This window comes from Ginsengibacter sp., from assembly GCF_057362405.1.
Genome location: NZ_JBMQQG010000106.1, coordinates 1 through 46,388, shown reverse-complemented (window position 1 = coordinate 46,388; position 46,388 = coordinate 1). Strand labels below are relative to the sequence as shown.

At 35.7% G+C, this 46,388-nt stretch carries 42 protein-coding genes and 1 pseudogene; 25 read left to right on the top strand and 18 right to left on the bottom strand.

What is annotated here, in order from left to right:
- The 7 genes and pseudogenes from ACO1O5_RS09180 to ACO1O5_RS09150 all read right to left on the bottom strand — a co-directional run.
- Positions 1 to 581: pseudogene (locus ACO1O5_RS09180) on the bottom strand (GNAT family N-acetyltransferase); the annotation flags it as partial.
- Positions 582 to 609: 28 nt separating this feature from the next.
- On the bottom strand, positions 610 to 933 hold the full coding sequence (locus ACO1O5_RS09175) for a hypothetical protein (RefSeq protein ID WP_486269550.1): 324 nt from the start codon (positions 931 to 933) through the stop codon (positions 610 to 612).
- Between the two features lie 74 nt (positions 934 to 1,007).
- Positions 1,008 to 1,631: an outer membrane beta-barrel protein gene (locus ACO1O5_RS09170; RefSeq protein WP_486269549.1), complete on the bottom strand. Its 624-nt coding sequence runs from the start codon at positions 1,629 to 1,631 to the stop codon at positions 1,008 to 1,010.
- Between the two features lie 11 nt (positions 1,632 to 1,642).
- Positions 1,643 to 2,275, bottom strand: coding sequence for a DUF4136 domain-containing protein (locus tag ACO1O5_RS09165; protein ID WP_486269548.1), 633 nt, complete (start codon positions 2,273 to 2,275; stop codon positions 1,643 to 1,645).
- A gap of 273 nt (positions 2,276 to 2,548) precedes the next feature.
- Positions 2,549 to 3,340 (bottom strand): TIGR02757 family protein, encoded by a 792-nt coding sequence (locus tag ACO1O5_RS09160; RefSeq protein WP_486269547.1) that lies wholly within the window; start codon positions 3,338 to 3,340, stop codon positions 2,549 to 2,551.
- A 45-nt stretch (positions 3,341 to 3,385) separates the two neighbouring features.
- Positions 3,386 to 4,525, bottom strand: coding sequence for a cystathionine gamma-synthase (locus ACO1O5_RS09155; RefSeq protein ID WP_486269546.1), 1,140 nt, complete (start codon positions 4,523 to 4,525; stop codon positions 3,386 to 3,388).
- Positions 4,526 to 4,626: 101 nt separating this feature from the next.
- Entirely contained in the window at positions 4,627 to 5,223 is a 597-nt protein-coding gene (locus ACO1O5_RS09150; RefSeq protein ID WP_486269545.1) for an acyl carrier protein phosphodiesterase, read from the bottom strand.
- Positions 5,224 to 5,332: 109 nt separating this feature from the next.
- Here ACO1O5_RS09150 and ACO1O5_RS09145 point away from each other — a divergent pair, with 109 nt between their 5' ends.
- The 3 genes from ACO1O5_RS09145 (at position 5,333) to ACO1O5_RS09135 (ending at position 7,739) form a co-directional block, all read left to right on the top strand.
- Complete coding sequence (locus ACO1O5_RS09145; RefSeq protein ID WP_486269544.1) at positions 5,333 to 5,569, top strand: hypothetical protein; 237 nt, start codon at positions 5,333 to 5,335, stop codon at positions 5,567 to 5,569.
- 97 nt (positions 5,570 to 5,666) lie between these two features.
- Positions 5,667 to 6,755: a DNA topoisomerase IB gene (locus ACO1O5_RS09140; RefSeq protein ID WP_486269543.1), complete on the top strand. Its 1,089-nt coding sequence runs from the start codon at positions 5,667 to 5,669 to the stop codon at positions 6,753 to 6,755.
- 27 nt (positions 6,756 to 6,782) lie between these two features.
- Positions 6,783 to 7,739, top strand: a complete 957-nt coding sequence (locus ACO1O5_RS09135; protein ID WP_486269542.1) for an aldose epimerase family protein — start codon at positions 6,783 to 6,785, stop codon at positions 7,737 to 7,739.
- 67 nt (positions 7,740 to 7,806) lie between these two features.
- On the opposite strand, the gene ACO1O5_RS09130 is transcribed toward ACO1O5_RS09135, so the two are convergent.
- Positions 7,807 to 9,003: an acyltransferase family protein gene (locus tag ACO1O5_RS09130; protein WP_486269541.1), complete on the bottom strand. Its 1,197-nt coding sequence runs from the start codon at positions 9,001 to 9,003 to the stop codon at positions 7,807 to 7,809.
- A 134-nt stretch (positions 9,004 to 9,137) separates the two neighbouring features.
- On the opposite strand from ACO1O5_RS09130, the gene ACO1O5_RS09125 reads away from it, so the two are divergent.
- Positions 9,138 to 10,079, top strand: coding sequence for a hydrogen peroxide-inducible genes activator (locus ACO1O5_RS09125; protein ID WP_486269540.1), 942 nt, complete (start codon positions 9,138 to 9,140; stop codon positions 10,077 to 10,079).
- A 32-nt stretch (positions 10,080 to 10,111) separates the two neighbouring features.
- On the opposite strand, the gene ACO1O5_RS09120 is transcribed toward ACO1O5_RS09125, so the two are convergent.
- The 5 genes from ACO1O5_RS09120 to ACO1O5_RS09100 all read right to left on the bottom strand — a co-directional run bounded on the left by ACO1O5_RS09120 (position 10,112) and on the right by ACO1O5_RS09100 (position 15,976).
- Positions 10,112 to 10,573: a YciI family protein gene (locus tag ACO1O5_RS09120; protein ID WP_486269539.1), complete on the bottom strand. Its 462-nt coding sequence runs from the start codon at positions 10,571 to 10,573 to the stop codon at positions 10,112 to 10,114.
- Positions 10,574 to 10,631: 58 nt separating this feature from the next.
- Entirely contained in the window at positions 10,632 to 11,837 is a 1,206-nt protein-coding gene (locus ACO1O5_RS09115) for a rhodanese-like domain-containing protein (protein WP_486269538.1), read from the bottom strand.
- 123 nt (positions 11,838 to 11,960) lie between these two features.
- Entirely contained in the window at positions 11,961 to 12,551 is a 591-nt protein-coding gene (locus ACO1O5_RS09110) for an HD domain-containing protein (RefSeq protein ID WP_486269537.1), read from the bottom strand.
- A gap of 81 nt (positions 12,552 to 12,632) precedes the next feature.
- Positions 12,633 to 14,057: a sialate O-acetylesterase gene (locus tag ACO1O5_RS09105; protein ID WP_486269536.1), complete on the bottom strand. Its 1,425-nt coding sequence runs from the start codon at positions 14,055 to 14,057 to the stop codon at positions 12,633 to 12,635.
- Between the two features lie 26 nt (positions 14,058 to 14,083).
- Entirely contained in the window at positions 14,084 to 15,976 is a 1,893-nt protein-coding gene (locus ACO1O5_RS09100) for an ABC-F family ATP-binding cassette domain-containing protein (RefSeq protein WP_486269535.1), read from the bottom strand.
- Positions 15,977 to 16,190: 214 nt separating this feature from the next.
- Between ACO1O5_RS09100 and ACO1O5_RS09095 the strand changes: the two genes are divergently transcribed.
- The 7 genes from ACO1O5_RS09095 (at position 16,191) to ACO1O5_RS09065 (ending at position 24,767) form a co-directional block, all read left to right on the top strand.
- Positions 16,191 to 16,763, top strand: a complete 573-nt coding sequence (locus tag ACO1O5_RS09095; RefSeq protein ID WP_486269534.1) for an acyltransferase — start codon at positions 16,191 to 16,193, stop codon at positions 16,761 to 16,763.
- Between the two features lie 3 nt (positions 16,764 to 16,766).
- Positions 16,767 to 17,672, top strand: coding sequence for a Gfo/Idh/MocA family protein (locus tag ACO1O5_RS09090; RefSeq protein WP_486269533.1), 906 nt, complete (start codon positions 16,767 to 16,769; stop codon positions 17,670 to 17,672).
- A 2-nt stretch (positions 17,673 to 17,674) separates the two neighbouring features.
- Positions 17,675 to 18,739: a dTDP-glucose 4,6-dehydratase gene (gene rfbB / locus ACO1O5_RS09085; RefSeq protein ID WP_486269532.1), complete on the top strand. Its 1,065-nt coding sequence runs from the start codon at positions 17,675 to 17,677 to the stop codon at positions 18,737 to 18,739.
- Positions 18,740 to 18,808: 69 nt separating this feature from the next.
- A complete protein-coding gene (rfbA, locus tag ACO1O5_RS09080) occupies positions 18,809 to 19,666 on the top strand; it encodes a glucose-1-phosphate thymidylyltransferase RfbA (protein ID WP_486269531.1) in 858 nt (285 codons plus the stop codon).
- A 210-nt stretch (positions 19,667 to 19,876) separates the two neighbouring features.
- Positions 19,877 to 22,321, top strand: coding sequence for an SLBB domain-containing protein (locus ACO1O5_RS09075; protein WP_486269530.1), 2,445 nt, complete (start codon positions 19,877 to 19,879; stop codon positions 22,319 to 22,321).
- A 273-nt stretch (positions 22,322 to 22,594) separates the two neighbouring features.
- Positions 22,595 to 23,251, top strand: a complete 657-nt coding sequence (locus tag ACO1O5_RS09070; RefSeq protein ID WP_486269529.1) for a class I SAM-dependent methyltransferase — start codon at positions 22,595 to 22,597, stop codon at positions 23,249 to 23,251.
- A gap of 1 nt (position 23,252) precedes the next feature.
- Positions 23,253 to 24,767, top strand: a complete 1,515-nt coding sequence (locus tag ACO1O5_RS09065) for a lipopolysaccharide biosynthesis protein (RefSeq protein WP_486269528.1) — start codon at positions 23,253 to 23,255, stop codon at positions 24,765 to 24,767.
- A 23-nt stretch (positions 24,768 to 24,790) separates the two neighbouring features.
- Here ACO1O5_RS09065 and ACO1O5_RS09060 read toward each other — a convergent pair whose 3' ends face one another.
- Positions 24,791 to 25,684: a class I SAM-dependent methyltransferase gene (locus ACO1O5_RS09060; RefSeq protein ID WP_486269527.1), complete on the bottom strand. Its 894-nt coding sequence runs from the start codon at positions 25,682 to 25,684 to the stop codon at positions 24,791 to 24,793.
- A gap of 176 nt (positions 25,685 to 25,860) precedes the next feature.
- On the opposite strand from ACO1O5_RS09060, the gene ACO1O5_RS09055 reads away from it, so the two are divergent.
- Positions 25,861 to 26,904 carry a Wzz/FepE/Etk N-terminal domain-containing protein gene (locus ACO1O5_RS09055; RefSeq protein ID WP_486269526.1) on the top strand — a complete coding sequence of 348 codons (1,044 nt, stop codon included), beginning with the start codon at positions 25,861 to 25,863 and terminating at the stop codon, positions 26,902 to 26,904.
- 52 nt (positions 26,905 to 26,956) lie between these two features.
- Positions 26,957 to 28,048 carry an EpsG family protein gene (locus tag ACO1O5_RS09050; RefSeq protein WP_486269525.1) on the top strand — a complete coding sequence of 364 codons (1,092 nt, stop codon included), beginning with the start codon at positions 26,957 to 26,959 and terminating at the stop codon, positions 28,046 to 28,048.
- Positions 28,049 to 28,157: 109 nt separating this feature from the next.
- Here ACO1O5_RS09050 and ACO1O5_RS09045 read toward each other — a convergent pair whose 3' ends face one another.
- The 4 genes from ACO1O5_RS09045 to ACO1O5_RS09030 form a co-directional block, all read right to left on the bottom strand.
- The gene (locus ACO1O5_RS09045; RefSeq protein WP_486269524.1) at positions 28,158 to 29,018 is read right to left on the bottom strand and encodes a glycosyltransferase family 2 protein; all 861 of its coding nucleotides are present in this window, start codon (positions 29,016 to 29,018) and stop codon (positions 28,158 to 28,160) included.
- Positions 29,019 to 29,032: 14 nt separating this feature from the next.
- Positions 29,033 to 29,776 (bottom strand): hypothetical protein, encoded by a 744-nt coding sequence (locus ACO1O5_RS09040; RefSeq protein ID WP_486269523.1) that lies wholly within the window; start codon positions 29,774 to 29,776, stop codon positions 29,033 to 29,035.
- 133 nt (positions 29,777 to 29,909) lie between these two features.
- Positions 29,910 to 31,340 carry a hypothetical protein gene (locus tag ACO1O5_RS09035; protein ID WP_486269522.1) on the bottom strand — a complete coding sequence of 477 codons (1,431 nt, stop codon included), beginning with the start codon at positions 31,338 to 31,340 and terminating at the stop codon, positions 29,910 to 29,912.
- A 64-nt stretch (positions 31,341 to 31,404) separates the two neighbouring features.
- Positions 31,405 to 32,463 carry a glycosyltransferase family protein gene (locus ACO1O5_RS09030; protein WP_486269521.1) on the bottom strand — a complete coding sequence of 353 codons (1,059 nt, stop codon included), beginning with the start codon at positions 32,461 to 32,463 and terminating at the stop codon, positions 31,405 to 31,407.
- Positions 32,464 to 32,956: 493 nt separating this feature from the next.
- On the opposite strand from ACO1O5_RS09030, the gene ACO1O5_RS09025 reads away from it, so the two are divergent.
- From ACO1O5_RS09025 to ACO1O5_RS08970, 12 genes are all read left to right on the top strand, one after another.
- Positions 32,957 to 33,778: an ABC transporter permease gene (locus ACO1O5_RS09025; protein ID WP_486269520.1), complete on the top strand. Its 822-nt coding sequence runs from the start codon at positions 32,957 to 32,959 to the stop codon at positions 33,776 to 33,778.
- A gap of 3 nt (positions 33,779 to 33,781) precedes the next feature.
- Positions 33,782 to 34,990: an ABC transporter ATP-binding protein gene (locus ACO1O5_RS09020; RefSeq protein WP_486269519.1), complete on the top strand. Its 1,209-nt coding sequence runs from the start codon at positions 33,782 to 33,784 to the stop codon at positions 34,988 to 34,990.
- Complete coding sequence (locus ACO1O5_RS09015; protein WP_486269518.1) at positions 34,990 to 35,835, top strand: FkbM family methyltransferase; 846 nt, start codon at positions 34,990 to 34,992, stop codon at positions 35,833 to 35,835. The genes ACO1O5_RS09020 and ACO1O5_RS09015 overlap by 1 nt, the downstream gene beginning before the upstream one ends.
- Before the next feature lie 44 nt (positions 35,836 to 35,879).
- Entirely contained in the window at positions 35,880 to 36,881 is a 1,002-nt protein-coding gene (locus ACO1O5_RS09010; protein WP_486269517.1) for a glycosyltransferase, read from the top strand.
- Positions 36,874 to 37,833, top strand: a complete 960-nt coding sequence (locus ACO1O5_RS09005; RefSeq protein ID WP_486269516.1) for a glycosyltransferase family 2 protein — start codon at positions 36,874 to 36,876, stop codon at positions 37,831 to 37,833. Before ACO1O5_RS09010 ends, ACO1O5_RS09005 begins: the two co-directional genes overlap by 8 nt.
- Positions 37,834 to 37,861: 28 nt before the next feature.
- Positions 37,862 to 38,938, top strand: coding sequence for a glycosyltransferase (locus ACO1O5_RS09000; protein WP_486269515.1), 1,077 nt, complete (start codon positions 37,862 to 37,864; stop codon positions 38,936 to 38,938).
- An 85-nt stretch (positions 38,939 to 39,023) separates the two neighbouring features.
- Positions 39,024 to 40,907: an asparagine synthase (glutamine-hydrolyzing) gene (gene asnB / locus ACO1O5_RS08995; protein ID WP_486269514.1), complete on the top strand. Its 1,884-nt coding sequence runs from the start codon at positions 39,024 to 39,026 to the stop codon at positions 40,905 to 40,907.
- The gene (locus tag ACO1O5_RS08990; protein WP_486269513.1) at positions 40,904 to 42,151 is read left to right on the top strand and encodes a glycosyltransferase; all 1,248 of its coding nucleotides are present in this window, start codon (positions 40,904 to 40,906) and stop codon (positions 42,149 to 42,151) included. Before asnB ends, ACO1O5_RS08990 begins: the two co-directional genes overlap by 4 nt.
- Positions 42,152 to 42,176: 25 nt before the next feature.
- Positions 42,177 to 43,340: a UDP-galactopyranose/dTDP-fucopyranose mutase family protein gene (locus ACO1O5_RS08985; RefSeq protein WP_486269512.1), complete on the top strand. Its 1,164-nt coding sequence runs from the start codon at positions 42,177 to 42,179 to the stop codon at positions 43,338 to 43,340.
- Between the two features lie 163 nt (positions 43,341 to 43,503).
- Complete coding sequence (locus ACO1O5_RS08980) at positions 43,504 to 44,505, top strand: glycosyltransferase family 2 protein (protein WP_486269511.1); 1,002 nt, start codon at positions 43,504 to 43,506, stop codon at positions 44,503 to 44,505.
- 81 nt (positions 44,506 to 44,586) lie between these two features.
- The gene (locus ACO1O5_RS08975; RefSeq protein ID WP_486269510.1) at positions 44,587 to 45,924 is read left to right on the top strand and encodes a hypothetical protein; all 1,338 of its coding nucleotides are present in this window, start codon (positions 44,587 to 44,589) and stop codon (positions 45,922 to 45,924) included.
- A gap of 87 nt (positions 45,925 to 46,011) precedes the next feature.
- Positions 46,012 to 46,388: carbapenam-3-carboxylate synthase domain-containing protein (locus tag ACO1O5_RS08970; RefSeq protein WP_486269509.1), on the top strand; the 377-nt coding region annotated here is incomplete at its 3' end.

Below are 46,388 nucleotides of genomic sequence, written 5' to 3'. Positions count from 1 at the left end.
TCGGGTTTATTATTGATCCAATCTGCAATTTTAGTAAACCGTTCCGGGAATGGTTTGGTTACATGTATAACATTTGTGTATTGATCGTAAAGCCTGCTGAACCCATAATTTTCAAAAAATTGCTGGTAATATTTGTGATTATAATTCATGCCAACACCTGGCGGAATAAAACCCTCAATTAGCAAACCCCAATACTTGTCGTTTTCGCCAAAATTAACCGGACCATCCATGCCCTTGGCTCCGTTGTTCTGTAACCATTCTTTTGCTGTATCAAAAAGCTCAAATGCAGCAGTTTGGTCATTGATACATTCGAAAAAACCAATTCCTCCGATTATCAATTCGGGATTTTTATTTTTTTCATAATTAATAAAGGCAGCGATTCGTCCAATGGTAATATTTTCTTTTTTTAAAATCCATCTCTTACAAATACCGTGAGAGTGAAAATTGTTTTGTTTGGGATCAAAAATTGCTTCTATGTCTTTATGAAGGGGAGAGATAAAATTTACGTCGTCTTTATATAAGCGCTGTGGAAGTAAAAGAAATTCTTTCCTGCTTTTTTTATCGTTTACCTCCAATATCATAGAAGACTAAGATACAAAAATCGCACACTTACCAACTCTCGTCCGACGATGATTTTCCCCTTTCATCAAAATATTTTTTTGTAGCCATTTTTTGTAGCTGGCGTTCAATAATGAGGTCCGTAATCAGTAAGGACGTATCGACGTCCTGGTGCTGTTTTAAAAGAGTTTTTAGCTTTTGTTCACTAACATCTACGCGGTATAAAAGTTGAATTAGTGCATTGAAATCTTTATTAATTAAATCGTTGATATAAGAACTTAATTGCAGCCTGAAAACTTCGGGCGGTCTTCCGGTTATAGAATTGGCAGCTTCGATAATTTTATCAGGGAGAGATATGTCGTTGCTTAATTCCATGTGGCATCACAAAGTAAATAAAAAAACCCCCGAAACAGACGGAGGTTTTTCTAACATAGACCTGGTGTAAAAAATTATCTTATCTGGAAAAATACACCTGCATGTGCATTAACAGTATTCAAATCATTATAATTATACTTATTGTAAGGCGAATAATCATAATTGGCGCCGATCTCAACACCAGAAGTTTTTAACCGCCCAAACGGAATGGCTACGCCAAGGCCACCTTGTGCAAGAAATCCTCCACTAGTTTGTTCGCTCCCAAATTCACCCAGGTACTGACGAAAATCGATAATACTAACACCTGCGCCCGCCGAAATGTATGGTTTAACAAGAGTTGAATTAAGAGGAAAAAACCTGGCAGTTAATAGAACAGGTGTTGTTTGTATTGAATTGCTTAATACGGCAGAAACATCCTGTGTTTTACTCAAGGCATAGACAGTTCTTCCATATTTTTGATAGTAGTCCTGGTAGCCAACCGATAACCCTCCTTCCCATTTGTTATTAAAAGTATACAAAAGGCTTCCGTTAAATCCGCGGGGCGAAGTATTACTTACCAAATCGGATTTAAAGTTACCTACCGGTATGCTGTAATTATAATTCAGGTGAAGTTTCAATTTCCCGTCTTGCGCCTTTGCAGAAATTGTAATGAATAACAAACTACAAACAGCAGCAAACATTGTTTTAATTTTTTTCATATTTATACATTTTAATTGATCTTCAAATACGATGACTGGTCAAATAACGCTTTAACCTGGCTATCCGCTACCGTTGAATCGAATATTCCGGAACCTCTTATCAGCCCGGTCCAGATTACATTGATCTTATCGTTAGTCGAAGCATCTTTTAAGTCTAAGATGTCAACCGATATCGCTCCTTCCTTGATCTGGTAAACGCTGTAGGAGTACGGTACATAATAATCGTAGCCGGGATAGCCCCAATAATATGGATCCCAATATCCATTATAATAATCCCAATAGTCGCCGTAACTGATAACGCCCGTGGTTGTGCTGATAATGCGACTTACATCGACACCTAAATCGGGATTATTATTTTTACCAGTTAATACATATCCCATATTGTCCATGTATTTCTTTACTGCTGAAATGTATGCCTGATCTATATCATTCAATTCACGTGTTGAATTTCCGTTATTGATAACAGCTACCGAGTCGGAAATACTGTAAGTTTTGTAATTAGAAAAGTTAACGGAAGAATCATGATCTGTGATATAAATGCGGGATTCATCAGTAGTTAAATTATTAAGTGGTTGTTTAGAGCATCCTATATAAACAAGGGATGATCCGGCTAATCCTAAAAGAAATAATATTGTTTTTTTCATAAGTTAAATATTTTATTTTACGTGCCACAAACTCAATGCCCGAAAGGTTTTTGCTGCAGGAACATGACTTTTTTGCATCAATTTTAATAACATCTTTACATAGATGTTAATTCAATGAAAAAAAATTGCAGTAATTAGGTTTAGATTAAAAGAGCCGCATCCAACGCACTGATAACTCGTGGAAAAAATTGTGCAATAACCGAAGAAGAATTTCCCGGATCTTTAAATAAGTTTATTAGGATATAGTCTTGCCTGAGCCAACTCAATTTGATACTAATACTTTTCCAATATTCCTAAACCGAACAAGGCAAAATCATATTTTACAGGATCGTCCTTATCTAACTTTTTTAACACTTCAGTTAGTTCAAGAGCTGCCTGCCAATCTAGCTGTTTCCTCGTAAGCAATTTGAAATGTTTAGCTACTCTTGCAACATGCAAGTCTACCGGGCAAATTAATTGTGACGGTTTGATTTTTTTCCAGATTCCAAAATCAACGCCTTTATCATCATTGCGAACCATCCAACGCAAATACATATTTAATCGTTTGCAAGTGGAATTTTTTTGAGGTGAAGCAATGTGTTTTTTTGTTCTTGCAGGAACATCTTCAAGAGAAAAAAAATATTGGTGGAAGTAGTTTAGGGAAGTCTCAATTACATTATCAAAATGACTTATTGTTTTATTGTTAAAGAAAGCAACTTCTAGTGAACTATGTTTTGAGTAATGAGATTTTAAAAAATAAATAAAATATAAAAGATCAGTATCATTAAACGTTCGGTGGCAAAATCTTTCAACCTTTTTTAAATCTTCATCACTATGGTGCAGGCAAAAATCATAGGGCGAGTTATCCATCAATTCTAAGAGTGCCTTACTCTTATTAATAATTGTTTTACGAATTCCCCAGGCAAATATGGCAGCGAAAAATCCTGCGATTTCTATGTCTTGTTTTTTTGAAAATAAATGCGGAATACAAACTGGATCGTCTTTAATAAAAGACGGTTGATTAAACTGAATTACTTTTTGATCAAGAAATCTCTTAAGCTCATTTTGCGCATTGGCTTTATTCATTAAAACAAAAAGTTCAGTTGTATAAAATCATAATAAAAGAGTTAGCTATCCGATTGCATTGTCCAGATCAGCAATTAAATCATCACCATCTTCAATACCTACACTCAATCTCATTAATGAATCAACAAGGCCATTTTTAATTCGTTCTTCTCTTGGAATACTTGCATGCGTCATGCTCGCAGGATGTCCAATAAGGCTTTCAACGCCACCAAGACTTTCAGCTAATGCAAAAAGTTTAGTAGAAGAAAGTACCTTGTTTGCCGCAGCTATATTATCATCTTTTAAAGTGAAACTTAACATTCCGCCAAATCCACGCATTTGCTTTTTCGCAATTCCATAACTGGGATGATCTTCAAATCCACACCAGAAAACTTTATCAACTTTTGGATTTTGCCTGAGCCACCTGGCAATTTTTTCTCCATTCTCACAATGGCGTTGCATTCTTACATGTAATGTTTTTAATCCTCTTAACATTAAAAAACAATCCTGCGGGCCGGGAACCGCGCCTGTTGCGTTTTGTATAAATGCCAGTTGTTGCTGAATCTTTTCGTCATTCACTATTAAACAACCATGCACAGAATCGCTATGGCCCCCGATGTATTTGGTTGCAGAATGCATTACGATATCCGCGCCCAAATCCAAGGGGTTTTGCAGATACGGCGAAGCAAAAGTATTATCTACACAAAGTAAAATATTGTTCTGTTTTGCTATAACAGCAACGGCTTCAATATCGATGATCTTCATCATTGGATTGGTAGGCGTTTCCGTCCATATGAGTTTTGTATTCTTATTAATATATGTTGAAACTTCCTTCGCATCCTGCATGTCGATAAAATGAAATTTCAGTCCATATTTTTGAAATACTTTTGTAAACATCCTGTAAGTTCCACCATACATATCGTTAGCGGCAACAACTTCATCACCAGGATTTAATAATTTTATCACCGCATCGGTAGCTGCGGAACCACTGGCAAAACAAAGTCCGTATTTACCATTTTCTATGGCAGCCAATGCGTTCTGTAATGCATGCCTGGTAGGATTTTGCGTTCTTGCGTATTCATAACCCTTATGCACACCCGGGCTTTCCTGAACAAAGGTGGAGGTTTGAAAAATAGGTGTCATAATAGCCCCTGTTGAAGGGTCAGGTTCGAGGCCTGCATGTATTAATTTAGTGTCAAGTTTCAAGATGATGTAGGTTTTAATCCGGCAATTACCGGGGTTTGATTCTATAAGTTGAAAGAAGAAAAATGGCGTCCATCTATTTTGACTTGCAAATATAAACGGATTTAAACTACAGTAAAGTCGCTCATTTTCTCCCGGGCAAACTGTAACAGAGAAGGAAAAAATTCGCGATAACAATTTTGGAGTTCGGCATAGTGTTCATTAAAAATTTCAAATGCAATATCAGATTCATTTAAATAAACGGCTCTGTAAACAAGCCCCTTAAAACTCTTTTGTATACCTTCTTTAAACTGGTAATTGTACAACCAATTTTGCGATTTCATGTATCCATACATTTTTTGAAAACGCGTTGGGAATAATAAAACATTTTTATCCATTAACTGGTACGCCGCCTGTGAAAAGTCATGAAGGTTTCCGTAAGCTGTAAATTGATTAGCATCTATCGAAAGAAAATGATCATAAACAACATCAACAAAGGCGCCGGAATATAAACGGTACCGTGGCCTGAAATAGTTTTTTGCTTCTGCTGTGACGGGATGCGTGTCAGTAAATTCATCAATTAAGCGATGTAGTTGAATTCCATTTTGTATTCCTGCAGGGTAAGTATATTTTGCTTTACCTTTTACATAATCGCTAATCATATTTCCGGCAAGAATATCTTTTTCATTAAAAGAAAGTAAAGCATGAGCCAAATAATTCATAATCAAAATAACGCGATTCCTTGTTAATACGTGGTTATAAAATACCAGTCAGGAGTATTGGCATATTATTTTCATTGCTTAATTATTATCCATTTTAAAAATAATTGTTATGACAGACAGAGAACAAATAACCCAACCCTCATTAGGAAGTAATGAGTTGGGAACAGAAACAAATGATACCCACCTGGAAAGTGGCGTTTCTGCGGGAACAGATACCCAGCTTCATCTTGCGGCAAAAAGTCGCAAAAAAAATAAGAAGAATGAAAATAATAGTGAAAATAAACAAAATGAAAAAAGCAGGGTTGGCGAATACGCGTTTCCACGTGCAGACGACACGGATGAATAAGCTTTAAAGTCAAAGGGGAAAAGGCAGGCCAAAGCGTCTGCCTTTTTGATGTAACAAGCCTTTTGTAGAGTAATTTCCTCAAAGAAGAATAAATAAAATGAACGAAACAATTGAGCCGCCCAAAGTTTCCAAAAGAAAATTAAAAAGCATTATTAACGATGAAGAGAGAACTGCAAGAGCAGCTAAGCTGATCTATGTTACCGATAAAGAACCAGGTATCGAAAGAAAAAAGAAGGGAGAAACATTTGAATATTATTTTAATTCCCAAAAAATTGTAGATGACGAAGAGTTGCTTCGAATAAAACATTTGGTTATTCCACCTGCCTGGAAAAATGTATGGATATGCAAAAAAGAAAATGGCCATTTGCAGGCTACTGGCTTCGACACGAGAAACAGAAAGCAATATAAATACCATTCACATTGGAATTCACTAAGAAATCATACAAAATTTTATAGGCTTGTTGATTTCGCCAGGGTATTGCCGGCTATACGAACACAATTGGAGAAAGATATCAATGCGCCCGGGCTACCTCTTAATAAAGTGCTTGCTGCAGTAGTAAAATTAACGGAGCGCACCAACATAAGGGTAGGCAATAGCTATTATGAAAAAACATACGGATCATTTGGCCTAACCACTTTAAAAGACAAACATGTAAAACTTAACGGACATTCAGTAACCTTTGCATTTGTTGGAAAGAAGGGAATCTATCATAAGGTTGTGCTTAAGAATAAAAAGCTTGCAACTATTATTAAAAAATGCCGCGACGTTCCGGGAAAGGAACTATTTCAGTTTTATGACGAGGAAGGTAATCCCCGATCAATAGACTCTGGCCTCGTAAATAATTATATCCGGGAAATAAGCCAGGGAGACTTTACAGCTAAAGATTTTAGAACCTGGTCCGGAACCGTTTCGGCTTTTCTGGCTTTAAAATCGTTTGGATGTTGTGATACGCAAACAGAAACGAAACAAAGAATTGTTGACGCGCTTGATATAGTTGCGGGGCAACTTGGTAATACCCGTGCTGTTTGCAAAAAATATTATGTGCACCCGTTAATATTATCATTGTACGAAAATAAAAAGATTGAAAAGTATATAGATGAACTTGAAGAAATACAAAAAACCGATAAAAAAACTGATCTTTTTCCCGAAGAAAAAATTGTTCTAAAAATTTTGGAGTCAAATTAAAAAAAACATTGTGTAAATTGGCGCACTATGTTTTCAATTAAGACAAAAAAAGAAAATGGCTTTGAAAAATTTATTTTACAGGATAATGATTCAAACACATTTGCAGTAATACTTCCCGCCTGCGGAGCTGTTCTCAACGAATTTACCATATCGCATAATGGAACGGCCATAAATGTAATTGACAGTTACGATACGGCTGAAAATTTTATACATAATCATGAAGCCAGTGGTTTTATGGGTTCTAAACTTTCCCCGTTCGTATGCCGGTTAAATCACGGCAGGTACCATTTTGGCGGAAATGAATATAAACTGGAAAAGTTTTATATGGGGAAAAGTGCCATACATGGTATTCTTTACAACAAGGCTTACGAAGTTACAGGTAAAACTGCCAACGAATTGCATGCATCACTAACCATGAGATATGAATACAGGGGTCAAGAGTCCGGTTACCCTTTTAACTACGATTGCATAGTTACCTGGCAACTTGAAAAAGATAACAAATTATCGGTAACTACGGAGTGTACCAACAAAGACAAAGGTTTAATACCGATGCAGGATGGATGGCATCCTTATTTTAATTTGGGCGATTCAGCAGATGACCTGCAATTAGAATTTCAATCAAAAGAAATGGTGGAGTTTAACAGTGAATTAATTCCAACACAAAATCTAATTCCTTACTCCGAATTCAATGCCTTGAAAAATATAGGTACTACTTTTTTTGATAATTGCTTCACCCTGAATATGGATGCATGCCAGCCAATGTGCGTATTGCGCAATCCGGCAAAAAAGATTGAGATAGAAATTCTCCCGGAAAAATCATATCCGTATCTACAAATTTACATTCCACCGCATCGCAAAAATATCGCCATAGAAAATTTAAGCGGCGCACCGGATGCCTTTAACAGTGGCATGGGCGTTATCACCCTTGAACCCGGTGAGTCTGCTTTATTTAAAACAAGTTATAAGATTAAACTTTTGAATTAACTATAGGTGTCTGGCCACTGAAATATACTTACACATCATGCTTGATCATCAAGTGGCCTGACACCTTTTACACCTTCACATAGATTTTCTTTTTATCCATCCACCAAACGATCAGCCATAAAAATGTGATCATGCAAAGTGCATACAATAAGGAACCATTTTTTAAATTGTATGGAAAAATTGGTTTACAAACATGTTCGTAAAACCAGCCAAACGGCGTCGTGTAAATTGATTTTCCTGTTGTATCAATTTCCGCAGTAGGAATTCTGAAGAGCGCTAGTGCACGCGGCAAAAATCCACTTAATACAAAAATGAACAGCGGGTTCTTTCCAAACACATCGAAGAATTTAGTGAGCCATCCCTTCTTACCTTTTAATTCAATTAGATAAACCATTACTGCCAGAATAATCATTGCTAACCCGGACGTGTATACGACGAAAGAGCTCGTCAATATTTTTTTGTTAATGGGGAAAACCATATCCCACGCATATCCTGCAAAAAGAAATATAGCGCCCGCCACAAATAAGCCGTTAACCATTTCCGGCGTTTTCCCCTTTTTAATGATGTAGTCTCCAATGAGGTAGCCAAAAATTACCTGCACAATGGCGCCAAACAAACTCATGAATCCTTCGGGGTCAAATGCAATAGGATGCCCATTCAAAGATTCACCATGGTACATGTGCGCTTCTCCCAAAATGGCCTTATCCACATTTGTGCCGAACCATCCCGATAAACTAAAAGGATCAGCGGGATTACCCGCTACACATAAAAACCAATATCCTAAAAGTATTACACAGCCAATAAAAAAGGCGCCGCGTATTTTAAAAAAATAAATAATAATCGATGCAAAAAAATAAGCCAGAGATATTCGTTGCAGCACACCTAAAATTCTTACACCAGCAGGATGCCCCTCAGCGTCAACATAACTCCATTGCTTAAATACGAGATGGTTATCATCCCATTTTAAAAATGGCATCCAGTTAAGAAAGAGTCCTATTAAAAATATTAGCAAAGTCCTTTTTATAATTTTTTTCCAAAATACCGAAGGCCCGGCAACTTCAAGCCTTGGCATAACAAATGCCAAAGCATTCCCAACCGCAAAAAGAAAAAAAGGAAAAACAATATCCGTTGGTGTAACACCATGCCATGGCGAATGATCTAACGGTGCATAAATATGCTCCCAACTGCCCGGATTATTTACCATGATCATCAGGCATACGGTAGCACCCCGAAAAACATCAAGCGAATAGAATCTTTCTTTCATTAATCGGATATTTAGAAAACGAATGTACATAAATGTCCACCGAATTTGATCTGTGCTGCTACACAAAATATCCTCCCGGGCCATTGATAAAACAAATTGATTGTATTTACCTTTACATAGACAAAATCTATATTGTGAACCTACAGCATTTGAAATATATACTCGAAGTTGACACGCATCGGCATTTCGCAAAGGCAGCTGAAAAGTGCTTCGTAACGCAACCTACGCTCAGTATGATGATACAAAAGCTCGAAGATGAATTGGGAGTAAAAATCTTTGACAGGAGCAAACAACCGGTTGTACCTACCGAAGCTGGCGAAGTCATCATTAAACAGGCAAAAATAATTTTGCAGGAAGCCGATAAAATGAAGTTAATTGTTGATGAACTTAAAGGAGAAATAAAGGGAACTTTGAGACTTGGTATTATCCCAACTGTTGCACCTTATCTCTTGCCACTGTTTTTAAATTCATTTTTAAAAAAATACCCTCTCTTAAAATTTAAGATTGTAGAATTTACTACCGAACAGATTATCGAAAAGTTGAAAAATCACCAGTTGGATGCAGGTATTTTGGCTACACCACTTAATAACGACGCACTAAAAGAACAGCCTCTTTATTACGAACAATTTGTTGTGTATGCATCCAGCAATGAAACGTTAATGAAGAAAAAATTCTTAATCCCAAACGATATTGATATTAATCATTTGTGGCTGCTGGAGGAAGGCCATTGCCTGAGAACCCAAATTTTAAATTTATGTGAGTTAAGAAAAAAAGGATTAAAAACAAGTAACCTTGAATACGAAGCAGGAAGTATCGAAACATTGAAAAAAATGGTGGATATGAACAACGGCATCACGATACTCCCGGAACTTGCTCTGAATGAACTAAGTTCAAAAGATAAAAAATTTGTCAGGCATTTTAAACCACCAGTTCCCGTCCGAGAGATAAGCATTGTTACCTACAGGCATTTTGTAAAGCAAAGAGTGATTGATGTATTGAAGGAAGTGATTTGCAATTCTGTTCCAAAAGAAATGCTTTCGGCCAAAAGAAAACAAGTTACTAAAATTGAAGATTAAGAAGCGGGGAACTTTGGTTGGTAAGGCATTTGTCAAAATTTCAATTTTTGAATTTTATCATGGATCGGAAGTATCTCCTGCAGAGATGCCGACCCGTACCATAAATACATTTCCGGCTCCAGTAGTTTTGCCTGGATGGCAGGATCGGTGTTCAAAAGTTTTTTTGCCTCTTCAAAAGTGGAGACATTTAAAACAAATAACCCGCGATAATTATTATCATTGACGCCGAACGGTCCGGCCAAAACTAAATCGCCGTTTCTTGCAAGCCTTCCTATGTTATTGAGATGTCCGTGAAAAATTGAATCTTCGGCAACTTTAGTCACGGACGTATTACTACCTGTTTTAAGGAGAACAAGAATATAATTTTTCATTCCATAATCATCTGCATGTAATTTCTTCGCCAATGATGAATCGTATTTTTCATCTGGGGATTGTGCGTTCAAAAAAGAAAAAGAAAATATAAATATGGAAACTGTTGCAAGAACTTTTTTCATAATGCAAATAATAGTTGAGAGTATAAAAATCTGCTGTTAAAAAATATTTCAGTTATAGTTAATTAACCAAATAATCCATGCATTTAAATGTTTCAATATTATTCATGTACCATTCCCACCGCTGCATTCCGCCAATTACCCAATCGATTTTATACCCTTTTTTTGTGAGTTCGTCAGCAAATTCGAGTCCGTCAATGCCGTTTTCAGAAACAAAAACGTACGCACGTTTTTTATCAGGAAATTGTTCCATAAACTGCATGACTCCTTTACCTGCAAAAAAATTAACTGCATCTTTTAAATGCTTGTAGTTGTATTTGGCTCCCTCTGTTATTTTATTAAATATTGTATCATGCCGAAGATCAATAATTTTGGAGGCAGTAATTTTATCACAAAACAAAGAAGGCGTTATAAAATTTATTGCGCTATTCATTTTGAGAAATTTATTTGTAGTGGCATTCAAGTTCTCGTTAACAATATACTCATATAATAAATAGATGTTTCCGACAAGGTAAGTAGCATTCGGTATGCCCTTACGTGTGAGCCACCCGGCCAACTCAGCAGCGCCGTAATTGGTATTATTATATAGAACTACAGGCTGCCCGTTTACTTTTTTTACAGCTTCCAGGATTCTTAAAGAATCGGCGTAGTTAAAATTCAAGGCATTTTTAAATGCAGGATAATATTTATAAAATGTAATATTTAGGGAATCCCAGAAGAATCGGGGTGTATTACTAACGTTAATGAGTATGGGTTTTTTATTGCGCAGTAAATCCTGAATTAATTGAGATGCGGATATATTTTTATAATTAACGCCGGTTTCATATAAATCTTTTTCGAAAGGCGCAACTTCGTTATATCTTCTAAAAAATTCTGTCATACCGCCACGAGTATTATTTATATGTTCAAAGCCGCTATCTAAAAGTAAGTTAGAGACTACGCGGCTTCTGTAACTGTGCGAACAAATCACATAAATATCTTTATGCCTGTAACCGTCTAACTGGTGAACGTTAGTGGGATCTTTCCTAAAATCCTGCAAGGGAATATTTATAGCTCCTCTTATGTGACCAATATTTGATTGCTGATATGTTGAACTGGAATCATAAAATTCTCCTTTGGTTCTTACATCCAAAACAATCATGTTGGTGTCCTTCTTCTCCAGCCGCTGGAGCAATTCAGGAAGAGTCACTTCTGTGTAGGTCTTTTGGGATTTAACTAATAAAAAGATGCTACAAAAAATTAGGGTGGCAGTTAATGGCTTAATCATATAACCCTTTTTATGGTGTGAGAAGATATAGCTAAACTAATATTCTCAAATCGAATATTATTACCGCCTGTAAAAAAGTGGGTGATTTTTAATAATAAAACCTGAACCGAATTAATAAAGTATTCACTCGTACGAAGACACTAATTGGCTGATCTCCTTCAAATACTCCCGCTTCTTATGTTCGCGGTTTTTCTGTCCAAATTCAGTAAAGTATTGATGTTTTTCCAGGAATTTTTTTTGGATTCTATTCCATTCTTTTTCGTCATGAAGATTATTGTAAATCTTCATTTCTTCAAACAATGAATTGCTTATTTTATGGAAATCGTTGCGACCAAGATAGTCAAGATCGGCGTCGCAAATGATCTTTTCCAAAAGGTTATGTGGCGTTTGCGGAATTTTGGTTGCTATAATCATTCCGCACACTATTTCTATTTCTTTACTGCTATAGCCGTAAGCAGGTAAATTTTTCCTTGCCATTTCACACCCCTTATCTTCATGGTCTTTATATTTTGTAGTAAATCCTGCATCATGATATAAGATCGCAATCCTCAAAAGTTTTATCTCCTGTTCAGAAATATTTTCTGATTCGGCAATTTTCAATGCGGCATCCAATACATCAAGTGTATGATGTAAGCCGTGATACGTAAGATTATCCGGCAGCTGTTCTTTAAGATACTGCAGGATAAATTTTTCCTCGGGAGTTTTTGTTTGCAAAGCCTTCTGATTTTAAGATAGCCTTCTCTACGACAAAACGAATTCCACAATATAATTATTACAAAATTTTAATCCTAACTTTTATTTGCCATTCACTGTATTTATGTCATTCCAATTATCGGACCGAAAAAGATTTACGGGTAATCCTTTTTTGTTGAATAATGAAGGGACTGAAAAGTTAGTAAAATCAAAACGGACAGCCACAGGATCGGTGATATTTTTATTGTATACGATAATTGTGTTGCCCTTAATTTTTGCTACTGCAGGTAAAAAGACTTTATCTGCTCCCGCAATATAGAAACCCTTAACTGTATCTCCGGTATTTATTAAACCATTATCTGCGTTTATAAAGTCAATCGTTATTTTCCCTTTATCTACCTGCATACTTTTATACATTGGAAATTTATAAACGATGTCTTTCTTGCCATAGTTTTCCGCAAGGGCAAGGTTGGCCAATCTGGTACCAACGTCTTTTTTATCTGTGGGATGAATATTGTTTATATCGGCTATGTGATCATCAATAATAACCATGCCTGTGTTGGGTACAGCCAGTGTTTTTGTTTGAGCTTCCTTCAGTAAGGCCCCCGAAATATTATTACCGTAACCCGCATAAGAAGCGATTTGTACAAAATAAAAAGGGAATTCTTTCTGCCATGCTTTCCGCCATGCGGTTATCATTGTTGAAAATAAATCTTCGTAAGTGGATGCATGCTCAACATTTGCCTCACCCTGGTACCATATTACACCGGCAATATTATAATTCGTTATTGGATAAATCATGGCATTGTAGCAAGCGGCAACTCTTATTGGCCCCCATGGTATTGTCTTCAATTCATTGGCAACTTTTTTAATAACAGCATTACTGTCTATCGCAGCTTTTGGTGTCCACACTTCGGCAGGAGTGCCTCCCCAATCTGATTCGATCAGCCCAACGGGAACATCAAGAGTTTCCTCTAATTTTTGACCAAAAAAATAACCTGCCAGGCTAAATTTCTTCATGTCATCAGGATTGCAAACAACCCAATGGCCTTTGGTATCTTCCTGCGGGTACAGGGCCGTTAGCCTTGGTATATGAAATAAGCGAATGCTTTTGTTGGAGGCATGTTCAGCATCAGAGGTATATTGTTTTATTCCCCAGTTGTAATTCATTTCCATATTACTTTGTCCGCTGCATACCCACACTTCTCCAATTAATACATCCTCAATAACCACTTTGTTATTACCGGCTAAAGTAATTTCATATGGGCCGCCCGCAGCCGGAGTCCTAATTGAAATTATCCATTTGCCATCGGGATTGCCAATAGTTTTATAGGTAGCAGTATCCCAATTCGGGTTAACACTTATTTTTTCTCCCGGATCGCACCAGCCCCATAATTTAACTTCGCTTTGTTGCTGCAATACCATGTGGTCGCCAATTACAGCAGGTAAGCGTACCTCTCCGTTTGCATTCAAAAGGATAAGGGAGCAACAAGTGATTACAAAAAAAATAATCGCCGGTTTCTTCATATTAAATCATTTGTATAAAAGAATTTCTAGTTAACCTTTTCACTCAATTCAAGCCATCTCATTTCTTTTTTGTCAAGAAGTACAATTATCTCGCTAACTCTTTCGGCAGCCGCTTGCAATTTCTCAAAATCTAAAGTACCATTATTCATTTTTACTTCCAGTAGTTTTTTTTCTTTTTCTAAAGCGGGAATTTCTTTTTCCAATTGTTCGAATTCATTTTTTTCTTTGAAGGTAAATTTTGCACTCGCGCTGTTAGTATTTTTAGATTTTATTTGCTCCATATTGTTTGGAGGGGTCGCTATCGTTTTGGGCTTATTTTCTTCCAACTGCTTCCACGTACGATATTGGGTATAATTACCGGGGAAATCTTTGATTTCTCCATTACCTTCAAACGCGAAAATATGATCTACTAAACGGTCCATAAAGTACCGGTCGTGACTCACAATTATTATACAGCCCGGGAAGTCCTGTAAAAACTCTTCGAGTGTGCGAAGGGTTTGTAAATCCAAATCGTTTGTCGGTTCATCCAATACCAAGAAGTTGGGGTTGCGGAAAAGAATGCTTAAAAGATGTAACCTTCGCTTTTCACCGCCGCTCAGCTTACTTAAAGGTGTAAATTGTTGCTGGGCAGTAAAGCCAAATTTCTCCATGAATTGCGTTGCACTTATTTTGCTTCCATCAGCCAAAGGAAAAAATTCTGCAAAATCTTTTACATATTCAATTGCCCTTTTATCTTCTTTATATTGTAAACCTTCCTGCGCAAAATTTCCAAACACAACTGTATCTCCGTGGTTAATTTTTCCACTATCAGGTGGTATAATGTTAAGCGCCACTTTTAAGAAAGTTGATTTACCAGTTCCATTCTTGCCAACAATACCTATGCGTTCTCCTTTTTTAAACGTGTAGTCAAATCCTTTCATTATAACTTTATCACCATAAGACTTGTACACTTTTTTCATCTCCAACACTTTTCCTCCGAGCCGCGTCATTTTAACCTGTAATGATACTTCAGCTACCTCTTTTCGCTGATTCACCCTTTCTTCGACCTCTACAAAAGCATCCTGCCTGCTTTTAGATTTTGTAGTGCGTGCTTTAGGTTGTTTACGCATCCATTCCAGTTCTTTTCTGAAAATATTTTTGTCCTTTAAAAGCTCACTCTGCTGCACCTCGAGCCTTAACGATTTTTGTTCTAAGAAATAATCATAATCTCCCTGGTATACATACAATTTTTCATCATCAAGTTCTACAATTTCATTGCAGACCGTATCTAAAAAATAACGATCGTGGGTAACCAGCAGTAATGTACTTTTATTAGTTGCCAAAAAGTTTTCAAGCCATTCTATCATTTCCACGTCCAGGTGGTTGGTTGGCTCATCCAGTATAAGTAAACATTTGCCTTCGTGAAGTTGAGCTTCTATAAGTGCCTGTGCCAATGCTACTCGTTTTCTTTGTCCACCACTTAAATTTTTTACCTGCTCATTCAGGTGATGAAGATTTAATTTCCCGAGAATTTGTTTTAAGTCGCTTTCAAAGCTCCAGGCATTCGCTTCCGTGAGTTCAGTAACGAGCTCGCTTATACGATTTTCGTCATGGCTTTCATTTTCCAGCAACATTTCATACTCTTTTACAATGCGCACTACCGGGTTATCAATATTTAAAATATTATCCCAAATAGACCTGTCGTTTTCAAAAGCCGTATCCTGTTGCAGCATGATTACCTTTACATCTTTATGCACCCAAACGGTTCCGCTATCAGCGGTATCCTGACCAGCAATAATCTTTAAAAGTGTGGATTTGCCACTACCGTTGCGGGCAACAAAAGCAATTTTATCCCCTTCTTCCACGTGAAAACTAATATTGTTAAAAAGCTTCCTTATACCAAATGATTTACTTAAATTTTCTATTGACGCATAATGCATGGCGCGAAGGTAGTTGACCGGTTGAGGTAATTAAAATCTAAATTAAAGAATAATATTAGGCGAATTTTATTTTGAGCAACAATACTACCCTCATAACATTTCAGTTTTGACTTTAGACAGGAACCAGTATTAACAACGAGTACATTTCTCCAATGTTACCGACCTATAAAAAAAGCCAATTGTTTATTAACTTTGCCGCCATTCAAAAATGCAAATGAATTACTTCGTACATCCTACAGCAGTTATAGATGATGGTTGTGAAATTGGTGCCGGAGTTAAAATTTGGCATTTCTCCCACATAATGCCTGGTTGCAAAATAGGTGATAATTGCAACATCGGGCAAAATGTAGTGGTATCGCCCAAAGTTATTCTCGGTAAAAACGTAAGGGTTCAAAATAATGTTTCCATTTATGAAGGAGTTATCTGCGAGGATGATGTCTTTCTCGGACCTTCAATGGTTTTTACTAATGTAATAAACCCAAGAAGTGCCGTTAGCAGGAAGGAAGAATTTAAAAAGACTATCGTAAAAAAGGGAGCCTCTATCGGAGCAAATGCAACTATTGTCTGCGGCCACGATATAGGCGAGTACGCATTTATAGGCGCAGGCGCTGTTGTTACAAAAGAGGTAGCGGCGTATTCCTTGGTCGTTGGAAATCCCGCCAGACACGTGGGTTGGATGAGTGAGTACGGTATTAAATTAGATTTTGATAAAAATAACAGGGCTATTTGTCCGGAAAGCCAACAGGAATATTTATTGGAAGGCGACCAGTTAAAAAGAATAAAATAAAACATGAAAAATTTTGCATTGATAGGCGCGGGAGGTTACATAGCTCCGAGACACATGAAAGCGATAAAAGATACAGGAAATAATTTGATTGCTGCATTAGATAAAAATGATTCTGTCGGTATTTTGGACAGCTATTTTCCCGAAGCGGATTTCTTTACCGAATTTGAACGCTTCGACCGGCATCTGGAGAAATTAAAACGGCAGGGCAAGAAAATTGATTTTGTGTCGGTATGCAGTCCCAATTATTTACATGACGCTCATATACGCTTTGGTTTGCGAATAGGCGCCGACGTTATTTGTGAAAAACCAATTGTATTAAATCCATGGAATATTGAAGCGTTGCAGGAAATTGAAAAAGAAACCGGGAACCATGTTTTTAGCATTTTACAATTAAGGCTCCACCCGGCTATTATTGCTTTAAAAGACAAAATCGATTCTGGTCCGAAAGACAAAAAATATACGGTTGATCTGCAATACATCACTTCACGCGGGCACTGGTATCACACAAGCTGGAAAGGCGATATGTCAAAAAGTGGCGGTATTGCTACCAATATTGGCGTTCATTTTTTTGATATGCTGATGTGGATTTTCGGGCCCGTAAAAGAAAATACGGTTAACATGCACTCGCAAGTTACCGCATCCGGCAAACTTGAACTGGAAAAAGCAACCGTTAACTGGATGCTGAGCATAGATGTTAACACACTGCCTGAATCCGTTAGAGCAGCCGGTAAGCGAACCTTCAGAACGTTGACAATTGACGGCGATGCATTTGAATTTAGCGAAGGCTTTACCGAGTTACATACAACATCTTATACAAACATTATTGCCGGCAAAGGCTTCCCTTTAACAGAAAATCTCAGGGCAATTGAATTAGTTCATGAAATCCGAAACTTCGGCATTAAGAAATAATAATGGCAGTTAATACACATAAAAGCATATTGATTACAGGGGGTGCAGGTTTTATTGGGTCGCATCTTACCAGGTTATTTGTGAATAAATACCCTGATTATAAAATAGTAAACCTCGACAAACTCACCTATGCAGGTAATCTCGAAAATTTGAAGGATATAGAAGATAAGCCCAATTACACTTTTATAAGAGGTGACATAGAAGATATGGAGTTGGTGAAAAGTCTTTTTGAAAAATACCAGTTTACCGGCGTTTTGCATTGCGCTGCAGAAAGCCATGTTGACCGTTCGATAACCGACCCGCTGGCGTTTGTAAAAACAAATGTGTTGGGTACGGTCTCTTTATTACAGGTAGCAAAAGATGCATGGAAAGATAATTTTAACGGTAAACTATTTTACCATATTTCTACTGACGAAGTATATGGAAGTCTTGGCGATGAGGGCTTTTTTACTGAAGAGACTCCTTATGATCCACGGAGTCCTTATTCGGCGTCAAAAGCATCGTCAGATCATTTCGTGAGCGCATATTATCATACCTATAATTTACCCGTAATTATATCCAATTGTTCCAATAATTACGGTCCGTTTCATTTTCCTGAAAAATTGATTCCTCTTTGCATTCATAATATTATCAACAATAAACCATTGCCTATTTATGGCAAAGGACTTAACGTACGAGATTGGCTGTTTGTAGAAGACCATGTAAGAGCAATTGATACTATTTTTCACAACGGCAGAATTGGTGAAACCTATAATATCGGTGGCCATAATGAATGGAAAAACATCGACATCATAAAAGAACTTTGCACGCAAATGGATAAAAAACTGGGGCGTGAAAAGGGAACATCTGAAAAGCTAATAACTTTTGTAAAAGACAGGCAAGGGCATGACTTACGCTATGCCATAGACGCAACTAAATTAAAAAATGAATTGGGCTGGCAGCCATCACTTCAATTTGAAGAAGGATTGTCAAAAACGATTGACTGGTATCTTAATAATAGTGAATGGTTGAATGATGTAACCAGTGGTGCTTATAGAAGTTATTATGAAAAACAATATGGTGCTTAGAGTGCCGTTTAGAAAACTAAGAAAAATTAACTTAAGCACATTCTAAACTTTTATAAATTCTCAATAAAAATGAAAGGAATTATTCTTGCCGGAGGAAGTGGAACCAGGTTGTATCCTATTACAATGGGAGTAAGCAAGCAACTGATGCCCATATACGATAAACCAATGATTTATTATCCGCTATCGACGCTAATGCTGGCCGGAATCAGAGATATTCTAATTATCACCACACCCGAAGATCAACAACAGTTTAAACGGTTATTGGGAGATGGAAATCAATGGGGTTGCAGTTTATACTATGAAGTACAGGAAAAGCCGAATGGCCTTGCCCAGGCATTTGTTATTGGAGAAAAATTTGTGGGCACGGATGCTGTTGCATTGGTATTGGGAGATAATATTTTTTACGGAAGCGGTTTTTCAAATCTTTTGCAAAAATCGGCAAATCCTGATGGTGCAGTAATTTTTGCTTATCCGGTTAGTGACCCTGAAAGATACGGTGTAGTAGAGTTTGATAAAGATCTTAACGCAATAAGCATCGAAGAAAAGCCATCAAAACCAAAATCTAGTTATGCAGTACCTGGCTTATATTTTTACGACAATACCGTAGTGGAAATTGCTAAAAATATTGCGCCATCTGCAAGAGGAGAATATGAAATCACCGATGTAAACCGTAAATATCTCGTCGATAAAAAATTAAAAGTTGCAGTTCTTAACCGGGGATTTGCATGGCTCGATACAGGAACTTTTGAATCGCTTCATGATGCTTCCGAATTTGTGAGGGTAATCGAAAAGCGACAAGGCTTTAAAATCGGTTGCCTGGAAGAAATTGCCTATCGCATGGGATTTATAAATAAAGACCAATTGAATACGCTTGCAGAAAAGTTCGAGAAAAGCGGATATGGGGAGTATTTGAGAAGTGTTATTTAAAAAATATACATAATCTTAAAGCCAAAAACTTCATAATTTACATTCTTGTTAATTCAGCCATTCTATTTATTTCCGCTTTATAAAATTTCTTATAGTCAATTCGCGGCATTAGCCAGGTCATTTTATCCAAAACTAATATGGCCAAAATATTATTAACTTCGCACGCATTATTAAAACTCTGTTTAAACGAAAATTTAAACGATCTATTAAATGAAGATATCTGGAGTAATTTTATTTTTATTTCTTTCAACGCTACTATGTTCCCTTAAGGTAAATGCCCAAAATAATTTGTTCAATTCAAATGATTTAAGCAACATCAATATAGATAATTACAGCGATGATGAAATTGCCTCTATGCTTCAAAAAGCAAATGAGTCAGGTATTTCTCAAACTCAATTACTTAAATTGGCCGCAGATAAAGGATTACAACCTGGCGAAGTAGCTAAGCTACGCAGTAGGCTGGGACTGTTGCATAAAGCCCAGCTATTAAATAAGAACATTGACGTTGAAAATTTATCTTCTGATAGTTCAAGTCAACATGAGTATGATAGTTCGGCATCGACGATTGTTATGCAAAAATTTAAACCAGACGAAAGTATATTTGGTTCAGAATTGTTTTCCGGAAATAGTTTAGTTTTTGAACCTAATCTTCGAATACCGGCTCCGGCAGGTTATATTTTGGGACCGGATGATGAGATGGTAATTTCAGTTTACGGATATAGTGAAAGAAAATACAATCTGCTAGTAAACGAGCAGGGCGAAATTTACATTCCGAATGTCGGACCGATTTTGGTTAACGGATTATCGATTGAAGCAGCTACTGAAAGAATAAAATCAAAACTCGCTTCCACGATTTACAAGGCAATAAATTCTGGTAGAACAAAAGTTCAGGTCACTCTGGGCAAAATCCGAAGTATACGCATTACAGTAATAGGCCAGGCCAAAAAACCAGGCACCTTCACGGTTTCGTCATTAACCACATTATTTAATGCCCTCTATCTGTGCGGCGGCCCCACGAATATGGGAAGTTACCGCGATATTGAAGTTATTCGCGGCAATGCTGTAAAGCGAACTGCAGATCTCTATAATTTTTTGGTTAATGGAGATCAGACCGATAATATTTTTCTCAAAGAGGGTGATGTTATCAAAATCCCTTATTACAAGACGCGGGTAAAAATTTCGGGGAAAGTAAAAAGAGAAGGCAAATATGAAATCCTAGATTCAGAAACTTTCAGTGATCTGTTACGATATTGTGGAGGTTTTACCGATGATGCTTATCGCGGAGCTGTCTCAGTAATAAGAATAACGGAAACAGAAAAAAGGATAATTGATCTTGAATCATCTCAGTATAATAGTTTCAAACCAAATGGAAGCGATGAGTACATTGTAAGAAAATTACAAGATCAGTTTGGAAACAGGGTTGTTATTGAAGGATCTGTAAACAGGCCAGGTGATTATGAATTAACCCCTGGCATTACGGTAAAAGACCTCATAGAAAAGGCAGGAGGACTGTTGGATGATGCTTACAGTAATAATGCCACTATTTTCAGATATTTAAGCAACAAAATACCCACAACTGTTTCGCTAGATGTGGATTCAGTTTTAAATTTTGGCGAGAGGGTGTATCTGCAAAAAAATGATTCGATCTATATCCACTCCATTTTTGATTTTACCGATAAAAATTTTGTTACGGTTGAGGGAAATGTTAGGAAGCCTGGAATAATTCAATGGCGTAAAAAAATCACACTTCACGATGTGCTTCTTTCGGTTGGTGGATTGACAGAGTCCGGCGACTCATCCAATATAGAAATTTCCAGGCGAATCAGGAACGCGAATGTGGATAAGGCGAATCATAATGAAAGTACTGTTTTTAATATAGATCTCTATAATAAAAACCCTGCACTGAATAACGTATTTCTTGAACCGTTTGACATGATAATTATAAAGACTCTGCCGGGTTACATATCGCAGAGAAGCGTCTTAGTACAGGGAGAAGTAAAAAATCCAGGTAGATACGCACTCGAAACGAGTGGTGAAAAAATTAGTGATATTATGATACGGGCCGGAGGATTTAAAGCATCTGCCGATAGCTCTTCCATTACTATCAGAAGAATTAGTAAATCGAATTTAACAAAACAGGAGCGGGAAAGTTTATTGGAAAGAATTCTGAATATAAGTCAAGACAGTTTGTTGAGTAATCCAAAAATGAAAGATGAGCTATATAAACCGTACGATTTAATAAGTGTTGACCTTTCAACCGCATTGGCTCACCCTCAAAACTCAGAAAATCTCATATTGGAGGAAGGCGATATTCTAACGATAGACCGCGGTTCTAATTTAGTAAAGATATCAGGAGATGTTTATTTCCCAACTATTGTGCCTTATCAACCAAATAAAAATCTTAAATATTACGTGGAACAAGCTGGAAATTTTACTTCGTCAGCCCGCAAAAGCGGCTCATTGGTAATTTACCCGGATGGGAAAGCTGCTTCGGTAAAACATTTTTTATGGTTTAAGTCCTATCCTGCAATCACACCCAGATCAGAAATTTTTATACCTCAAAAGCTTAAAAACAATAGAGCAAAATTAAGTGTGGGCGAATTAGCACTTTTAGTGTCAGCATTAGGAATAATGGTCAACGTATTGAAGTTATAGCCGGAGATTTTTGGATGTTGAAGAAACCAATCAATTTTCTTTTTAATGATAGCCCTCATTATAAAACTCCGACGATTATATTTCAAGAAGATTTTTTGCAATTTTATTTTTATAAATTTTAAAATCCTTCGCTAATAAATAGAAATGGGTTAGTTAAGAAGTAAATGAAAAGGATGAAAATGCATTTAAAATCAACAACTATTCATGGTTCTGCTATAAGAAAAAGTTTAGGATTAATTTTGCAGTTTCGATAAACTATTAGCTCAATCATATATGAATTTTTATAGCGAAAAGGCAAATGAATATTATGCACAAGCAAGGAAAGATATACTACCCTACATTCCAAAAGGGGTAAGCATGTTGGACATTGGTTGTAGTGGCGGAAATATACTTTGCTATCTCAAAGAAAATAACTTAATAAATGAGGCCGTCGGTGTTGATTTAATGGAAATCGCAGGGAGTAACCAAAAAAATCCATTAATTGATAAATTTATTGCAGCTGATATTGAAGACAAAGAACTTGATCTTCCTCGTGGGCATTTTGATATCCTTTTATGTGCGGACGTGCTAGAACACTTGGCTGATCCGTGGGACATTCTTGAATACTTGAAAGGTTTTGGCAAAACAGCAGCATGTATTATAATAAGTATCCCCAATATAAGGGAGTACAGAGCCTTTTATAAAATTTTTTTCAAAGGGGATTTTAAATACCAGCCATCAGGAATACTGGATAAAACGCATTTGAGATTTTTTTGCAAAAAAAACATTGTAGAGTTGGTATCCGGCGCAGGATTCATAATTGAAAAAACCGAACCCAGTTTTAAAACCTGCCCTCTTCAGAAAAAAAGGAATCTATTTAGTAAGCTTACTCTAGGTATTTTTGATCAATTTTTAGCCCAGCAATATATAGTGACTGCCAGAAAACCATAGAATGAAAGACAGCAAGCTTTTTAAAAATTCCTCTTTTTCTGTTTTACAAACTGTGGCAACTGCAATTGCAGCATTGATACTGTTTAAACTAATGGTAGTTTATGCAGGATTGAAGGTTACAGGCGTATGGGCATTCTTAACTTCAATTAATGCTATTGCCAGTTTTGGAAGCTATGGTTTTGCTAACTCTTTGCTTTATTACATTCCGAAATATAAATTAGAAAACGACCCAAAAAAATTAAACAGCCTTATTAATACTACCTTATTGCTGTCCTTTTTTTTTACAGCAATACTGTGTGCAATTTCTTATTTCATATTTACCTTAATAATTCCGGAAACGGTTGATATAAAATCAGCAGCCCTTGCATTCCGGCTCTTGCCCCTTGTTGTTATTTCATTTTTTTTTTCAGGACTTTCAGTATCGTGTCTTTCTATCCTGGATGGTTTAATATTGATGCACATTAGGGCGAAGATTAATATAGCTGGTTCTGCAGTTTTTTTGACAGCGGGCTTTATTTTGCTTTTGCATTTTGGTATAATAGGAATCGCAATTGCACAAATAATCCAGAATCTGTTTTTATTGGTTGTATCTGTTTGGCAGGTAAAAAAACATTTACCTGATTATCATTTTTCTTTTGATTTTAATAAAAAAATTTTTAAAAGCATTTTCAGATATGGCTTTAATTTTCAGATCATTTCAGTTACGCAAATAATCAGCGAGCCATTTATGAAAGCAATGATTACAAAATTTGCGGGAAGCGAAAACACAGCGATTTTTGATTTTTGCGTAAAGTTGTTGAGTGTATTTCGCAGTCTTATTATAGCTGCCAATCAAACCATCATACCTCAAATAACTATTTTTAAAACGAAAGGCTATCAGCAAAGAATAAACGTATATTATAAAGCAAATTTTAAACTGATATTGTTCTTAGGCATTTTGTTCTTTCTATCTCCCATAGTTTTAACAGACGCAATTTCTATATTCTTTTTAAACCATTCCAGCGAGGAATTCAATTTTATATTAATTAATGTTTCCGTTGCTTTTTTTATTAATGCGCTGGCGTTTCCGGCCTATTTTCATAATTTGGGCACAGGTCATTTGAAATGGAATGTAATTAATAATGTAGTTTCGGCAACGCTGATTTTAATTTTTGCGCCCTTATTGGGTCAATTGATTGGAGGAAATTATGTAATAATTTGTTGGACTTTATCGGCAATGATTGGTTCGATAATTTTAATAACGGCGTTCAACAGGGAGAATCACATTTCGTTAGTTTCCTTTTTTAATTTTAATACTATTCAAATATTAATAGCTATGGCAGCTTCGTTTATGGTATGCAGGTATTTAAGCCGCATTGCGCCATTTCGTAATTCCCTTTATTTCACTACATTTATTAATTTAATTGTCTTAATAATATTTTTATTTTATCCCGTCGTTAAAAATTCAACTTTTATAGAAATAAGGCGCAGGATTATTTTGCTTCGCAGGGAAAAATTTAGGAAAAGCATAGCATAAAAATAATCTTCTTTGGAACGGAGTTAAAAAGTATCATTTTTTCTAAGTACTAGAGTTATCCCACTTACGTATTTTAAAAAAATAAAGTAAAACGAATTTGAAGACGATCGGATATCTTTTTTCTTATACTCTTCTATTAGCGGCATTCTTATAATAGAACGCAATTTTTGTTTATAATATGGATACGTAAAGTCAAAGGAACATTTGAGCCGGCAATGTTTGGCCGTTGCATTTATTTGCCTTAGTGTTTGATAATTTACCTGGTACGTTAAATAGTCGGCATGTTTTTCTGCGTATTCCTGGATCGAGTTAACTAATCCGTTTTGTTTATTTTTTTTATAAGTTCCTATTCGCAGATAAGATGCCCATTTTATCCAGAAATATGTAGTGGTCCAATTCTTGAATTTATGAACGAAGGGAATTAACAGATGACCTTCATAAAAGTAATGCCGAAGAGGGTACAGATGAAATGAATAACCATGCCCTGCCATCGTTCTGTGGATCTCTTTTAAAAAAAGTTCCTGGTTAAAAACATGTTCCATCACCTGGTTTGAAAAAATAAGATCAAAAAAGTTATCGGTAAATGGCCATTGATCATTTGACGTAATTAGCTTTAAGTTATTCTCCCAAATAATTTGCGGGGCTACTGATTGGAGCAGGGAGATAGTTTTGCTAAAGTAACCCCTTTCCTGCACATGTGAATCATCCACATCAAGGCCATAAAATTCAAATGAGACTCCAGGATGCTTAAGTGGCAATTCTCTAACAAGCGTGCTTAACAGCAGGCCATTTCCACAACCAACATCTAATATTTTTATGATGGTTATCCCTTTTAAATTGTATTTATGTTTGATAATTGTATTGATAATTGCATAGATGTGCAAATGGGTAGTACTTAAAAAACGTTTCGCTGTCATTATTCTGCCTCTATTTTTCAACTCAGCTAAAATAGGGAAGAATATTTACATATACTTAAATTGGCTTGTTCTAAAAAGCAGGCAATGGCATATGACCGAAATTGTAAGAAGATTTGTTTTAACTTGCCCCGCATAAGTATAACATTGCGGAATGTTTTTTAAATCAGGAAAAATATATGACAATATTGAATGATCAGGCTCCATTGCTACAACACTCATTCTTTAATTTTCTAAGATCGCTATTAAAAAAATGGTGGTTGTTTGGTATCGTTGGTTTGGTATTTGGGATAATAGGTTTTATTTACGCCTGGCAGCAAGAACCAAAGTATGAAAGCAACCTTACTTTCATACTTGATCAAGGCAATAACGGTTCGGGCGTATCGGGCGCGTTAAGCCTTGCGGCGCAATTCGGCTTTAATATAGGTGGAGGCTCAAACGAAATGTTTTCCGGAGATAACATCTTAGAAATAATAAAAAGCCGGCATATTGTAGAAAGTGTATTTCTGTCTGTTGATACATTCAATACAACACCTTATACATTGATTGAGTTTTACCGGCAAAAAATCCTTGAGGTAAATAATAAAAATGGTCCCACAAAAGGGCAAGTGCATTTTCCGGTGGGTACTACACGGGAATCATTAAATTATGGTCAGGATAGTGTATTGTACGCCACCTTTAGGAACTTTGTAAATTACGCGTTAGAAGCAGATCGGCCAGACAAGAAGCTTAGCATTTTCTCTATACGGGTTACGAGTGGTAACGAAAAATTTACAAAAGTATTTACTGATAAACTAATACATGCTACCGATAGCTTTTATACTGATATCTGCAGCAAAAAAGAAAGACAAACACTTGAAATACTTGAACAACGTGTAGCCTCTATGAAGGGTGGTCTCTCATCAAGTATAGCCAACAAGGCAGCATCGCAGGATGCCAATTTAAACCCTGCGTTTGCCGAGTCCCAGGTGCCTCTTCAAAAGCAACAGGTGAATATCCAGGTATATGGAACTGCATACGGGGAAATGTTCAAGAATCTTGAGCTGGCACGCTTTCAATACCTCAATAAAATTCCATTAATACAAATAATAGACCATGCCGACTACCCGATGAGGAAGATAAAAGCGAGTAAGCTAAAAACAGCGATTTTCTTTGCGTTTGCCGGTGCGTTTATGACATTTCTGTTCCTCTGGTTAATCAGGCTTTATAAAGGAATGCATTGATATATTTCAAACGAATTTAAAAGTTCTATTTAGCAAGTTAATTTTACTATAGATGTATATTTATTGTTTACTATTCATCCTCCTGGCTATAATTGCTGTAGAGTATGAGTTTAAGACGGTAAAAAATATTGATTTTATACTTGCAGTAATTGGAATTTTCTTGACGTTGTTTGTAGGTTTCAGGAATGTATCTGTTTCAAGGGATTATTTACCTTACCTTAACACTTTCAATTATATAGTACATGGCGGAAGTACAATCCAAGGAGCCTTGTTGCCGCTTTATGAGCCGGGATTTGTTTTTATTGTCAAAGTATGTTATAACATTTTTCATGATAATGCTCCGCTGGCTATTATGCTTGTTTTTGCCGCATTGAGTATTGGTATTAAATTTTTCGCTTTCCGTAAACTTGCCTTCAATCCATTTATTGTTCTCTTATTGTATTACAGTCATTATTTCTTTATTGAAGAAATGACCCAGATCCGTAATGGTTTGGCTTGTTCATTTTTTTTTCTTGCCATTTATTTCTATCTCAAAAATGATAAAATAAAAGTATTCACCTGCATACTGTTTGCAATACTTTTCCATAATTCAGCAATATTGTATCTGCTTTTATTTCTTATACGCAAAGACCAATTAAACCCGTGGTTGTATGGGACTATTTTTCTTGGAGCAATTGTCCTCGGTTTAATTAGATTACCATTATTGTCCTTTGTACTCCCCAACGTAGATCTTGCTCTGATTTCTACAAAGCTTACTACCTACGCGGATACCGCCGATACGTCAATGTATGATAAGATTAGATTTTTTAATGTGTTGAACACCTGTAATGTCTTGTTAACAGCTTATATTTTCTTCTATGCTATAAAATATAAGATTCAAGATACGAGACTCATCTTGTTTCTAAAATGTAATATCATCAGCATTTTCGTGTATGGCTTACTGATAGACATTCCTTCGATGGCAACAAGAACAACCGAGCTCTTTGGTGCGGTATTCCCTTTACTGTTTGCCTATCTCGTAACGCTGCCGCCGTTTAAAAAATGGAATATTCAGATTTTGATAGGAGTAGCCTGCATTTATTTTTACATCAACCTCTTTTATGGTGATTTGATGAACCCTTATGAGATTATCAGGCTTAAGTAACACAAAGGAGTCATAATAGCTAATTCTGATTTTCTTCAGGATAATATTATCCGTGTTCTCCCTATATGACTCTTGGATCGACATAGTATAATAATCCTTAAAAACGTGATTATATATACTTATACTTTTTCCTTAAGCCAAGCATACTGAGAATAAAATCAACCGTTAACAAAAAGTAATGGAACCTGTTTTGACTGAAGATAATAGCGTGGAAAATATTAGCTGAACCAGCCCTGAAATGCCTCTTTAATACCAATGCTACTCCTGAATAGAAGTAATACTTAGCAATTCTATTATCTGTTTTTAAGAGTTTCCGCTGTTTGATAAAGTAGTCTTTTTTTTCTGAAAAAAATTTATAATCAATGGTTCGATTACTTATTCCATTATTACAAAAACTCGATACTGTGTTAGCGACAAACTTTTTCTGCAACGAGCTATCTTCAAATATTTTCAGGTTCAGATCATAATCAGCTAAAATTTTATACTGCTGGTTATAACCTTTAAATTTTTCAAAAATAGATTTGCGATAAAATATGGCCTGATGGGGGATATTCAGTGCTATCAATTTTTCAAGGTCTGTTTGTTGACCAAGTATTTTACGTTCATTTTTTATAACCACTTTTCCGTAAATCAGGTCGGTATTTCTAAAATCGGCTGAATTAAAAATAGAAGCTATAACTCCCTTGCAAAGTTCATCATCTGCCCCCAGGAAAAGGAGCCAGGTTCCTGATGCGGCGGCAATTCCTTTGTTCATTGCATTATATATTCCATCATCTGGTTCGCTAATCCAATAGTGTATGCTTGTATTGTATTTTTTAAGCAAGTCTATAGTTCCGTCTGTGCTTCCTCCATCAATAATCACAAGTTCAATATCGTTGTAATCTTGTGTAACGATACTTTCTATAGCCTTGCTAAGTACAGGTCCCGGGTTAAATACCGGAATAATAACCGAAATTTTATCTCTAGCCATTTTTTAATTAACGATTACCGTATCACGATATAATATCGGATAAAATACTTTAACATGCGTGGGAAAAAATAAATAAATGATTTTTTGTAAGGCTTTCCTGTTGTTCCTGAAACTGCATAGAGCCTGGGATAATACCTAAAAATATAAAAAACTATATTTTCGCTTATCGCTGATAAAACGGCTTTTGCAAGGGCATGTTCAAAATAAATTCTCTTTGAATCATTAAGAATTGAGGCATACTTAAAGAGAAATGTTTTGGCAAAAAAAGGCTGGAAACCAAAAATGCAAGATTGGGAATTTGTAAAATTATTGGTAAGATCTGCTATCAATTCCGCATCTGGATGCTTTTTGTAAAAATTAATGAAATCACCTGCGTTTGAAATTTTATAACGACCTGTTATTTTAAACACAAAAGAAGTTTCCCTGATAAATGATGAGTTGTTAATAGCAAATTCGATACAGCGCATTTCGCCAAGGCCTTTACCAAATTCAACAGGATAATTATTCCCATTGAAACAAAGTACCTCAAGCCGCTCGTTTTTAATTTGGTCAGTAAAATGGACTGATAAATCCTCATCAGAATTTTCCACAAATACCACTGGATAATTATAAGTTCCGAGGTAGTGATTTATTGTATCAATGTAATCAGCTTTTCTTTTTTCGGGGTCATTTAATAATGTAAAATCCTTATTATACGTATTAACGGTTGCCGTTAAAAGCAAAATGATATTATTATTTTCAGTAGAAGTCTTGCGCACGAAATGGAATAATTTTTAACTTAAGAGCAAAATAATCTAATTATGCAGTAGGGCTTTACACCTTTTGATTTACCGTGTAAATTTAATTGAGTTCTTTAAGAGGACAACATTGAAACTATGTTTAATTAAAAAATTATTGTAATACATAAACTGCAGATGATTCAGTTTTGTTTTCATATTCATTTATAATAACCAGGATGCCTTTATCAAAGGAAGGCAGGCCTACATTGGTAATTGAATTGAAGGGAGCAAATTGTTTTGTGAGGACATTATTTACATATATAAAAGTAGAGGCAGGTAGTTTATTTCCAAAATTAATATTCAGCTTTTCTAACTTCCGATTCCAATTGAAATCAAAAGCTATTTCATTTTTGTTTTTGTTGATATTGCTGTAATATCCTTGCTTAGTGTTAATATTTTTATCAGCAATATTATCAATAAACGAACTTGCCAATCTATTTTTAACTGTAATATCCCGTTTGTTAACTGTAATATCCCGTTTTACAAAGGCTGATTTATTTTCCTGCAACATCGTTGATATGGTGTCATTTGAATTGCCATTCCACCAATTAAATCGTTCGCTGTAAAACCATACATACTTATCACTGGAAGCAAGAGCAAATTTTATATTTTCATTAAGCCATTTCCATTTGGTGTCCCTTTTCAATCCTCTCTCGAATGAAGGGGTGGCGCCTATCAAACCATCGTAAAAAACAGGTTGCGCTATCTCAATATTTTTGGATTCTTTTTTTGATTTTTCAGAATTCAATAATTCAAGCATAGTTTTTTTAAGGAGCGCTTTTGCCTCTAAAAATTGAGAGGGCTTGGTATTCCAATATGAATACTCGTCCCCGTCTGTTATGATTACATTTTTATTTTTATTTTCCAGGATGCCTTCAATAAATGATATTAATAAAATATGGCGTGTTTTGCCAAGCGGAGTATATTTTTTTTCCTGGGCGATAAGGCTGGCTATCCATATGGAAATAAAATTGAATGATTTTTTTATGCTTTGTAAAGAAGCAATAAATTGTTGTCCCCTTTGTCTTACACGATTTTGAACTTCCGTAAGTGTCCTACCCGGATATTGCTCAGGAGAGAATGTCCATGGGTTAAATAATTTATTTTCATAATAATACTCAGGGTCAAAAAATACCCCGGATAAATTTCCTATTTTCATTGCTTTTGATAAATTGGCCATATTAGCTCTTATGTTTCGCCATGCTGTGTCATTAAACCAATTTCCACCTAATTTGCTAAAACCTCTAAGTATAATAAAATTGTTGGAATACTTCCCCCAATTAAGCAACGGCAGCTTTTTAAATTGGAAATAACTATCCTTTTGTAAAGACGTATCGAACGCCTCCATAATATTTCTTTTTAGAGAAAAGCATACCCCGTCAAAAGGTGTATTTTGCATTGAGTCAAGCCGGTTGCTTAGTTGAGTTACATCAGGATAATCCCACCCGAATTCAACGATTTTTACATTTTGCGCATTAACCTGCATCATTAGGACCAGTAGGAAAATGACAAAAAAAACCAGCTTTTTAAAGGGATTAAACATATATATGGCTTATCGTTAATTGCGCGCAAGATAGCCGTTAATTTATTTTAGCTGTAAAAAGCAATTAGCCATTGCCGTTGGTAATTCGTTTAAAGACGCCTTGCCAAATTAAATCTAAAGCGACATCGGAGTAATTGCTCTGCACAAAAGCCCTATTTTTTTTTGCAAGAGATTCCCGCTCTTCCGGCTTCATTTCTTTTATTTGTTGAATTTTGGCAATCCATTCATCATCATCCAAACAATATAATTTTTCACCGGCGCTATCCATAACTTCTTTATAAGCAGGTGTTGCCGATACAACAGTTGGCAGCCCGGTAAACCAAAAAGAAATTAACTTATTGGCAGGTTTATACCACCCAAATAGATTTTTTTTATTAAGAGGAATAATTCCACAATCGCACTCACTGAATACTTTATTGTTAGTATTTAAATCCCACTTGTGATATATAGTTGTAATGGGTAACTGCGTCAATATTTTATTTACATCGCTATTAATTAATTTCCCATACATGGGATATTTTTCTGTAGTAATAACATGCAATTCGCAGTACGAGTTGAGATTTCTAAAGACTTCTTTAAAATGTAAAAAATGTGGTAAGACTGCACTCTGCCCTTCCCAAACCAATTTCAATTTATTCTTTATTGAAAAATCGGTTTTGATGAATCTGTATTCGTTTTCCATATAATCGAGACTTACTATTACATCATCATTCCACTGTTCAATATTTTTTTTTAATTCTGTACTTGAACAGAGGACGACATCAGCAATTTTCAGCCACTTCACGATAAGCCTCTTATGATTGAAATAAAGTAATGTTTCTTTCCTCAATATAAACCAGCCAACGCCCTTGAATAATGTGTTGAAAATGTTCGATGAAAAAATTAAACTATCCACCATTTCAAACATAAACTTCGTTCTTGGATGTTTCCTCTTGTAAAGAAGCCACTGGCTAAGGTTAGCCGGAGCAGTTAATAAGATAATATCGTACTCCCTATTTTTATCGGCTATTTCGAACGGAACATTATTTCTTTTTGCAAAATAAGGAAACCTGCGGCGGTCTCCTGGTTGAGATAAATCAGGCAAATAGGGAACATAACCTATTTTTAGTTTTTTAAAATCCATACATCGTTTTGTAAACTATTAAAGCCGGTGTTAATCTCACGAATAAAACCATAAACTTTTTCAAATATAGTACGGAAATGATTATTCGTGCTTCACAATAAAAGGTTAGTTAACAATCATTTCTGAAAAATATAAAAATAGTGAATTGGATTATTCATTCAATTTCAGCAATAGGCAAAAATATTTCTCTACTTGTTTTACAATCTCGCACCAAAAAATTCGTTATTTGTATGGACCAAGAATTCTTACACAATGACCCCTAAGCCTTATTGTTTGCAGGGAACTGCATGCATAAAATATTTTAATGCCGTTAACAAGCACGTTCATTTATCGGAAACTAACTGCATAAATTTCCTTTTTAAATGGCCTTACATTCATAAAAATGTAATTTTAAGCAATCTCCCGGCGAAAAATCCAGCCGATCATTTTACTTCTATAAAAAAAATTTGGTTAGTCGTTCTGGGTATTTTTTCATTTTTTCAAATCTCATTTGATGATTGAATACGAAATAAGGCCTCAAAATAAGTTCTCACTAGGGTTAAAGGAACTATGGAAATATCGTGAGCTATTTTATTTCTTTACCTGGCGTGATGTAAAAGTAAAATATAAACAGGCGGTACTTGGGATTTTATGGGCCATATTACAACCGTTGGTAATGATGCTGATGTTCACCCTTATATTTAGTAAAGCGTTAAATGTGAGTAGTGATGGAATACCTTACCCTGTCTTCGCCATTAGCGGATTGCTTATCTGGAACATCTTTAGTAACGGCCTTATTAATAGCGCAAATAGCATGGTGACAAATGCGAACATCATAAAAAAAATATATTTCCCGCGGCTCATAATACCAATGAGCGCCATTTTAACCGCTTTGGTTGATTTTGTTTTTGCCTTGATTATCTACGCTGCAATTCTTGTTTATTATCACCAGGAGGTAAGTATGGTAAAATTATTTCTATATCTTCCGCTAAGCATTTTAATTACTGTTATAACCACTTTTGGACTTGGTACTTTCCTTGCTGCGTTAAATGTAAAATACAGGGATTTTCAATATATTATTCCGTTTATGATTCAGTTTTTATTATTTGCTAATCCTGTATTGTATTCCTCTAAAGCATTTACCAACCCGGTTATAAACGGGCTTATGAGAGCGAACCCTATTGCATCTGCAATCCAACTATGCAGGAGTATATTTACAGGTATTGAAGTTGATTGGCAGGCAATAATGTTTGGAAGTATAGTAGCTGTATTATTATTATTAGCCGGCGTATATACCTTTAGAAAGACGGAAGCATATTTTGCAGACTTAGCATAATGTATGAAACCAATTTTAGAAATACAACATATTACCAAACAGTTCATACTGGGAGAAAAGCAGGAAGGCTATCTCGCATTAAGAGATTCTATTGCCAATCCTTTTAAGAAAAAAGAAGACAAGGGTAGCGCCTTTTTTGCCTTAAACAACATAAGTTTTGATGTTTATCCCGGCGAGAGTATTGGAATAATTGGAAAGAACGGCGCCGGTAAAAGCACATTATTAAAAATACTAAGTAAAATAACGCCGCCAACAAGTGGTAAAATAATCTGCCGTGGAAGAATAGCCAGTTTGCTGGAAGTGGGTACGGGTTTTCATCCTGAATTGAGCGGACGTGAAAATATTTATATGAATGGAAGCATCCTTGGAATGCGAAAAAGTGAAATTAAAACTCATTTCGATGCTATTGTAAATTTTAGCGGGGTAGAAAACTTCCTCGATACGCCTCTTAAACGTTATAGCAGCGGAATGCAACTTCGATTAGCCTTTGCGGTTGCTGCACACCTTGAACCTGAAATTTTAATTATTGATGAAGTACTAGCTGTTGGCGATGCAGAGTTTCAAAAGAAATGTTTAGGCAAAATGAACGAAATAAGCAAGAGTGGAAGAACAGTCTTGTTTGTAAGTCACGATATGGGTGCTGTACAGAATTTATGCGAAAATTCTGTATTGTTACATTTCGGGAAAGTCGAAAGGAAAGGGCCTACCTCTGATGTAATTGATGAATACCTGTTAAACGCTAATCTTAATAATAAATGGGAACAGCTTAAGAGTATGGACAAACCTCATTTCTCAAAAATTGAAGCTATTATAAATGGTAAACAGCCAAATATTGTGTTGCGAATTGATTTCACCATTAACAGTCCTGCAGAAATGCAGCCGTCCTTTGTAGCTTTTGATATAGCTAATAAAAGAGGAAATGTAATCGGCCAGTCAATCCCCAACAACAATCCGTTTATATGTCTGACAAAAGAAAAAAGAGAATATTCAGTAAATATTGATATTAATGGTTTTGTGCCTAATGATTACGTGATAAGCGCCTGGATAGGGCCTCACAATTCTACTACTTATGATCTTCAAAAGGAGATCGTTGGTTTTTCAATAACAGAGTCGCCGCAGGAAGGAAGAATTTTCCCCCATACCGCTGATCACGGCAATATAATATTGCAATCAGAAGTTTCGGGCAAATTCCAAAAAATAAATCTTAGCTAATGATTAATAGGTTTATTAGTAAACTGCCTTTGCCGGATAAATTAATTTTTTTCAGTGGCAAATTTTTTAATAAAATCGGTAGCTGGATTTTAAGCTACAAAAAATTTGGCTTCTGGCAATTTCATTATAATAAAATGGAATTTCAGAAAGTCGATATTGATTTTGATGGTAAAGAATTATTTTATAAAAAGGATAGTGTTAAAGCCTTAGCAAGAAGGTCGGGAAGCGATTCTTTAGTATTTGAAACTGTAATCGTACAAGAAGAATATAAAGCGGCTGTTGATATTTTTTTTCTCAATAATATCGAATTAAATACTTTCTTAGATCTAGGCGCTAATATTGGTTTAACCTCTGTGTATGTCAAAGAAAAATTTCCAAACGCTAAAGTTATTGCGGTAGAGCCAGACAAAAATAACTATGAAATGATGCTGAGAAATTTTGAGCTTAATACGCTTTCAAATACGTTCCCACTTATGGCTGCTGTGGGCAAAAAAGATGGATTTATGGATACCGATAACGGGATAAGAGATAAAGAAAACTGGGCCATTTCCTTTAAAGAAGCCAATTGTCCAACTGAGATTGTATCTTATTCGATACCTGCACTTTTAGATAAATATTCCTTGCAGGAAATAGACTTTTTAAAAATGGATATCGAAGGTACAGAAAAGGCCATTTTTGAAAATGGTGCAGATATTTCTTTTTTGAACCAAATAAAAGTACTCGCAGTTGAAATTCATGACGAATTTAATTGCCGTAGCGACATTTATAAAGTTCTTAAAGAAAATAATTTTGTTGTTTTCAATAGTAATGAAACTACTATAGCCTTTAAAAAAACCCTATTTTGAACATTTACCATACAATAAATTGAATCTTTTTAAGGAGCTTCACAATGGATATTTCAATAATCATTTGCACATATAATCCTGAAGAAAGAATTTTCAGCCGCTGCTTAAAGGCAATTCAAAACTTCGACACAACTGGATTAGATATTGAAGTATTGCTTGTAGATAACAACAGCTACCCTGCACTCAATACGATCGATTATATAACAAAATTTTTAAACAATAATAGCAACGCGAGATATATAAAAGAAGAAAGGCCGGGATTGACATATGCACGTATAGCTGGGTGGCTCAAGGCTAGCGCTCCCATAATCATTTTTTTTGACGACGATAACGAACCTTCCAAAAATTATGCGGTTGACGCACATAATATTTTATCAAAAAGAAATGAAATCGGATTGATCGGTCCCGGAATTATTGATGTAGATTTTATTGATGGCTCCAACAAATGGCTTGAAACGGAGCGTCCTCTTTTTCAGCAAATAGTTTTGTCCGAGGAGATTTATAATAATAACAAAACTTCGTATGAAGAATGTTACCCCTTTGGGACAGGACTCATTGCCAGAAAAGAAGTCATGCAAAAATATTATGATATCGTAAGCAATCAAAAAGAGATATCAGATAGAAAAGGAAACTCGCTAGTTGGTGGTGGCGATATGCAGATTGTCTGGTGCGGTATAAAAATAGGCTACTATGCGGGAAGAACGCCATTGCTAAAAATAGTTCATATTATTCCCGGAAATCGAACGACTACAAAGTATATTAAGAAACTTTCCTACTCCCTTGGCTATTCTTCTGTTAAAACCAAATTGGGCATTTTCCCTGAAGATGAGAATAAGGTAAAATCGGAGAAAAAAACTTTCTTTAGTTTCTGTTTTCTTATGATGAAATACTTTATTGTACATTCCTATCACCCAAAAAAATTATTGATAAGAGACGTACCCAATTTAATCGGGAACGCATCAGGCTACTACTTTGCCTTTGAAGAAAAGAAGCCTCGTTGGCTAAATATAACCGAAAAAATATTTGGGCTTCATCATCATGAATAATTCAATAAATCCGATATTGGTTTCTATTATTATTGCTACCTGCAATAGAGAAAATATCCTCTGGGAAACAGTGGAAAAGGCCTGCGTGGTAATTGAAAATAGAGATGCAGAGATAATCATAGTGAACGACGGCGATCAGCCACTAAAAATGCCAGTAGAATTCAGGCATAAAATAAAATATTTTGACAACAATAAAAGAGGAGTTTCTGCAGCAAGAAATTATGGCGTTTCAAAATCAACCGGCACCTTTTTATTTTTTGTAGACGATGATATGTGGATCAACAAGGAGGCTATGCAATGGATCACCGGACAAATGAAAGAAGAAAAGAATACAAAAGCCGTATATAATTTAAATTGGGAATATCCACAATCTTTGCAACTGAAACTTTCAAAAACTAAGGTTGGTAACTTTATTTTAAATGCACGCTATAATACTATGTGGGGGAGGATGCATGAAAGAGGTGCAAAACCGACAAAAGGATTGTATAAATTCCAACATGTTGCGAGTGGCTCGTTGGTGATGCATAGAGATATTTTTTATTTGGTTGGGGGCTATAACGAGTCTTTAATTTTCCAGGGAGAAGATATTGATTTATCAACGCGGTTGAATAAACTTTCTATTCCAATATATTGCGTTTTCGACATCACTTTGTTTCACAATCATGCCGATCGACTTGACCTTCCCGGCTATATTAATAGATTAAGTAATGGTTATAGATCCCAGTTCCTTGCAGAAAAGACCGGACTTATTTCCGTTACATTTAAAGGATATAAAACGATTAAAATCCTGTTGTTTGAAATTTTAAGAGTATCAGAGAATTTCTGGATTTTACTTCATAAGTTGATACCCAACAATAAAATTTTTAAGCCTTTTACTAACAGGTTGACAGGTTCTCTATCCTCATTGCAACAATATAAACAATGGAAAATTATCTGTTCTGATGCAAAATGATCGTTTTACTGACTAGCTCCGTGTAAAAGTGAAAAAAACTATTATTCATATCATTGATTCTCTTGGAAGGGGTGGTGCCGAAATAATGCTTGTGGAACTTCAAAAAGATCTAAGCGAATCATATGACGTAGTTCTGGTTACTCTAAATAATATTCTTGATTTTGAGCCAGATGAATTTAAGTATGAAAAAAAGTACTGCCTCAATTATCACTCGCTGAAAGATTTACCCATAGCGATTTTACGGCTTAAAAAAATAATTAGAATGCATAAGCCGGATCTTATCAGGACTGATTTATTTGTGAGCACTATTTTAGGTAGATTGTCCTGCCCCGAAAATATTCCCCTTATTTTTTGCGTTCATAGCATCATTAGCAAAGATGCATTTGATAAAAATCGATTAGCCCTTTACGTAGAAAAGCTGACATATAAAAAACGGCATGTGCTTCTGGCCGTATCTGAGGCAGTATTAAATGACTACAAAAAAGACATTCCAATAAAAGGGAAAAGTTTTGTTCTTAATAATTTTATTAATAGTAATTTTTTTAACCAGGAATATAGTTTTAGAATTAATTCACAGAACAAAATACGTCTAATAGCCGTCGGTAATTTGAAAGAGGCAAAAAATTACGAATTCCTTCTTGAAACAATTCAAAAAATCAAGGGAAAGGTTGCGGTAACATTAGATATTATTGGAGAAGGCGAACTGTCAATAAAACTGCAGGAGATAATTGATAAAAATGATTTGCCGGTAAAACTTCTTGGCAAAAAATTAAGTATCTATAAGTTACTCCCCTTGTATACTGCTTTTATTATGTGTTCTCATCATGAAGGATTTGGCAATGCACCTGTAGAAGCTATGGCCATTGGCCTACCTTTAATACTTAATGATACTCCGTCAATGAGGGAGATGTCAAAAGGAAATGCCTTTTATTTTGAATCAAACAGTCACAAAAGCTTGGGGCAATTACTTATGAGTTTAAAAGACAGGAAGGAAGAACTATCATCATTTTCTGAAAAGGGGAAAATTATTGCAAATAAGCATTACACAAAGGAAAAATACCTGGACAGGCTTTTGGATATTTACAAAGAAGTAATTACAAATTAAGTTAGAAAATAAATTTAATGTTTATTTCATTTTCATTGCAACGAGGTTTTAATAATTGCTACAATAGAAGTAAATCAATTTAACCATGTGTGGCATAACTGGATATATTTCGCTAAACAATTCTATTCAATCTCATCAATTGAAGGAAGCTACAACCTTATTGCAGCACAGGGGACCTGATGCCGAAGGATTTTATTTTTCAGAAGATAACCGGGTAGGGTTAGGTCACCGGCGTTTATCCATTTTAGACTTGTCCACTTCTGCCGATCAACCGATGTTATCTTCTGACGGAAGATATGTTATTGTATATAATGGAGAGGTGTATAACTATAAAGAGCTCACCTTTCAACTAAAAGACAAAGGCGCCTCTTTGAACACGACTTCAGATACAGAAGTAATATTGGAATTATTTGCTGAACAGGGCGTGCAATGCTTTAAACAATTAAATGGCATGTTCGCTTTGGCCATTTACGATATTCAAAAACACCTTCTTACCATTGCACGGGACCATGCAGGCATAAAACCTTTATTTATTTATTATGCCGATGGTGATTTCATTTTCGCATCAGAACTAAAGGCGATTCAATCCATAAAAAAGTCCCAGCTTAGTATCAATAAAAAAGCAATCCCCTACTTTTTGCACCTGGGCTTCATTCCTCATCCTCTAACTATTTATAATAATACTGAAAAATTTCCTGCGGCACATTGTCTTCAGATTAGTAGTTACGATAAAACTTTTTCAAATCTAAATACCAGAACCTCATCCTTCTGGCATTTGGAATCAAAAATTGAATCAAATTCACTTAACGATGAAAAGGAGGCAAAACAAAAACTAAATGACTTATTATCTGATTCTATCGAAAAGCAATTAATCAGCGATGTTCCCTTAGGCACCTTTTTAAGTGGGGGCATTGACAGCAGCCTGGTTACGGCAATTGCAAGCAAAGTAAATAATGAAAAAATAAATTCATTCAGTATAGCTATCGATGATGGAAAATTTAACGAATCAAAATATGCCAGGCAGGTTGCAACCCATTTGCAAACCCAACACCATGAGTTTAGTGTTAAGGAAAGAGAAGTGCTGGAATTGATTGACGCATTGATACCGGTATACGACGAACCATATGCCGACTCCTCCGCTTTGCCAACAATGATGGTGAGCAGGTTGGCAAAAACACATGTAACGGTGGCGCTTAGTGGCGATGGGGGCGATGAATTATTTATGGGTTACGGTATGCATTTGTGGGCGAAGAGACTTTCGCAAAAATGGGTATCGCCTGCAAGAAGCGGCTTATCTGCTGCTTCAAAAATAATGAGCAGCAAATATCGTCGTGCCGGTAACTTGTTTGACTATGACAATAAAAAAAATATCAGGAGCCATATTTTTTCGCAGGAGCAGTATTTTTTTAAAGAAAATGAGTTACACGATATTTTAATCCATGAACCATTTGATTTTGAAAAAATAAATTCGGACACACCCACCGGCAGAAAATTAAATGCGGAAGAACAACAGTCGCTCTGGGATTTTAATTATTATCTTCCGGATGATCTGCTTGTAAAAGTGGATAGGGCATCTATGCATTATTCACTCGAAACGAGAGTTCCGCTATTGGACTACCGGATTATTGAATTTGCGTTTAACCTTAGTAGTGAGTTGAAGATAAAAAATAAAACGATGAAATATCTTCTGAAGGAAGTATTATACGACTATGTGCCCAAACAAATATTCGATAGGCCAAAACAGGGCTTTAGCATTCCATTAGTGAAATGGCTAAAAACTGACCTTAACTATCTGCTCGAAAAATACACATCACATGAAATAATTGAACAACATAACCTCCTGAATTATTCCATCGTTGAGAAATTAAAGAAAGAGTATTTGAGTGGTGTGGAATATTTATTTAACAGGCTTTGGGTAATAATTGTATTGCACTGGTGGTTGGAAGAAAATAATCTAAAAGGGTCATGAGCAAAAAAAACATTCTGTTTATTTCTTATGATGGCATGACTGATCCACTTGGCCAAAGCCAGGTTATTCCCTATTTGGCAGGTTTATCAAAATTTGGTTATCATTTTACAATACTAAGTTGTGAGAAGCCCGCAAGATTTCAGAAAAACAAAAATGATGTAGAAGCAATACTGGAACGTTATTCCATAAAATGGGTTCCGATCGCCTATCATAAGAAACCACCTGTTTTGTCGTCCATATATGATGTAGCCATGCTAAAAAGAAAGGCTGCGCAATTACACGCTATTGCAAAATTTGACATGGTTCATACGCGGGCTGGCGTTCCTTCGCTTATTGGTTTGTGGATGAAAAAAAAATTCGGTGTAAAATTTTTACACGATATGAGAGAGTTTTATGCGGATAGTCGTATAGACGGAGGTATGTGGAACATAAATAATTTTTTATATAAACCTATTTACAATTATTTCAAACGAAGAGAAGATGAAGAAGTGAAGATGAGTGATGGCATCGTTTGCCTTACTTATGCCGCCGAAAAAATTATTAAAGATTGGCCTCAATATAAGAATGAAGTCATTCTTGAAGTTATTCCCTGTAGCACAGATATGTCACTTTTTGACCCGGGAAAAATAAATTCCGAACAGAAAGACAACTTAAAAAAGGAACTAAACATTTCCGAAAATGACTTCATTGTTAGTTATCTCGGCTCCATTGGAGGCTGGTATCTTACCAATGAGATGATGCAGTTCTGCAAAAGTATTTCTGATAAAATTCCCAATGCAAAGTTTCTATTTATCTCGCCACACGAACCTGGAACTATTTTGGCGGTCGCGAAAAGATTCGATATCGCAGAAGAAAAGATAATTGTAAAAAATGCGCAAAGAAACGAAGTTCCTCTTTTGCTTTCTACAAGTAAGTATTCAATATTTTTTATTAAGGCATGCTACTCCAAACAATCATCGTCTCCAACCAAACATGGCGAAATAATGGCAATGGGAATCCCGGTCGTTACCAATTCAGGGGTGGGTGATGTGGCCGAAATCGTAGAAAAATATCAGTCTGGTATTGTTATTAAAAATCTGGACAAAAATAATTATGATAGCTATGTAGAAAGATTATGCACCACAAATTATGATGCTAATAGAATAAGAGCAGGTGCACAGGCGTTCTATTCTCTAGAAAATGCAATTCAAAAATATTTGAAAGTGTATGATCACATTTTGGACGACAGAAGTATCGTGCACTGACTTTAATAATAGTATATGTTAATTTATGTCCACTAGGTTTTTAATAATAGGAGCTGGCTTTTCCGGCGCTGTTTTAGCTCACCGGCTATCAGAACTTCAGCAAGACTGCAGCATTGATATCTGGGAAGAAAAATCTCACATTGCAGGCAATTGTTATACCGAGAGAGATGCGGAAACTGGCATTATGGTTCATCGTTATGGTCCCCATATTTTCAATACAGACAGAAAGGAAATATGGGATTTTGTAAACGGATTTATCGAATTGCAGCCCTTTGCACATAAGGTAAAAGCCGTTTATAACGGACAAGTGTACTCGCTACCCGTAACGCTTCACACCATCAACCAGTTTTTCAAAAAAACATATTCACCGGCAGAAGCAAAAGCATTTATCGAAAGTTTAGCTGATAAGAATATAATTGAACCTCAAAATTTTGAAGAGCAGGCTTTGAAATTTATCGGCCTTGATCTTTATAGAGCTTTCTTTTATAGTTATACAAAAAAACAATGGGGCTGCGAACCTTCTGAATTACCGGCTTCTATTTTAAAGAGATTGCCGGTAAGATTTAATTATGAAGACAGTTATTATAACAACCCGCTGGTAGGAATTCCCCGGGAAGGATATACCAAATTTGTTGAAAAATTAATAAACAGGAAGAATATTCAGCTTACGCTTAACAGGAAATTTTTGCCGGGAGATGACTATTCTTCTTATTCGCACATTTTTTTTACAGGTCCTATTGACGCATTCTTCAATCACAAATTTGGGAGACTGGGCTACCGCACAGTTACCTTTGAACCGTTTTATGCTGAAGGAGATTACCAGGGAACTGCTGTAATGAATTATTGTGATGAATCGGTAACGCATACACGAATTACCGAACACAAACATTTTACTCCATGGGAAAAACATGATAACAGTATTTGCTTTAAAGAATACAGCAAAGAGACTACTGAAAACGACATCCCATTTTATCCTAAAAGACTTGCTTCGGATAAGAAACTCCTGAATCTATATAGAGACCAGGCTGAGAACCTAACAAACGTTTCCTTTTTAGGAAGGTTAGCGACTTACAGATACATGGATATGCATCATTGCATTTATGAGGCATTAACATTTGCGCAACAATTTATGTTAGCTAATAGAAATGGCGCGAAACTTCCTGTGTTTCCAAATATTGAATCCAATTAAAATCGCTGCTTCTTTTTGCTGAGCAGTTAATTAACTCCCCAAAAAATTCTTGCTTGCCAATCGGTTAACATAACCTTTTCTCTTACAAACTAACAATAACAGCCCACTCATCTACGTTATTGTTTATACTATCCATAATTCTAAAAACCAAATTTCCAACCCTATGGACAAGGTTATAGCTGTGGTTGTTACATACAACCGGCAATTTTTGCTTGCGCAATGTATTGATGCTTTGAGAAATCAAACGCGAAAAGTTGACAAAATACTGGTGATTAATAATGGCAGCACAGATCATACTGAAACATGGTTGAGAAGCCAGGCTGATATTGAATTTATTACCCAGGAAAATGTAGGCGGTGCAGGCGGCTTTTATACAGGCATAAAAACCGGTTTTGAAAAATTGTATACCTGGGTGTGGCTAATGGATGACGACGGATACCCCAAGGCAGATGCACTTGAAATGCTGCTTGAAGGCGATACCGAAGAGTTGTGTTTGAGGAATTGTTCAGTAATAAATAAAGATGATAAAAAAAGCTTTGTGTGGAAAACCGGAAATTATTCCAATCTGGATGAAGTAAAAGATCCCGTTATTAAAAACGTCGCTCATCCGTTTAATGGAACATTACTGCATAGGAAAATTATTGAAAGGGTAGGCTTTCCAAAAGCTAACCTATTTTTATGGGGAGATGAAACCGAATATTACCAGCGTATCATCAGTAAAAATAAAATACCATATTACACCAAAGCCAACAGCATTCATTACCACCCGGCGTGCGCTTATTCGTATAAAAACGACTGGAATTTAGCAACAAATTGGAAGATGTATTTTTACGTACGTAACCGGTTCAGTATCCTAAAAACCAGGTTTAGCAAAAGCCTGCCAATAGCACTAATTATGTATTGTGGATTTTTAACAGCATTTGCAGCAACCATAATTGTTTTTCAAAAAACAAATAAATTAAAAAAGCTCGGGTTTATTTTATGGCCAATGAAGGATGCCTTAGCCAACAATTTTACAGCAACTCCTTCTCTTATTTTACAAAGAATATCCTCTTCTTCGACTTACAGCCCAGGCAATTATTTTTTTAACCAGGTTAGGCATTTAAGAAATTTTATTTTACCGTTCTCGTCTTCGGGTATCGTTAAATTGAAAAAAGCACAATAGAAATACGTATTTTAAATCGCGAAAAAAATTTCCGGGATGGGTTATGGTGACTTAATATTATTTCCTGTTTTTCTTATAATAATGAGTCTATTTTTTAGGGTTATCAGAAATAGATATGATGATCCCATATTAAAGAAATACCATCGTCAGGGATTTTGGGTAAAGATGTTAGGATGTTTTGCTTTCTTTACTTACAGCGTTTACCTGTCACCGGGAGATTCTATTGGTTTATATCAGAAAGAGGGTAATAATATTTATCACCTTATTTTACACGACTCAAGTCACTTGCAATGGATATTTCAAAAGGGAAAATATTTCGATGAATCATTTCTGAAAGATCCTTATAATGCCGGTTATTTCAGATCGGAGGCAAATTTTATGGTAACAAGAATTGTTACACTTCTTTCTTTCGTTACCCTTGGAAGATATGCTGCAACTAGCGTCCTATTTGCATGTATTGCATTTTCAGGAGTATGGAAGCTGTTCTTGTTTTTTTACGAACAGTATCCACCCATGCACAAAAGATTTGCAATCGCCATATTGTTCTTCCCCACTTTTGTATTCTGGAGCGGTGGGGTTTTAAAAGATACATTATGTATTGCTTCACTTGGCTGGGTTACCTACGCACTTTATGAGTTGCTGTACAGAAAAAAGGGGCTGATTAAAAATTCGATCATTTTATTTGTCTTTGGCTATCTCCTTGCCATCATCAAAGTTTATATTCTTATCTCATATGTGCCATTTTTTATTCTCTTTATTGTTCTTAGAAACATCCAGGGAATAAAGAATACATTTTTAAAATATTTAATTGCACCTGTGTTAATTGCAAGTTGCATGTTTGGTTTCACGAAAGTCCTGGATTCGTTTGATCAGGAATTAGGAGCTTATTCAGCTGAAGACGTTACTTCGAGTATTAAACATCTTAATGGCGCCTTTAAAAAAATGGATGGAAATGAAACAGCTGATTCTAATTTCGACCTCGGTGTTGAGTTTGACGGAACTTTCCAGGGGCTTATAAAACTAGCTCCCGTAGCAATTTTTACAACATTCTTCCGGCCCTATCTTTGGGAATCGCATAAAATATCTCAACTTCTCGCCTCGCTGGAAAGCTTGGTACTTTTTTTCTTTACCATCTACGTCGTCTTCAAAAGTGGACTCAGGTATTTCCTCAAAATGGTATTAACTGATCCGCTTATTATGTATTGTTTCCTGTTTTCTCTTGTTTTTGCCATGTTTGTGGGCGCAAGTACTTTAAATTTTGGCACGCTGGTCCGGTATAAAATTCCATGCCTCCCTTTTTATACAATTTCATTGTTTCTAATTTACGAAAAAGTGAAACAAAAAGCTGCCAGGAAGATTTTAGCAATTGGAAATGCTCCGGCCGCTTCTGAAACAATTTTATTTCAGATCGCAACCTGACTAAGATCCCGGATTCATCATTTGTTTTGCGTTTTCTTTTCACAAATATTAAGATTATTTTGCACGATATAAAATTCAGTAATACTAATGTGCGGCATTGCGGGAACCATTAAATGCGGCTTTTCATACGAAAAAGTAATCAAAACAATGGGTCACCGCGGCCCCGATGAGCACTATGGATACCAATACCAAAATGTAAATTTTTTTCATCTCCGACTTTCTATCCTCGACATTACCGGCGGCAAACAACCCATGCAAATGGATGATAAATACACCATTATTTTCAATGGTGAAATTTATAACCATGCAGAAATACGCCATCAATTTAATTTGAAAGGTAAAACTTCTTCAGATACTGAAACGTTGCTGCTCTTATATGACAGGTTTGGTGCAGAATTTCTTCAGTATCTCGATGGCATGTTTGCTTTTGTTATTCATGATAGAATCAAAAACGAACTTTTTAT

Coding starts and splice junctions, on each gene's coding strand:
- ACO1O5_RS09050 (WP_486269525.1), top strand. CDS start 26,957: ATGTATATTTATTGTTTACTATTCATCCTCCTGGCTATAATTGCTGTA.
- ACO1O5_RS09140 (WP_486269543.1), top strand. CDS start 5,667: ATGAACGAAACAATTGAGCCGCCCAAAGTTTCCAAAAGAAAATTAAAA.
- ACO1O5_RS09160 (WP_486269547.1), bottom strand. CDS start 3,340: ATGAATAAAGCCAATGCGCAAAATGAGCTTAAGAGATTTCTTGATCAA.
- ACO1O5_RS08980 (WP_486269511.1), top strand. CDS start 43,504: ATGGACAAGGTTATAGCTGTGGTTGTTACATACAACCGGCAATTTTTG.
- ACO1O5_RS08990 (WP_486269513.1), top strand. CDS start 40,904: ATGAGCAAAAAAAACATTCTGTTTATTTCTTATGATGGCATGACTGAT.
- ACO1O5_RS09015 (WP_486269518.1), top strand. CDS start 34,990: ATGATTAATAGGTTTATTAGTAAACTGCCTTTGCCGGATAAATTAATT.
- ACO1O5_RS09135 (WP_486269542.1), top strand. CDS start 6,783: ATGTTTTCAATTAAGACAAAAAAAGAAAATGGCTTTGAAAAATTTATT.
- ACO1O5_RS09035 (WP_486269522.1), bottom strand. CDS start 31,340: ATGTTTAATCCCTTTAAAAAGCTGGTTTTTTTTGTCATTTTCCTACTG.
- ACO1O5_RS08985 (WP_486269512.1), top strand. CDS start 42,177: ATGTCCACTAGGTTTTTAATAATAGGAGCTGGCTTTTCCGGCGCTGTT.
- ACO1O5_RS09070 (WP_486269529.1), top strand. CDS start 22,595: ATGAATTTTTATAGCGAAAAGGCAAATGAATATTATGCACAAGCAAGG.
- ACO1O5_RS09145 (WP_486269544.1), top strand. CDS start 5,333: ATGACAGACAGAGAACAAATAACCCAACCCTCATTAGGAAGTAATGAG.
- ACO1O5_RS09095 (WP_486269534.1), top strand. CDS start 16,191: ATGAATTACTTCGTACATCCTACAGCAGTTATAGATGATGGTTGTGAA.
- ACO1O5_RS09090 (WP_486269533.1), top strand. CDS start 16,767: ATGAAAAATTTTGCATTGATAGGCGCGGGAGGTTACATAGCTCCGAGA.
- rfbB (WP_486269532.1), top strand. CDS start 17,675: ATGGCAGTTAATACACATAAAAGCATATTGATTACAGGGGGTGCAGGT.
- ACO1O5_RS09115 (WP_486269538.1), bottom strand. CDS start 11,837: ATGATTAAGCCATTAACTGCCACCCTAATTTTTTGTAGCATCTTTTTA.
- ACO1O5_RS09175 (WP_486269550.1), bottom strand. CDS start 933: ATGGAATTAAGCAACGACATATCTCTCCCTGATAAAATTATCGAAGCT.
- ACO1O5_RS09105 (WP_486269536.1), bottom strand. CDS start 14,057: ATGAAGAAACCGGCGATTATTTTTTTTGTAATCACTTGTTGCTCCCTT.
- rfbA (WP_486269531.1), top strand. CDS start 18,809: ATGAAAGGAATTATTCTTGCCGGAGGAAGTGGAACCAGGTTGTATCCT.
- ACO1O5_RS09005 (WP_486269516.1), top strand. CDS start 36,874: ATGAATAATTCAATAAATCCGATATTGGTTTCTATTATTATTGCTACC.
- asnB (WP_486269514.1), top strand. CDS start 39,024: ATGTGTGGCATAACTGGATATATTTCGCTAAACAATTCTATTCAATCT.
- ACO1O5_RS09025 (WP_486269520.1), top strand. CDS start 32,957: ATGATTGAATACGAAATAAGGCCTCAAAATAAGTTCTCACTAGGGTTA.
- ACO1O5_RS09130 (WP_486269541.1), bottom strand. CDS start 9,003: ATGAAAGAAAGATTCTATTCGCTTGATGTTTTTCGGGGTGCTACCGTA.
- ACO1O5_RS09020 (WP_486269519.1), top strand. CDS start 33,782: ATGAAACCAATTTTAGAAATACAACATATTACCAAACAGTTCATACTG.
- ACO1O5_RS09075 (WP_486269530.1), top strand. CDS start 19,877: ATGAAGATATCTGGAGTAATTTTATTTTTATTTCTTTCAACGCTACTA.
- ACO1O5_RS09120 (WP_486269539.1), bottom strand. CDS start 10,573: ATGAAAAAAGTTCTTGCAACAGTTTCCATATTTATATTTTCTTTTTCT.
- ACO1O5_RS09010 (WP_486269517.1), top strand. CDS start 35,880: ATGGATATTTCAATAATCATTTGCACATATAATCCTGAAGAAAGAATT.
- ACO1O5_RS09150 (WP_486269545.1), bottom strand. CDS start 5,223: ATGAATTATTTGGCTCATGCTTTACTTTCTTTTAATGAAAAAGATATT.
- ACO1O5_RS09065 (WP_486269528.1), top strand. CDS start 23,253: ATGAAAGACAGCAAGCTTTTTAAAAATTCCTCTTTTTCTGTTTTACAA.
- ACO1O5_RS09100 (WP_486269535.1), bottom strand. CDS start 15,976: ATGCATTATGCGTCAATAGAAAATTTAAGTAAATCATTTGGTATAAGG.
- ACO1O5_RS09170 (WP_486269549.1), bottom strand. CDS start 1,631: ATGAAAAAAATTAAAACAATGTTTGCTGCTGTTTGTAGTTTGTTATTC.
- ACO1O5_RS09030 (WP_486269521.1), bottom strand. CDS start 32,463: ATGGATTTTAAAAAACTAAAAATAGGTTATGTTCCCTATTTGCCTGAT.
- ACO1O5_RS08975 (WP_486269510.1), top strand. CDS start 44,587: ATGAGTCTATTTTTTAGGGTTATCAGAAATAGATATGATGATCCCATA.
- ACO1O5_RS09060 (WP_486269527.1), bottom strand. CDS start 25,684: ATGACAGCGAAACGTTTTTTAAGTACTACCCATTTGCACATCTATGCA.
- ACO1O5_RS09055 (WP_486269526.1), top strand. CDS start 25,861: ATGACAATATTGAATGATCAGGCTCCATTGCTACAACACTCATTCTTT.
- ACO1O5_RS09165 (WP_486269548.1), bottom strand. CDS start 2,275: ATGAAAAAAACAATATTATTTCTTTTAGGATTAGCCGGATCATCCCTT.
- ACO1O5_RS09045 (WP_486269524.1), bottom strand. CDS start 29,018: ATGGCTAGAGATAAAATTTCGGTTATTATTCCGGTATTTAACCCGGGA.